This is a genomic window from Variovorax rhizosphaerae, assembly GCF_037889975.1.
GTDB classification, from domain to species: Bacteria; Pseudomonadota; Gammaproteobacteria; order Burkholderiales; family Burkholderiaceae_C; genus Variovorax; species Variovorax rhizosphaerae.
Genome location: NZ_JBBKZT010000004.1, coordinates 1 through 56,643 on the forward strand (window position 1 = coordinate 1; position 56,643 = coordinate 56,643).

A 56,643-nucleotide genomic window follows, 5' to 3' on the forward strand; every position below is an offset into this window, starting at 1 on the left:
TGGCGACAACGGCTCCACGTTGAAGGCCACGACAGTGCTGGCGATGCTCAATTGGCTGGGCGTGAAGCCGTCGTATTCGAGGCCTCGCGTGAGCGACGACAACGCCTATGCGGAATCGTTGTTCCGCACGGCCAAGTACCGCCCTGAGTTCCCCGTCAAGGGCTTCGCCGCCTGGACCACGCGCGCTCCTGGGCGGCCGGCTTCGTGCGTTGGTACAACCAGGACCATCGACACAGCGGCATTCGCTACGTCAGCCCTGCGCAGCGCCACGACGGTGAAGACCAGGCCATCCTCGCTGCTCGCCACGAGTTGTACACCCGTGCCCGCGCACTCAACCCGGCGCGCTGGTCCGGGACTACTCGCGACTGGACGCCCGTCGGCGCTGTGACCCTCAACCCCGAACGTGACTGCATCGCTCAGACACACGCGAGGGAGCCAAACATACAGCCCCTGGCTGCATGAACGAGGCGACAACTACCTTGACGCGCACCGAACTCCCGCCGACCGCCTTGCGCGACGGCCGCCGGCTCTCGCACGACGGCCGTCAGTCCGGCACGACGGCGGTGACTTCAATCTCCACCTTCGCGCGCTTCTCCACCAGCGCAGCGACCTGCACGCAGGTCATCGCAGGGAAGTTACGACCCATCGCTTCACGGTAGACCGGGCCGAGCTCACGCAGGCGGGCGTTGTATTCGTCGCGGTCGGTGATGTACCAGGTCATGCGGACCATGTGCTCGGGTCCGGCACCGGCTTCGCGCAGGACCTCGACGATGTTGCGCAGCGCCTGGCCGGTTTGTTCGATGAAGTCATCGGAGACGAACTGCTGTTGCCCATCCCAGCCGATCTGGCCGCCCACGAACACTTGCGTGCCGCGTGCGGCGATCCCGTTGGCATAGCCCTTGGGGGGCAGCCAGCCGGCGGGTTGCAGGAATTGCATCATGCTCATCAAAGACTCCTCAGTTTGAAACGTTGCAGCTTGCCGGTCTCGGTGCGCGGCAAGGCGTCGACGAAAGTGATTTCGCGCGGATATTTGTAGGGGGCGATGGTCGCCTTCACGTGGTCTTGCAAAGTCTTCACCAAGGCGTCGTCGCCGGCATTGCCGGGCTTGAGGACGCAGAAGGCCTTGACGATCATGCCGCGCTCATCGTCTGGCTTGCCGATCACGCCGCATTCGGCCACCGCTGGGTGCTGCAGCAGCGCGTCTTCGACCTCGGGGCCGCCGACGTTATAGCCGGCCGTGACGATCATGTCGTCGGCGCGGGACTGGTAGAAGAAGTAGCCGTCCTCGTCTTCCGTGAACGCATCGCCGGGATAGTTCCAGCCGTTCTTCACGTAGGCGGCCTGGCGGGAGTCATCCAGGTAGCGGCAACCGACGGGGCCGATGATCGCGAGCTTGCCGACCGTGCCGCGCGGCAGTTCCTTGCCTTCATCGTCGACCACCTTGGCGGTGAAGCCGGGCACGGCCTTGCCGATGGCGCCGCGGCGGACTTCTTCGGGCGCAGCGGAGATGTAGATATGGAAGACCTCGGTGCCGCCGATGCCGTCGAGCATCTCGATGCCAGTCGCTTCCTTCCAGAGTTGGCGCGTGGCATCGGGCAGCGCTTCGCCGGCGCTCACGCTGATGCGCAGGCTGGGCACGCCGATCTTCTTGGCGAAGGGGGCGACCTGGCGGTAGAAGGTGGGCGCGGTGTAGGTGATGGTGGCGCCGGAATCGTTGATCAGCTTGACCATGCCCTCGGGCGTGTAGCTGCCATCGGGGAAGAAGACCGAGGCGCCTGCCCACATCGGGAAGATCAGCAGGCCGCCGAGGCCAAACGTGAAGGCCAGCGGCGGTGAGCCGAGGACGATGTCGGTGGGGCGTGCACGCAGCACGTGGCGCGGCCAGGTCTCGCACATGGCGAGTACGTCGCGGTGGGTGGAGATGGGCGCCTTGGGCTTGCCGGTGGTGCCGGAGGTAAAGGCGAGCAGGGCGATGTCGTCCGCGGCGGTGGGACAGGCCTTGAAGCGGCCGGACTTCGACGCGGCGCGTGCCTCGAGGGAGGTGGGCTGGTCGGGCTGGTTGAAGGCGATGATCGTCTTCAGCACCGGATGGTCCGCACGTGCGGCCTCCAGTTCGGCCAGCAGCTTGCCGTCGCAGAGGGCGGCCACGGGTTGCGACTTGTCGATGATGTCGCCGAGTTCCCTGGCGCGCAGCAGCGGCATGGTCGCGACGGCGATCAGGCCGGCCTTGACGACGGCGAGCCAGGACAAGGCCATCTGGATCGAGTTGCCCCCGCGCAGCAGCACGCGGTTGCCGGGGACGAGGTTCAGGTCCTCGGTCAGGACCTGGGCGATGCGATTGACCTCGACGGCCGCCTCGGCGTACGTCAGGGTGCGCGTGGGGGAGCGCAGCATGGGGTTGTCGGCGAAGCCCTTGGCCGGGGCCTTGTCGAGCAGCTCCTCGACCAGGTTCAACTGGTCGGGCAACTGCAGTTCCGGCAGGTCGTAGCGGAAGATCGGGAGTTGGTCTGGCGGCGGCAGCCGGTCGTGGACGAAGCGGTCGATCTGTGCGGTCATTGCGTCACCTTTGTGCCGTGCGCGCGCTCACGCGTGCTTCAGCACGGACTTGCCGATGATGAGTTGCTGGACCTCGGTTGCGCCCTCGTAGATGCGCAGCGAGCGGATGTCGCGGTAGAGGCTTTCGACCTTGGTGCCGACTTGCACGCCGAGGCCGCCGTGCAGCTGCAGCGCCATGTCGATGACGCGCTGGGCGTTCTCGGTGGCGGTCATCTTGGCCATGGCGGCGGCGGTGGTGAGGTCGCCGGAAGGCTTCTGGCCGGTGCGCTCGGATTCGTCGCGCATCCAGGCCGCGCGGTAGGTGAGCAGGGCGGCGGCGTCAACGAGCGCGGCCATGTCGCCGAGCTTGGCTTGCGTGAGCTGGAACTCGCCGAGCGAATGGCCGAACATCTGGCGGCGCTGGGCGTGGGCAACGGCCTCGGCCAATGCGCGGCGGGCCATGCCGAGGGCGGCTGCGGCGACGGAGGCGCGGAAGATGTCGAGGGTGCGCATGGCGAGCTTGAAGCCGCCGTGGAGGTCGCCGAGTTGCGCGGTGCGGGGCACGTTGCAGTCGTTGAACTTCAGCGTGGCCAAGGGGTGTGGCGCCATCACGTGGATGTGGCCCGACGTGTCGAGACCGGGGCTCGTCGCATCGACGATGAAGGCAGTGATGCCGCGCGTGCCGCCGGTCGGGTCGGTCTTGGCGAAGGTGCAGTAGAAGTCGGCGATGCCGCCGTTGCTGATCCAGGTCTTGGTGCCGTCGAGCTTCCAGCCGTCGGGCGTGGCGTCGGCGCGCATGGCCATCGCGCCGACGTCGGAGCCTGCGTTGGGCTCGCTCAGGGCGAAGGCGGCGATCTTGCTGCCGTTGGCGACTGCGGGCAGGTATGCGGCTTGCTGCTCGGGGCTGCCGGCCAGCGTGATCGCGCCGCTGCCGAGGCCCTGCATGGCGAACGCGAAGTCGGCCAGGGGCGAGTGGTAGGCGAGGGTCTCGCGCAGCAGGACAAGGGCGCGCGAATCGAGTCGCTCCAGTGCGCCACCGGATGCGGCCGGCACGCAGTAACGCAGCCAGCCGCCTTCGCCGAGGCGGCGCACCCAGTCGCGGCAGGCGGCGCGGTCGTCGCTTTCGTCGACGTCCTGTGCAGCGGCCCAGGGCAGCAGGCCTCGCGCGAGGGCGCGATGCGCGTCGTCGAAGAAGGGCAGCGCGAGGTGCGCGGTCGATGGGGGAGCGGGTGGTGGTGTGTTCATCCTGATCAGTCCCCTTGGAACGCCGGCTTGCGCTTGTTCGCGAAGGCTTCGTAGGCGCGCTTGAAGTCCTCGGTCTGCATGCAGATCGCCTGGGCCTGCGCTTCGGCCTCGATGGCCTGGTCGATGGTCATCGACCATTCCTGGGACAGCATGGTCTTGGTCATGCCGTGCGCGAAGGTGGGGCCGGCGGCCAGGTCGCGTGCCATTGCGGTGGCCGCGTCCAGCAGGGCGTCGCTTTCGTGCAGCGCGTTGAAGAAGCCCCAGGCGTGGCCTTCGGTCGCGGTCATGGCGCGGCCGCTGAACAGCAGTTCGGACGCGCGGCCCTGGCCGATCATGCGCGGCAGCAGGGCGCAGGCGCCCATGTCGGCGCCGGCCAGCCCGACGCGGGTGAACAGGAAGGCGGTCTTGGTGGCGGGCGTGCCGTAGCGGATGTCGCAAGCCAGCGCAATCATCGCGCCGGCGCCGGCGCAGATGCCGTCGATCGCGCCGATGATGGGCTGCGGGCAGGCGCGGATCGCCTTGACCAGGTCGCCGGTCATGCGCGTGAATTCCAGCAGCGCGGGCATCTCCATCTTCGTGAGCGGGCCGATGATCTCGTGCACGTCGCCGCCGGAGCAGAAGTTGCCGCCGGCGCCGGTGATGACGATGACCTTCACGTCGGTGGCGTAGTTGAGGGCGCGGAACAGGTCGCGCAGTTCGGCATACGAGTCGAAGGTGAGCGGGTTCTTGCGTTCGGGGCGGTTCAGCGTGATGGTGCCGATGCCTTCGGTGAACGACCAGGCGAAGTGCCTGGCCGAATACGACGCCTTGGGTTCGAACTGCGCGTGCATGGGGTTGCCGGCGCCGATGTAGTGCTTCATGCGATTTCCGTGGTGGGTGTGGTTTGCTTGACCTTGCCGAGCAGCTTGTGCAACTGCGCGATCTCTTTCGAGTTGAGGCCGGCGAAGGCGTCGACGATCCAGGCTTCGTGCTTTTGCGCCATGTCGTTGAAGAGCTTGCGTCCGCGCGGCGTGAGGCGCACGCGCCAGGCGCGGCGGTCGTTGGCGACGTCCACCCGCTCGACCAGGCCTTCGGTCACGAGCTGGTCGGTGATGCCGGTGACGTTGCCGCCGGTCACCATCATTCGGCGCGAGAGCTCGTTCATCTTCAGGCCCTCGGGCGCGCGCTCGAGTTGCGACATGAGGTCGAAGCGCGGCAGGGTGGTGGTGAACTGCTCGCGCAGGCTGTTGCGCACCTGCTTCTCGATGAGCTGCGTGCAGGTCAAGAGGCGCAGCCAGAGGCGCAGTTCGTCGGGGTGTTCGCTGTGGGCGCGGGCTTCGAGGTCCATGGTCACTCCACTGGCAAAGGCTTGGCGGCCTGCGCTTGCGTGGCCGCAGCCATCTCTTTCTGCTTGGCCATCTCGCGGTACATCTGGTCGCGACCGCTGAGGTATTGCTTCGGCCAGTCGACCGCGCGGCTTTCCAGCTTGGCGGCTTCGTGCAGCGTCCACGCGGGGTCGGCCAGGTGCGGGCGGGCGACGGCGCAGAGGTCGGCGCGGCCGGCGGCGATGATGCTGTTGGCCTGGTCGGCGTCGGTGATGGCGCCGACGGCGATGGTCGAGATGCCGACCTCGTTGCGGATGCGGTCGGCGAAGGGGGTCTGGTACATGCGGCCGTAGACGGGCTTGGCGGCACGGGTGGTCTGGCCGGAAGACACGTCGATAAAGTCGGCGCCTGCGGCCTTGAGCAGGCGCGCGACTTCGATGGCGTCGTCGCCGGTGTTGCCGCCGGGCGCCCAGTCGTGGGCGGAGATGCGCACGCTCATCGGCTTGTCGGCCGGCCAGACGGCGCGCATGGCCTTGAACACTTCGAGCGGGTAGCGGCAGCGCGCGTCGATGCCGCCGCCGTACTCGTCCGTGCGCAGGTTGGTCAGCGGGCTGATGAAAGACGCCAGCAGGTAGCCGTGCGCGCAGTGCAGTTCGAGCCAGTCGAAGCCGCATTCCGCAGCGCGGCGGGTGGAGGCGACGAACTGGTCGCGCATGAGGTCCATGTCGGCGCGGCTCATTTCGGCGGGCAATTGGTTCTGTTCGCCGTAGGCCAGTGCGCTGGCCGACAGCAGCGGCCAGTTGCCGGTGGGCAGCGGCTCGTCGGTGCCTTCCCAGCCGACCTGGGTCGAGCCCTTGGGCCCGCTGTGACCCAGCTGCATGCCGATGCGCGCGCTGCTCTGCGCATGCACGAAGTCGACGATGCGCTTGAAGGCCGCCTGTTGCGTGTCGTTGTAGAGGCCGGTGCAGGCGGGGGTGATGCGGCCTTCGGGGGTTGGGCTGGTCATCTCGACCATCACCATCGCCGCGCCGCCGAGCGCGCGTGCGCCCAGGTGCACCAGGTGGAAGTCCTGCGGCACGCCGTCGACCGCGCTGTAGGTGGCCATGGGCGAGACGATGATGCGGTTCTTCAGCGTGAGGCCGCGCACGGTCAGCGGCATCAGCATCGGCGGCACGCGTTTGCCGCCGGCCAGCCATTCTTCGTAGCCGCCGAGCCACTTGGCATCGCGCAGGCGCAGGTTCTCGTGGCTGATGCGTTGCGAGCGGGTCAGCAGCGAATAGGCGAACTGCTCGATCTGCATGCCGCTGTAGCGCGTGACGTTCTCGAACCATTCGGTCGAGTTGCGCGCGGCGTTCTGGATCTTCAGCACCTCGACGCTGCGGCGGCCTTCGTAGGCTTCGAGCACCTGCTCGACGTCGCCATGCTCGACGAAGGTGTTGGCCAGGTCGATTGCGTCTTCCAGCGCCAGCTTGGTGCCGGAGCCGATCGAGAAGTGGGCGGTGTGCGCGGCGTCGCCCATGAGCACGACCGGCACGGTCTTGCCGCCGACGTCCACGCGATGCGTCCAGTGCCCGCAGACCACGCGCGGGAAGCGGATCCAGTTGGCCGAGCCGCGCAGGTGGGTGGCGTTGCTGATCAGCGCGTTGCCGTCCAGGTAGGGCGCGAAGAGCTTTTCGCAGAAGGCGATGGCCTCGGGTTGCTCCATCTGGTCGAGGCCGTGGGCCTTCCAGACTTCCTCCGGCGTCTCGACGATGAAGGTGGAGGTGTCGGCGTCGAACTGGTAGGCATGGGCCTGGAACCAGCCGTGTTCGGTCTTTTCGAAGGCGAAGGTGAAGGCGTCGAAGCGCTTTTTTGTGCCGAGCCAGACGAAGCGGCACTGGCGCGTGTCGATGTCGGGCTGGAACACGTCGGCGTAGCGCGTGCGGATTCGGCTGTTGAGGCCGTCGCTGGCGATCACGAGGTCGGCGTCGTATTGGGCGGCCAAGGCCTGATCGTCGGTGGCGTCGCATTCGAACACCAGTTCGACGCCGAGTTCGAGGCAGCGCTCCTGCAGGATGTTGAGCAGGCGCTTGCGGCCAATGCCGCAGAAGCCGTGCCCTCCGGAGCGCACGCTGCGGCCCTTGAAGAAGACCTCGATGTCGTCCCAGTGGTTGAAGGCGTCGCCGATGAGGGCGGCGGTGGGCGCATCGGCCGCGGCCAGGTTGCCAAGCGTCTGGTCGCTGAGCACCACGCCCCAGCCGAAGGTGTCGAAGGGACGGTTGCGCTCGACGACGGTGACGGCCAGGTCGGGCCAGCGCGCTTTCATCAGCAGCGCGAAGTACAGGCCGGCGGGGCCACCCCCGATGCACAACACGCGGCGGAGGGCGGGAGAGGGCAGCTTTGGGCAATTCATGGTCGAATAGTTTAAGCCTAAACAATCAGATGTCAATGGACTACAGCGTGTTCGGGTGCGATCGATTTAGGATCGGTTGACGGGTCGCAAGAATCTTTCGCATGCAAAGCTTGATACCGAAGATCGAGTCGCGCCTGGACACGCTGGCCGTGCCCATCGCACTGGAATTGCCGGATGGACGGCGCGTTGCAAAACCGGGGTCGCGCGTGACGCTGGCCTTTTCGGACTGGTCGGGGCTGGCCAAGCTCGCGGCCAGCCAGATCGGTGCGCTCGGCGAGTTGTACGTCGAGGGCAGGGTCCAGATCGAGGGCGCGATGCGCGACCTGACCGATGTGGCCGTCGGCCTGCTACCGGGCAACCCGGTGGAAACCAACACGGGCTGGTGGGGGCGGCTACTGCGGCGGGCCAAGTCCCGCGGCGCGCATTCACTGGACAAGGATGCGGCGCAGGTCGAATTCCACTACGACGTGTCGGACGACTTCTACGCGCTGTGGCTGGACCCGCGCCGGGTGTATTCCTGCGCGTACTTCAAGGCGCCCGGAATGACGTTGGCGCAGGCGCAGGAGGCCAAGCTCGACCACATCTGCCGCAAGCTGATGCTGGCGCCCGGCCAGCGCTTCCTGGACATCGGCTCAGGCTGGGGCGCGCTGCTGCTTTGGGCGGCCGAGCACTACGGCGTGGATGCGACCGGCATCACGCTGTCGAAGAACCAGCACGCGTATGTGCAGCGGCTCATCGACGCCAAGGGATTGGGTGGGCGCGTGCGCGTGGAATTGCGCGACTACCGGGAGCTGACCACCGACAAGCCGTTCGATCGCATCGCGTCCGTCGGCATGTTCGAGCACGTGGGCGCCGCCAATATGCCGGGCTACTTCGCCCGCATCAACGAACTGCTGGTGCCCGGCGGCATGGCGATGAACCACGGCATCACGTCGGGACGGCTCGACCAGGACCAACTCGGCAACGGCATGGGCGACTTCATCGAGAAATACATCTTCCCCGGCGGTGAACTGTTGCACGTGACGCATGTGCTGCGCGAGATGGCCGTGGCGGGGTTGGAGATGGTCGACACGGAGAACCTGCGGCCGCATTACGCGCGCACGCTGTGGAACTGGTCGGACGGCCTCGAAAGCAAGCTGGACGCGGCATTGGCAGTGCTGCAGCGGTCCGCCGGCAGCCGCGAACGCGCCGAGCGTATCCTGCGAGCCTATCGTCTTTACCTGGCCGGATCGGCCATGAGTTTCGAACAGGGCTGGATCTCGCTGCACCAGATCCTGGCCATCAAGCCGGACGGCAAAAAAGATACGGGCTTGATGCCCGGCGCACATTCAGCGTACCCTTTCGTCCGCGACCACATTTACCGTTGAGAGACCAGATGCTTTACAAATTCAAATCACAAGCGACCCAGGATGTCGTGATGCTTGAAGCCAATGCCCGCCAGTTGCTCGAGATCATGGGCAAATCCGGCGGTGCGAGCGGCATCATCACGGTCGAGCAGATTCCGGCGGCGCTCGCTGCGCTGGAGGCCGCCGTGCGCACGGAGGGCGCCAACAGGCACAACCACGATTCGCTCGCGGTCGAGGGGCATGCGGAAGAGGCGGAGCGGCAGCACATCGGGCTGCACCAGCGCGCGGCACCGATCATTCACATGCTGAAAGACTCGCAGGCCGACGGCAAGGATGTGATCTGGGCGGCTAAATAAGCGCCGCCAACTCGCCGCTGCGCAACTCTCACCCCCGCCGGGGCTGACACCGGCGGCCCGGCAGCGCCGGTTCCGGGGTGCTTCCCGAATGAAGATCGCCCGGCCTTGATTTACCTTGGAATAGCGCCCGGGCTTGAAAAGTCGTAGCGGGGTCCGGGCCCAGGCACGATCGGTGGTCCTGCGTCGGGGCCGCGCATGGGGGCCGTGCTCTCGTAATTGGGCGAGACGCCCACCGGCGAGGGGATCGACGAGGCGTAGCGCGGGCCGGGGCCAGGGACCACGGGCGGGCCCGCATCGACGTAGCCCGGGTTCAAGGTGTTCGCCGGCTGGCGTGCAGGCTCGACCCAACTGTAGTTGGAGGGCAGGCTGCTGGTCTCGGTGTCCGGTGACTCCTGGCGGCGGTTGCGCTCGCGTGCGTAGTTGCGTGGCGTGGCGCCCGGCGTGGCCGTGGATCGAATGGGCGCTGAGTTGGCGGCAGAGGACGGTGTTGCGGCGATGGACGCGTCAGCTTCCGTGCCCGTTGCTGCGTAGGGCTTCGCGATGGGGGCAAGGGGCGCGGCGGTTGGGGCGCGGTTCGACGATGCCGGTGCTGCAGACCCTGCCAGTGTCGACGGTGCCAGCGGCGCAGGGGTGACAGGCGCAACCGCAGTCGCCGCCGGATCGGATGGAGATTCAGCCTGCACGGCCGGAACCGACGCGTTGGTGCCGGCCTGCAGCGGCGCCACCGCCTTGTGCGAGGTCAGCACGTACATGCACCACCCCACGAAGCCGATCAGGAGCACCAGGCCGGCGATCCCGGCACGCAGCCAGAACATGGCCGGCTCGCGCGCTGGCGCCGAAGCGCGCAAGGGCATCGACCGGGAATGTCCTGTGCGCGTCGCGTCGAAGCTCGCGTCGCGCCGCGAATCCGCAAACGCCGGCCCGGGAATGGAATGGCCCACCGGCTCGATGCCAAGCCGCGCGGCGCAGCCGACGCAGAACCTGGCATTCTTCCGATTGAGTTTTCCGCAGATACCGCAAGCGGTCGTCATGAACCCACTCCTCACACGATCAACCTTCGACTCTGCGTCAAGGCCGAGGTTCACGCTGTCGGCATATGTCTACTTTGCAATAAAGTGCCGGTGCCGTTTCCATCCAGACGGGTCATCCGAAAGCGTGAAGATGTCGTGGCGAATGCGCCAGCCGGAAGGCCCGGCCCGCGGACCGGATCCGTACGCCAGTCCGGTGGTCACCGAGCGCGAGACGGGTGGCCGCAGCCGAAAGACTCAGCCTAGAACAAGCAGTTGGATGCGCCCGAGTGCGCCGTGATCGGCGTGCCAGGCAAGGCGCGAGAACGCGGCGGGCTCATGCCCGCAAGGCCGAGCAACGCCGCATGGCGCGTCGAGCGCGGTGCAATCGGGTGCATAGCGCTTTCACCCTGGCGGCGAACGTGATCGAAGGCAGAAGTTTCAGGCTCCATAGCTGCTTTTTCCAAAGTTTGAGCGCGGTCAACTGCTTTTTCTGGGCTCAAACCTTCTAATCCACTTTCGCGCCGGAGTCCTTCACCACCTTCGCCCACTTGGTGTGCTCGCTCGCGATCAGCTTGGCGAATTCGGCCGGGGTGTTGCCGCTCGGGATGGCGCCTTGGGCGAGCATCTTTTCCTTGATCGCCGGGGTGTTCAACGACTTGGCAACTTCCTGCTGTATGCGGTTGACGATGTCGGGCGGGGTGCCGGCCGGTGCGAGCAGACCGAACCACGAGCTGGCCTCGTAGCCCTTGAGCGCCGGGCCGCCGGCCTCCTCGATCGTCGGCACGTCGGGCAGCGCGGCGGAGCGCTTTGAACTCGTCACCGCCAGCGCGAGCAGCTTGCCCGACTTGATCTGCTGCATCGACGAAGGCAGGTTGTCGAACATCACGTCGGCATTGCCGGCCACCATGTCCATCAATGCCGGGCCGGAGCCCTTGTACGGGATGTGCGTCATGAAGCTGCCCGACATGCTCTTGAACAACTCGCCCGACAGGTGGATCGACGTGCCGCTGCCACTGGACGCCATGTTGAGCTTGCCCGGATGGCTCTTGGCGTACTTGATGAAATCGGCCACGTTCTTGATGCCCATGTCCTTGGCCTTGTCGGCGTTCATCTCCATCACGTTCGGCACCGCGGCGACCAGCGTGATCGGCGCGAAGTCCTTGATCGGGTCATAGGGCAGCTTGCTGTAGAGCGCGCGGTTGATGCCGTGCGTGCCGACGGTGCCCATGAGCAGCGTGTAGCCATCGGGCGGTGCATGGGCCACGACTTCGGCGCCGATGTTGCCGCCGGCGCCGCCGCGGTTGTCGACGATGAATTGCTGGCCGAAAGCCTTCGACAACTCGGGCGCCACGGCACGCGCCAGGATGTCGGTGGTGCCGCCGGCCGCAAAGGGCACGACGATGCGCACCGGCTTGGAGGGCCATTTGTCTTGTGCTGCAACAGGGCCCGTGAGCATCAGCAGTGCGGCCGCTGCGCTCGCGGCCAGGGCGGTGCGGCGATTCGGCTTGGAGTGGAGGGTCATGCCGGCTTTCAAGGAAGTGGGTTGCGGGGAGGTCATCGCGCGTTGTAAGCGCGAAGCGATCGATCCGTTGCTCGTAGTTACCCAAGCCAGGCGACGGCCGGTAAACGGCTCTGTCGACGCTCAGTCGCCCTTCATCCGCGGCGCGAAGCCGCCCTCGCGAAAGCGCTCGACCACGAAATCGACGAACACGCGCGTCTTGGCCGGCAGCAGCTTCTTGCTCGGGTAGTACAGCGACAACTGCCCCATGTCGGCGGCCCAGCCGGGCAGCAGCCGCACGAACTCGCCGCTGGCCAGGCCGGCAGCGGCAAAGGGCATCGGCAACAGCGCCACGCCGAGGTCCATCCGCACGGCTTGCGCGATGGCCTCCGGGTCGCTGAACACGATGCGGGCGCGCAGGTCGGCCGCGCCTTCGTCGCCGGCCGCGTTGCGCAAGGTCCAGCTGCGCACGCGCCCGGTCGGTGACGAGCGCCGCACGATGCCGTCGAAGCTCGCGAGTTCCGAGGGATGCAGCGGCGCGGCCCGACCCGCCATGTAGCGCGGCGAGGCCACTGCCACCACGTCGACGCGCGCCAGCTCGCGCGCCACCAGCCCTGGCGACAACTCGATGCCGCCGCCGATGGCCGCGTCGAAGCCCTCGCCGATCAGGTCGACCTGGCGGTTGTCGAAATGCCAGTCAGGGACGATGGCCGGGTAGCGGGCGAGGAAGTCGCCCAGCAGCGGCACCACGTAGGCGCGACCGAAGGCCTGGCCCATGCTGACCTTGAGCGTGCCGGCCGGTTGGCCGCCGACGGTGGCCACGCTGGCCAGCGCGTCCTGCAAGGTGGCGAGGCCGCCGCTCACCTGGCGCAGGAAGCCTTCGCCGGTTTCGGTGAGCGCGAGGCGGCGCGTGCTGCGCTGGAACAGTCGCACGCCCAGGCTGCCCTCCAGCCGCGCGACGTTCTTGCTGACGGCGGCCGGCGTGAGGCCCAGACGTCGCGCGGCGGCGGAGAAGCTGCCGGCCTCGGCGCTCTGGACGAAGGATTCGAGGTGGCTGAGGGGTTCCATGGGGCGATTTTCAACCCGTGGTTGCAAGTCATTGAGATTTTTGATGGCTACCGGGAACAGGTGGAACTCCCCAAACTGGAGGCCTGTTCAACACATTCCCTCGAAAGATCCTCATGACCACCTCCGCAAACAACACCCTCCCGCTCGCTGGCAAGGTCGCCTTCGTCACCGGCGGTTCACGCGGCATCGGCGCCGCCATCGTGCGTCGCCTGGCTGCTGACGGCGCCAACGTCGTCTTCAGCTATGCCGCCTCGCAAGCGCCGGCGGACGAACTGGTGCGCAGCGTCGAAGCCGCGGGCGGTCGCGCCCAGGCCGTGCGCATCGACAGCGCCGATGCCGCTGCGCTCACGGCAGGCATCGACAAGGTGGCCGCCGAATTCGGTCGCCTCGACATCCTGGTCAACAGTGCCGGCGTGCTGGCGCTCGGCACGGTCGACCAGTTCTCGCTGGCAGACTTCGACCGCACGCTGGCCGTCAATGTGCGCGCCGTGTTCGTCGCCACCCAAGCCGCAACGGCGCACATGCCGCAGGGGGGCAGGGTGATCAACATCGGCAGCACGAATGCCGAGCGCATGCCCTTTGCCGGCGGCAGCGCCTATGCGATGAGCAAGGCGGCATTGGTCGGGTTGGTCAAGGGCCTGTCGCGCGATCTCGGCCCGCGCGGCATCACGGTCAACAACGTGCAGCCCGGCCCGGTCGACACCGACATGAACCCGGCCGACGGGCCGAACGCGGACGGCCTGCGCTCGTTGATGGCGATCCCGCACTTCGGCAAGGCTGCGGACATCGCCGGCATGGTGGCTTACCTTGCCGGGCCGGATGGTGGCTATGTGACGGGCGCGAGCCTGACGATCGACGGCGGCTTCGGGGCTTGATCGGGCCGGCCCCGAAGCGAGGGGCTTGCCGGCCTCAGGACTTGGGCGGTTTCCCCGCCTTGCCTCGCCGGCTTGCGGGAGCCGCCTTTTTTGCTGCGGGCTGCTTCGCCGGTGCCTTCTTGGCGCCCTTTACCGATGGGCTCCGTTTTGCCGGGGTTTGTTGCGCCTGGATCGGAGCGCTCGGCACCGGGACTTCCGCAACGTAGGCAGCAACCGCGACCGCGGCCTGCTCCGCAGGCGCGCCATTGCGGTCTTCTTCGTCCGGTTCGTCGACTCCCTCACTGTCGCTGCCCTGTTTTTCCTGACTGCGCGCTGGCTGCAACAGCGCCACCAGCTTGCCGAGTTGCCTGGAAGTGCGCCGCAGGACTGCCTGATGCTGCGCCGCATCCCTGGCCGCGAAAAACCGCGCGAGCAATTCGATCTGCGCGACGATGGATTCGAGTTCCGAGGGCTTGACCGTCAGGTTCGAGAACGATTCGGTGTAGCTCTTGAAGACCTCATCCAATGCCACCTGGCGCGCGACAGCATCGGCTGCAGCAAAGCTGCCGTCGATCAGTTTTTCAACCAGCAGCGCGTCGGCCTGCATCGCCGCGTCCCAGACACTCAGGCTGACCGCGAACTCTTGCGCGACGGCCTGCCGGCAGTGCCGGGCGAGCGCAAGCGCGGCCTCCTTCAGCGCTGGCGTGTCCCAGGGGGTGAGCAGGTCGAGCGCCAGGTGATTCAGCGCGAGGTACGGCTTCAGGCGCCCCCCTGCGATGCTTCCCTCGGCTCTTTGATAGGCCGCTGCGCTCATCCTCAGCGCTTCGTCCATCTGGGTTCCGACGCGTGCGGCTGCGGCGGTGCCAAGGTCGCCGCACAAGAGCTGCCGGGCCAACAATCCGGCCTTGCGCTTCCACGCGCTGCCCAGGATGGCGTTGCGTTCCGAGCTGCCATCGATGGCATCCGTCGACGCGTCGCCATCGACCTTGCCGCTGACGATTTCGCCAAGGCGGGTCAGGCGTGCAATGGCGTGGTCGATGAGGCGGAACCCGGCGTCGTCGGATTTGCCGCTCGCGTCACTCTTCGCGGTGCGTTCGCCCAGCAGCGCTTCCACGTTCGCGAGCTGCTCGATGTCGCGCACCGGAACACGTCCCAGATCCCCCTCCGCCTGGATCGCTGCAAGGTAGGACTCGCGCGCCTTTTCCAGCTGGTTGAGTTGGCGCCACGTCGCCGCGAGTGCGGACTGCACCTCGGGCAAGGCCAGCCACGCGGGCATCGCACGCTTGTCGCGCAGTTCCAGTACGTGCTCGACGCTGCGCGCGAGTTCCGACTCGGTCTGCCGCTCGAGCTTTTGCGAGATGGAGGCCCGAACGCGCGCGAGCGCGTCGAGCAATTCGTCGGGCGAAACGTAGGTGGGATCGCCATCGGTGTCGCTCGGGCCATCGCCGCCTGGTTCCGCCATCCAGCCAGGCTCGCCGTAGGCCTGGAAAGCGCCCCACGTGATGTCGCCGTTGCCTGCCTGCCAGGCGGCCTTGCGAGCGGTGAACACCGCTTCGCCGAAGCTGCGCCGGCGCCGCAGCAGCTCCTGGTAGAAGGTCTGCCCGAAGACCGACGCATTGGCATCATCGACCGCCCAGCCGGCAACGATGACGCAGCGCACGCCAATGTCGATGAGTTCGCGTGCGACGCTGGCGGCCAGCTTGTTGGCGTTTCCGCCATAGGATTGGTCGACGGTGCCGAGGTGACAGCAGTTGAGGAAAACCAGTTCGGGCACCGATTCCATGGCTGCGATCTCGGCCGCGGTAATGAGCAAGCCGTCGGACAGCAAGACACCGCTGCGCAACCGGCCGTCGCGATGGCGCACGCCAAACACCCCGTGCGCCGAGATGTGCAGGATGCGGTAGGGCTGGTGATACAGCTGCGCAAAAACCTCGACCGCACCGGTACCCGACCCGATCAAGGGCGTCACTGTATAGCCCAGCCCGTTCAACACCTGGGCGATGGCCTCGGCTTCAGCCTGCGCCTGGCCGAGCGGCTTCGGGTCTGCCCGATCGCCCTGGGGCCCCGGAAATGCGCGACCGAAGCCCTCCACCGACGGGTTGCCGATCACGAGCGCGCAGCGATTCATGGCCTGCCGCACCTGGTATCGGAACTTCGACGTTGCGAACTGGCGGACCACCGCGGTCCGCAACGCGAGCGGGCGCGGGTCGTCGCTGGGGTCCGTCGGGTCGTCGGCCAGCAGCAATTCCCACGGCAGGTTGGCGGTGTAGCTGTCGACTACCAGCACCAGGCGGCTGAGTTGGCGGGCGGCGTCCTTCAGGTCGTGCGGCACCATCAACTGGAACAGCATCCGGCCGATGTCACCCTGATAGCGGGTTTCGTGGATCTGCCGCTTTATCAAGGTCTCGATCAGGCCGGGTTGGCGCTGCTGCATCACCGACTCAGCGCGGGCACGTGACCCGATGTAGATGTAGCGCAGCCGTTCAGCGATGGGCGCGCGCGAATTGCTTCCACCGTCCGCGTCATCGCCATCGTCGTCTGTGCGCGGGCCGTTGCGGTTGTCCGGCGGGCAGGGGGGCGTGAAGCACTCCGGTGGGCACAGGTCGTCGCGGCGGTCGGCATCGGTGACCATCAAGCGCGGCCAATAGTTCATCGCGCGGTCGTCGAAAAGGCGTTGTCGCGCACTCTCGTCGTGCCGCAATTCGCTGCGGCACACGAGCGCCGTGCCGGAAGCCTCGGCATGCGCGTCGAGCGACGAACTCATCTGGCGCAAGGCGTAGACCGCGGTGATCGCCGTGTCGAGATAGAGCTCGATGATCTCCAGACGGCCGACCCGGATGTTGAGGCGCGTGGCCTGGTGGAAGCGCATGTTGGCGTCGATCACGCCCTGGACCAGCGCCTCCACCGATGCACCGATGCTGAGGTTGGCCGTCGAGTTGTAGCCCAGGAGCAGCGTGGCGAGCGAGACTTCCCGCGGCTCCTTGCCAAGCACGTCAACCACCTGCAGCAAGTAGCGCAACACGCCAATGCGCACGGCCTCGGTGAGGTCCGGCGAATTCAGTGGCACATCGTAGGTGCCAAGGCCGGTGACGATGGCGCCACGCATGCTCCCGCGCGCACTCTCGACGGCATTCGGCAAGCGCAGCACCACCGTTGCGGTGCCGCGCGGCCCCGCGTAGAGCCCGAGGCTCTTGCGTTCACTGAGATCGCCTCCGAGCAGTTCGCGGTCGATCAAGCCCTCCGGCCCGACGATCGGGTCCTGCTCGTAGTGCCCGACCATGATCGGCATCGAGACAAAGCGCAGGTCGCCCGCGCGCACCGACACCTCGAGCCTGCGCTTCGCACGGGGGAGGGCGCGCATGCGCTGCGAGCCGCCGAGCAAGGTCCGCTCGATCGAATCGGGGTCGTTGATGGTTGGCGGCCCGGCGTCATAGAGCAAGGGCTTGGGCAGGGCGATGTCGCGCGTGGCGGGCGGGGTCGTGAGCAACTGGCCGCTGGTGCCGGTCGCCAGCAATTCGACCAGCGCCGGGAAATATTCCTTCGTCGCCGCCAGGTCGCCGTGCTCGGCCGGCATGTAGAAGGTTTGGCCGATGCCATCGATCCGGCCCGAGTCCCAGGTGACCGTGCCGTCGCCACGGGTCGTGCCCACCATGCGCAGGCGGCCCTTGTCATCGCGGATGCCACAGGGTGTGTTGGGCGCGACGCCGAACACATAGGTGGTCTTCTTCTCGTATTCAGGCGGCAGCCTTGGCTTGTCATCGCCATCGGCACGCCAGAGCCAGCTGGCGGAGTCGAGTGTCTGTTGATCGGGCTTGCCCGAGCGCCCATTGCCGAACCACAGGTCGCGAATCTTGCCGTTGAAATCCACCCAGGTCTGGGCGCTGGCGTAGTCGTAGGTGCCGCCGCCTTCGTCCTGCCCCTGGAACGTATCCTTGAAGCCTTTCTTCGGCAACAGTTGCAGCGCGCCGCGGAAGCCGGCGACGATGTCGAGCACCTCCTGCATGCTGTGTTGAAGATCCAGTCGCACCAGCATGCGAAGCGTCGAACCCTTGCCCAGCAGGTTCTCCACCATCGAATGGGCGCCTTGATTGGGCGTGCCGAGCATCACGAAACGGGCGCCGTTGCGTGCCATCAACTCATCCATGACCGAGCGACGCTTGTGGATGCAGGCGCGAACCACCAATCCGCCCATGCTGTGCGCCAGCAGGCGAATCGGCTTGTCGGTCTCCTTCATGAGCCGCACGAGGAACTCGCCCAGTCGCTCCGCCAGGACGTCCAGCGGCTGGCGCCAGTCGTACGGGAAGGTCTCGACACGGTGGGTCTTCGCCAACTCGTCGCACAGCCGGCCGTAGGACATGCCGAAGAGCTCTTCGGCCTCGACGTTGCTCTTTCCCCAACTGATCTTTTCGAGCCCACCCTTCGCGATGTCGAGCGGATCGAACCAGACGCGATCGTCTCCGTTGACGCGCAGGTGCGAGCCCATCACGCCCGGCAGTACCACCACCACCGGCCTGTCTGCGGCCTGCGCATCGCGGCTCGTCGAGCGTTGCAGCGCCTGCAAGTCCGCGGCGCGATCCGGCAGGGGCCGGAAGACGCCGAGCTCAGCCGGCTTCTCGACGGTCAGCCAATCGCGCAGCGCGGCGCGCGTGTCATGGTTGGTGAAGTAACGAAAGTGCGACACATCGGCGCCGCGATCGAACAGGATGCGGGAGCCTGCCTTGGGTGCGATGCCGGCGAGCATGGCCGGCGTATCGACGACGAGGTCGTTGTCGACGTTGTCGAAAAACACGAAGTCCGTCAGCAGCACGCCCAGGCGCTTGAGCAGGTTGCCGCCCTGGATGTCACCGGCGATCACGGCCATCTGGATGCCGGGCCGTACCGGGGATTCGCGCAGCAGCCAGGCCATCGGCGAATCGGGAAGCATGGCCTCGATGCCTGGCACCAGGTGCGGATCGGTCCGGTTCTTGGCGATGTCGATGATGACGCGCCTGAACGCCAGGTAGTACGGGCTGCCGAAGAGGAAAGGCACCTGGCCGATCAACGTGAGGATGCCCGACAGGAACAGATCGAAGTTGCCGCTCGCCAGCAGCGTGCCGTGCGCCGGACTGGCGGTGCGCACGTAGCGCTGGATCACGAGTTGCTTCTCGCGCAGTTCCTTCGCGAGAAGTTGCAGGTCGGCGCGGTGCTCGGCATGTGCGGTGTCGAGTTCCTTGATGACGCGTTGGGTTGCATCTTCGTCCGGATCGCCGATGCCTTCGAAGCCGAACCGATAGCGGTCGATCAGCTTGTCGAAGTCGGTCAGGCACAGCAAGTCCGCCACCAGGCCACCGCGTGAATGCGAAACGAGGTTGACGTGGGCGCCCTTGGGCAGGGCGCGGACCAGTTGCAACGCGTTGGTGATCGGGCTCTCGGACAGCGTCTTGTGCTCGAAGGCATAGATGCGTTGGCCGAAGCGGGCTTCGAGCGCTGCCCAGACATCCTGTCCGGTCGAGCGCAGGTCGCCGAAGCTGCCCAGGGTGCTGGAGGCGGTTCCGTGCACGAACACCAGCAAGGGCTTCTTGGCCGCTTCGGCAGGATCCGCCGCGGCCGTCAACGCTTCGGGCAGGAAGTCGGACGCATTGCCGTTGGACCCGACCCAGCGGTACAGGCCCGGCTCATGGCCGAGCTTGCGTTCGATCGCCCACATCAGGGCCTTTGTGCCTGCCCAGCTGATGCCCAGCTGCGCCACATCCTTGACCGAGTCGGCGATCGGGTCGGCTGCGCCGCCTCCCACCACAAAGGTGAAGACCTTCGATACCAACCTGCCGGCGGCTTTCGTGAAGACGTTGCGGGAGTCGCCGCCTTCGTCGCTCAGCTTGTCGATGAGGATCTCGCCATTGGGCCCGAGGAGCTCGGGATGGCTCGATGCCAATGACGCGCGCAGCCGGGCAGCGCTGGTGATGAAGGTGCTGCCGTCGGCCAGTTCGAGCCAGACGACATCGGAGTCGGCCGCTGGGCGTTGCATTTCAGCCGTCGAGTCGGGCGCGCTGCGCGCGCTGGAGCTGACGTCGAAGGTCGACTTGGGGGTCAGGTACCCCGGCGGCAGGAACGGGTCGGCTTCAGCGCTGCCCGATCGCGCGGTGTTGGTCAGCAGGGCGGGGAGGCGCGGCGGAAGTTCGCGTCCCGAAAGCTTGATCTGGATGGTGTCGGGCATCGCGTTTCACCTTTTTATCTTGTTCGTTCCGCGCGAGCAGGCCATCGGTCGAGGGCGCCGCAGGCAAGTGTCGAATCGTCAGCTCAGCGCATGTTCCAGGCGCTCAAACCGTCCCGTGCAGCCACCAATTTCAGACGAGCAGTGCATGCGGCGTCCTGGCTGAACGACCGTCATGATGCTTGCATCGATGCACCCTCGACATCCCTCAAACGTAGTAGTCGCAACGGGCCTGGATCGTTGGCAAACGCTGGGCAAGGACTTGGCGGTTGATCTTGCCGACAGCTTGGTGCCCGAGGCGTGCAGCGCATGCGCCAGCTGGCTGCTCAGGCGTTCGAGCCCGTTGAGGGTCAGCGACTTCTCGCCGAAGGCGATCACTGTGCGCGGGTTCGGGTTGCAGCGCTCCGCGGCGGATCAGGTACGGGCAAGGTCCTCGTCAATTGCCGGTGAACGTGCCGTGGCGCCCCGCACCCTTGGCGAATCGCTCGGCGCCGGCCTTGCCTTCTGCCGCCACCACCGGCACGCCGAGCGCGCCTTCCTGCCGGAGCGCTTCCGCCAGCGGCAGGTCCCACTGCGCGTAGGCCGAATGGCGGTCCGTCAACATGCATTGCTGCGGAAAGGCGGCGATGTCGCGGGCCAGTGCCTTGGCATCGGCCAGCGCGCTGCCCGGTGCGCTGATGCGATTGACCAGGCCCATCGCCAGCGCTTCCGGCGCAGCCACCGGACGGCCCGTGAGGATCAGGTCGAGCGCGCGGGCCATGCCGATGATGCGCGGCAGGCGCACCGTGCCGCCGTCGATCAGCGGCACGCCCCAGCGCCGGCAGAACACGCCCAGCACCGTGCCCGGGTCGGCAACGCGCAGGTCGGCCAGCAGGGCGAGTTCCAATCCACCGGCCACGGCGTAGCCGCTGAGGGCCGCGACCAGTGGCTTGGACAGCGCCATGCGCGAGGGGCCCATCGGGCCCGTGCCGCCGCCCTCCGGGTCCAGTTCGTTGCGCAGCTCGGGGTCGCCCACTGCGGAGAGGTCCGCGCCAGCGCAGAAGTGGTCGCCGGCGCCGGCCAGGATCGCGACGCGAAGGGCCGGATCGGCCTCGAAGCGCTCGAACGCATCGCGAAGTGCGCGCGCCGTGGGGCCGTCGACCGCGTTGCGCTTCCCTGGACGGTTGATGGTGATGATGCAGATGTCCGCATCGACGTCGAAGGTCACAAGTGACATGGCGGCTCCTACCGGATGCGCATGGATCGGCGCGTTGAAACGTCGTGAATGGACTGTGGCCAGGCTGGACAAGGCCGGTCGCAAGTCCGCGCGTCCGCGCGTCATCAAGGCGTCTTGTCTCGCGTTGACCTGTTCCGCAAATCGTAGTGTCGATTGGCCGTGTCGTCATCGGCCACCTGCTGCATGGCCCGATGCCGCCGCCCGAGATGATTGCGTCCGACACGCGGTTGGCTGGCCCGGCAGGTGAAGGATTGCCAGGCGGACGCGCGGCGCATCCGCGAGCGGTGGTTCGGGAAGGTGCAAGGTTGAAAATGCCGCCCCGCCGGAGTGACCCAGTTCACTTGCAAACCCGAGTCCGCGATCTAACATTCTTGTCATGAGATTTGTATCTCATGAGCAGGGAGTCTCTTTCCACCACGAAAGGAATTCCCATGTCGCTCACCCCCGAGGAAATGGACCGCAAGCTCGACGAGCATTTCGGCTTCGAGGCGCATGACGATGTGGCCGGCGTGCTGGCCACGCTGGCGCCGGCCGTCGAGCACGACATCGTCGGCTGGCCCACCGGCCCGAGTCATGGACGCGAGGCCGCGCGGCCCTTCTATGAAGCCCTGTTTGCGGACCTCACGGACGGCCATGCGAAGTCGCTGCGCCGGCTGTACGGCGACAACTTCATGGTCGACGACTCGCTGTGGAGCGGCAAGGCGCCCGGGCGGCCCTTCGGACTGGAGGGGCACGGCCGGCCGCTGAGCTTCCGGCTGCTGCACGTCATCGAGTTCTCCGCCACGGGCCAGATCTGCCGCGAGAACGTGTGGGTCGACATGGCCGCCATCCTGCAGCAATTGCCGCAGGACGAAATGGCCGTCGCCGCATGACGCCGCCGGACCTGCGGCACCAGCAGAAGCAGCGCACACGCCAAGCCTTGCTGCGGGCCGCGTCGGAACTCATGCGCCAGGGCGGCCGGCCCACGCTGGAGGAAGTCTCGGCACAGGCGATGGTGTCGCGCGCCACGGCCTACCGCTACTTTCCGAAGGTCGAGGCGCTGTACCTGGAGGCCTCGATCGACATCGATACGCCGCAGGCCGACCAGATCCTGGCCGGCGTACCGCCGGGCAACCCGATCGCGCGGCTGGAGCGCATCGATGACGCGCTGCATGCCATGACGCAGGCCAATGAAGTGCCCTTGCGCATGATGTTGGCGCAGTCGCTGGCGCGCAGCGCGCGCGGGGAGGCCGACCCCGAGTTGCCCGCACGCCAGAACCGCCGCTCGCCGCTGATCGAGGCGGCGCTCGGCCCCGCGCGTGCTCGCTTCAGCCCCGCCGGGCTGCGAAACCTCCAGCACGCGCTCGCGCTGGTCATGGGCACGGAATCCATGATCGTCTTCAAGGACGTGCTGCGCCTGGACGACGCCGCGGCGCGCAAGGTTCGCCGCTGGGCCATCCGCGCCCTGGTCAATGCCGCTTTGCCAACCCCCAAGCAGGAGAAGTCACCATGATCAAGAAGCACATGCCAACCATCGCCGCGCTGCTGCTCATGAGCGCTTGCACGGTCGCCCTGGCCGAAACCGCCGCGCTGTCCAAGGCGCCCGCGAGCCAGTTGCAGCGCGGACGCTATCTGGTGCAGGTGGCCGGCTGCAATGACTGCCACACGCCGGGCTATGCGCCGCAGAACGGCAAGGTCGACGAGAAACTGTGGCTCACCGGCGATGCGCTCGGTTGGTCCGGACCCTGGGGCACGACCTACCCGACCAACCTGCGCTTGCTGCTGGCCGGCATGAGCGAGAAGCAATGGCTGCACCATGCGCGCAACATGGAGCCGCGTCCGCCGATGCCGTGGTTCAACGTGCGCGCGATGACCGATGCGGACCTCAAGGCCATTTATGCCTACACGCGTTCGCTGGGTGCGGCGGGCGTGGCGGCGCCGGCCTATGCGCCGCCGGGCACGCAGGCGAGTGGGCCAGTGGTGCGGTTTCCGTAGCAGCTTGCAGCGCTGGCGGCAGCGCCACCAAGCAACCGTCATGCGACGTCAAGATCCCGGTGCCCACGAAAGCGCGCCAGCCTCGGGCTAACCCTGATGTGCAAAAAGTCGTGGCGATGGGATAGTTAGTTTGTCAGCCGAACTAATCATTGAGCGGTGACTTACTAACTTCCTCTAGCGGAGACTTCCACATGCAATTCAAGAGCACTCTCACAGCCGTCGCCCTGGGCCTGGCTGCTTTTGGCGCCTGCGCCCAGACCGTGGTCGGCGTGAGCTGGTCCAACTTCCAGGAAGAGCGCTGGAAGACCGACGAGGCCGCGATCAAGGCCGAACTGGAGAAGCACGGCGCCAAGTACATCAGCGCGGATGCCGGCGGCTCGCCCGAGAAGCAGTTGGGCGACATCGAGGGCTTGATGGCCAAGGGCGCCAAGGCGCTGATCGTGCTCGCCATGGACAAGGACGCGATCCTGCCGGCCGTGACCAAGGCCGTGCGCCAGAAGGTGCCGGTCGTCGCCTATGACCGCCTGATCGAAGCGCCGGGCGTGTTCTACATCACCTTCGACAACGTCGAGGTGGGCCGCATGCAGGCTCGCGAAGTGTTCAAGCTCGCGCCCAAGGGCAACTACGTGTTCATCAAGGGCTCGCCGACCGACCCGAACGCCAACTTCCTGCGCGCCGGTGCGCAAGAGGTGGTCGACGCCGCGGTGAAGAAGGGCGACATCAAGATCGTCGGCGACGAGTACACCGAAGGCTGGAAGCCCGAGGTCGCGCAGAAGAACATGGAGCAGATCCTGACCAAGGCCGGCGGCAAGGTCGATGCGGTCGTGGCTGCCAACGACGGCACGGCTGGCGGCGTGGTCGCGGCGCTGTCCGCCAAGGGCATCAAGGGCATCCCGGTGTCCGGCCAAGATGCGGACTTCGCGGCGCTCAACCGCGTGGCGCTGGGCACGCAGACCGTGTCGGTGTGGAAGGATTCGCGCGAACTGGGCAAGGAAGCTGCCGGCGCAGCCCTCGCGCTCGCCGCCGGCAAGCCTGTCGACAAGGCCACCAGCTGGGACAAGGGCGAAAAGAAGATCGCGCTGCAATCGCGCTTCCTGACGCCGGTGCCAATCACCAAGGACAACCTCGACGTGATCGTGAAGGCTGGCTGGATCAAGAAGGCCGAGTTGTGCAAGGGCGTGAGCGGAGACAAGGCCCCGGCCGCATGTAAATAGACCCACGCCTGCAGCGCCTGCGGCGCAACGGGCGGCCGCCAGAGGCGGCTGCTCCTGCGGGCCGTCCAAGTCTGCGCAGGCAGACTTGGAGCCGCGGCCCTCGGCCCTCGAGGGGGCAACACCAGCGGCCCGGCAAAGCCGGTTCCGCGGTGTTTCACGCGATTTGGCTGCACAGGGCCCTCGCGTGCAACTCCCTCTCCCCTCGGGGAGAGGGTTGGGGTGAGGGCAAGCACCGCAACAAGGTCCCACCCTGTCTGCGCAACGTCCAGCTTCGGACACCGGTCTCGCAATCCTCTTCTTGATGGGAGTCATCCAAATGAACAAACCTTTGCCGATATGGCGCCGCAGCGGCGTCGACCTGCGGCTGATCCTCATGAGCATGCTGCTCATCGCGATGGGCGTGGTCTTCAACGTGTTGTCGGGCGGGGTGTTCCTCTCGCCGGAGAACCTCTACAACATCGCGCAGCAGACGGCGGTGGTGGGCATCGTGTCGACGGTGATGGTGCTGGTGATCGTGGCCCGGCACATCGACCTGTCGGTCGGCTCGGTGATGGGCTTCGTGGGCGTGCTGATCGCCTACCTGCAATACACCTCGGGCTGGTCGTGGCCGACCGCGTGCCTGGCCGGCCTCGCGGTGGCGCTGCTGGTGTCGATCTACCAGGGCTGGCTCACCGCGGTGCTGGGCGTGCCATCTTTCGTCGTCACGCTGGGCGGCCTGATGTCCTTCCGCGGCGCGGCCTTCCTGGTGGCCGACGGCAAGACGCAGCCGGTCAACGACGAGTTCTTCCAGACGCTGGGCGGCGGCTACGACGGCGGCATCGGCGTCACGGCGACCTGGGTGCTGACGGGCATCGTCGCGCTGGTGCTGCTGTTCCGCATGGTCCAGAAGCGCAAGGCGCTGCAACGCTACGAGATGCCGACCGAACCGATCGCCATCGACCTGATGTTCACTGCAGTGCCGATCGTGGTGCTGGCTGCCTTTGCCTGGGCCATGAACCACTACCAGATCTCGTCGAAGACGGAAGCGCAAGGCATCCCGATCCCGGTGCTGATCTGGGCGACGGTGGCGATCGTGCTGTCCTTCCTCGTGCACCGCACCCGCTTCGGGCGCTATGTGTTCGCGATGGGCGGCAACCCGGATGCGGCGGAGCTGGTGGGCATTCCGGTCAAGCGCGTCACGCTGATGCTGTTCGCGCTGCTGGCGGTGCTGGTGACCATCGCGGCCATCGTGTCGATCGCGCGGCTCAATGCGGGCACCAACTCGCTGGGCACGGGCATGGAGCTGTACGTGATCGCGGCGGCCGTCATCGGCGGCACGGCGCTCGCGGGCGGCAGCGGCACGATCTTCGGCTCGGTGCTGGGCGCGCTGATCATGCAATCGCTCGACAGCGGCATGCTGCTGCTGGACGTGGCGATCGGCAAGCGCATGGTGATCGTGGGGCAGGTGCTCATCATCGCGGTCGTCTTCGACGTCCTCTATCGCAAGAAGTTCGGAGACCGCTGAAATGGCAACGATCGACAAATCAAAACCGCTGGTCCAGCTGAAGAACATCCGCAAGGCCTTCGGTGGCGTGCATGCGGTGGACGACGTCAGCGTCAACCTCTATCCCGGCGAAGTGGTGGCGCTGCTGGGCCACAACGGCGCGGGCAAGTCCACGCTGATGAAGATGCTGGCGGGCGCCTACCCGATCGACTCGGGCGACACCATCATCGCGGGCGAGAAGGTCCACATCCGCACGCCTTCCGAGGCGCAAGCGCAGGGCATCGAGACCATCTACCAGACGCTGGCGCTGGCCGACAACCTGGACTCGGTGTCGAACCTGTTCCTCGGCCGCGAGAAGCTCACGCCGTGGCGCACGCTGGACGACCACTTCATGGAAGGTGCAGCGCGCAAGGTGTTCAACCGGCTCAACAAGAACTTCACCAACATCCGCGTGCCGGTGCGAGGACTCTCGGGCGGGCAGCGGCAGGTGGTGGCGATCTCGCGGGCGCTGTACTTCAATGCGCGCATCCTGATCATGGACGAGCCTTGCGCGGCGCTCGGGCCGGAGGAGACGGCGATGGTCGGCGGGCTGGTCAAGCAGCTCAAGGCGGATGGCGTCGGCATCTTCCTGATCACGCACGACATGCCCGATGTGTTCGGCCTGAGCGATCGCCTCGCGGTGATGAAGAACGGCAAGCTGGTGGGCACCTACCGCACCGCCGATGTGACCGAGGACGAGGTGCTGGGAATGATCATCGCGGGCAAGCGGCCGGAAGGAAAGCCGCAGGCCGAGCACGCGTGAACTTGTTGCTCTCCCCAGGTGGTGGCGATGCTTCGTGTCGCCACTCCCACCCCTCACCGGGGGGCAACACCAGCAGTCCAAAAGGATGTTGCTCCTCCCCAGGTCGGCCTCACTTCGCAGAGGCCGACCACCCCCCACCGGGGGCGCCACCAGCAGCCCGGCAAAGCCGGTACCGCGGTGCTTCTGGAACAGGACTCTTGATAAATCCGGATCATGAAAACCATCGGTGACCAGCAACTGCTCAAGCGCATCAACCGCAGTGTCTTGTTGCGGCTGTTGCGTGCGCGGCCGGGGCTTTCGCGGGCGCGGCTGGCCAGCGAGAGCGGGCTGACCAAGTCGACCGTGAGCGGACTGGTGCGCGAACTGATCGAGGACCGCTGGCTTACCGAATCCGATGCGGCCGTCGTCGACGGGTTGGGGCGGCCGTCCACGCCCTTGTTCATCAACGACCAGGTGCGCGCGCTGGCGGGCATCGAGATCGGCGTGGAAACGATGCGCGTGGTGTGCGTGTCGCTGCTCGGCGAGGTGCTGCATTCGGACGCACAGACCTTGCACAGCACCCAGCCAGCGGCCGCCTGCACGCAAGCGGCAGCCATGTGCGCGCAGGCATGGGACGCGATTGCTGCGCGAGGGCTGGAAATCACGGGCATCGGCGTGGGCGTGCCGGGCGCAGTGGACGACGCCACCGGCATCGTGCTGTTCGCGCCCAACCTGGGTTGGCGCCGGCTCGACCTGCTGCCGCTGCTCACCGAGGCTTTCGCCGCGGCCGGCCTGCCGCGCGTGCCGGTGCAATTGCAGAACGAAGCCGACGTCGCCGCGCTCGGCGAATACGAGTTCTGCGACGGCGAGGGCGAAGACCCACTGATCTTTGTCGATTGCGATGTGGGCGTGGGCGCCGGCATCGTGCTGAACGACCGCCTCTTCACCGGCGCGCAGGGCATGGCCGGCGAGATCGGCCACACCATCCTGCAGGCCGATGGGCCCTTGTGTTCCTGCGGCAGGCGCGGCTGTGCCGAAGCCTTCTTCGGCTCGCGCATGCTGGGCAGCAAGCCGGGCGACGAGCGCCGCGCGGGCCAGATGCTGGGCGTGCTGCTGCAGAACCTGTGGATCACCTTCGATCCGCGCGCGATCGTCGTCGGCGGCGCCACCTGCGTGAACCGTCCCGAGTTCCTGCAAGGCGCGATCGACACGGTGCATCGCTATGCCGAGGCCGCAGGCATGCCGCCGCCCGTGGTGCGCGCCGCACGCCACGGATTGCTGGCGCCCGCGGTGGGCGCGGCTGCGCTGGCCTTGCACGACTACTTGCGGCCGATGCACCCCAACACGGTGGAGCGGCGCGAAAAGGCCAGCCCGCGATTGCTGACGCGCCGGGTCTGAGGACCGCACCGGCCCCTGTCGACCGCATCTGGCTTCATGCGTCGCGGGTCACGCGATGGCGATCTGGCGCAGTCATGCGGTTGCTTGCGAAGTCTCATACGACTTTGCAATCAGGCGCAGAAGAAGGCGGATCGCCGCAGACAGTGCTATAGCACGGCAAGGCGATTCAATGCAGTTATGCGTTATTGCGAAGTCGTCTCAGGCTGTTGCGACGCACGCAGGCGCCGGTACAGCGTGCCGCGCGACACCCCCAGTTTCCGGGCTGCTTCCGACAGGTTGCCGCCACACGCTGCAACGGTCTCTTCGATCAGCTTGCGGTTGTGGTCGAGCAGCGTGCCGGGCTTCCATTTGTCGCTGTGCGCAGGCTCGTCAACGGGCTGCTGCACCTGCGGCAGCAAGGCGGACGCGAGCGTGCCGGTGCATTCGGCCACGACGAGGTCAGGCGTCTCGTCGGGCAGGACAACGGCATGCCGGAAGTCAATGCCATCCGCCGCCGTCAGGCGGGCTTGCATCCACACGCCCAGCCCGTTGCCCAGCCGCACCGGTTGTGCCGTCGATTGACGGGCCAGCCGAAGCAGGCTGGCCAGGTCGAGGCCGAACAGGCTTTCGAGTTCGCGCTCATCTCCCTGCAGGCCACTGGTGAGTCGCCTGGCGGCATCGTTGAGCCAGGCCACGGTGCCAGCACCGGAAATGCCGGCCAGTGCCTCGAGTGGCGTGCCCAGCAGTGCCGGGCTGGCCTGGAAGCAAAGGACCAGATGGTCGCGCGACTGCGCCTGAAGCAACTGGTTTTCTATGGTCGTCGCATGCAGGGCCACCAGCGAGGCCGCGTCGAAAGCAAAGGGCCGACCTTCCGTCGTCAGGTCGAGCACGCCCGCCAACTGGCCATGGACATCCCGCACTGGCGCGGCCGCGCACTGCATCTGGCCCAGTGCGTCGAAGTAGTGTTCCCCGCCAGACACGGCGCAGGCCTGCCCGGTGGCGACCACGATGCCCGGCGCGCTGGTGCCGACGACGGTCTCGCAGACGTTGACGTCGACGCGGGCGTGCCCCAGTACGGGCTGGTGCACGCCCGCGTGGTGCCGGGTCACGTGCAGCACCACGCCGGAAGGGTCGGTCAGGATCACGCGGCAGTCGGTACCGCCCAGCGCGCCTTCCATGGCCGACAGTTCGGGCCGGGCGACATCGAGCAGTTGGCGATTGCGCCCCATCGCGGCATGCAGTCGGCTCGACGTGACGGGCGCGATCTTCACCGGCCGCTGGGTGTCGGTATGGCCGCGCCTGCATCGCATCCACGACTGCAGCACGGCCTCGCCGACCAGCCCGGAGGGGCGCACCCCTTCCTCGAAGAATTGCCTGCGCGCCGAGGCCACGCGCTGCACCCGTGTGCTCGCGAAAAGTTGCAATGGTGGAGTAGTTGCTACTGGCATGTTCAAGCGCATCGGAGCTTCCTTCGACGCGAAAAAGTCTGTGATATGTTCCCAATTGGAACAGGGGTGCCCTGCGGGATTTCCCGAGGGTGAACAAGAAACGGAATCTCAGGATCCTTGAGGTTCATGCAGGAGACCAATCGATGAATAAACTCGCCGCCGCGATGTCACTCGCGGCGTTGTTTGGCATGGGCGCTCCAATCGCCCAGGCGCAGGCAACGGACCCGGGCACGCAAGCCCGCCTCGCCGCCACCCAGCGCGTCGACAGCAACTTCATCCGCACCAACGGTGCGGGCAAGACCGCCGACTGGCCCAGCTACGGCCTCGACTATGCCGAGACGCGTTTCAGCAAGCTCGACCAGGTCAACGCCGGCAACGTCAAGCAACTGGGCCTGGCCTGGTCGTACAACCTGGAGTCCACGCGCGGCGTCGAAGCCACGCCGCTGGTCGTCGACGGGATCATGTACGTCACCGCCTCCTGGAGCGTGGTCCATGCCATCGACACGCGCACCGGCCAGAAGCTCTGGACCTTCGACCCCAAGGTCGACAAGACCAAGGCCTACAAGGGCTGCTGCGACGTGGTCAACCGCGGCGTCGCGATCTACGAAGGCAAGGTGTATTTCGGCGCCTTCGATGGCCGGCTGATCGCGCTCGACGCGGCCACCGGCAAGATGATCTGGGAGAAGAACACCGTCGAAGGCCAGAAGGGCGCCTACAGCATCACCGGCGCACCGCGCGTGATCAAGGGCAAGGTCGTCATCGGCAACAGCGGTGCAGAGTACGGCGTGCGCGGTTTCGTCACGGCCTATGACGCGAAGACCGGGGCGCAGAAGTGGCGCTGGTTCGTCGTGCCTGGCGATCCGTCCAAGCCCCTGGAAGACGCGTCGATGGCCAAGGCCGTGAAGACCTGGGACCCCTCGGGCAAGTACTGGGAGGCTGGCGGCGGCGGCACCGCATGGGACTCGATCACCTATGACCCCGAGCTCAATCTGATGTACGTGGGCACGGGCAACGGCTCGCCGTGGTCGCACAAGCTGCGCAGCCCCAAGGGCGGCGACAACCTCTACCTGTCGTCGATCGTCGCGATCAACCCCGACACCGGCAAGTACGTCTGGCACTACCAGGAGACGCCTGGCGACAACTGGGACTACACCGCGACCCAGCCCATGATCCTGGCCAACCTCAAGATCGAGGGCAAGTCGCGCAAGGTCATCATGCACGCGCCGAAGAACGGCTTCTTCTTCGTCATCGACCGCACCAACGGCAAGTTCATCTCCGCGAAGAACTTCGTCCCGGTCAACTGGGCCACGGGCTATGACAAGAACGGCCGCCCGATCGAGGTGCCGGCCGCGCGGGACGGCAGCAAGCCCTACGACGCCATCCCGGGCCCGTACGGCGCGCACAACTGGCAGTCGATGTCGTTCAACCCGCAGACCGGGCTGGCCTACTTCCCGTCGCAGCACATCCCCATCAACCTGATGGACGACAAGGACTGGAAGTTCGACCAGGCTGCGCCCGCCAAGCCGCAATCCGGCACCGGCTGGAACACCGCCAAGCTCCTCAACGTCGAGCAGCCGAAGAGCAAGCTGGCCGGCCGCCTCGTGGCCTGGGACCCCGTGGCGCAGAAGGAAGCATGGGGCGTGGACTACGGGGCGCCAAGCAACGGCGGCACGCTCACCACGGCGGGCAACCTCGTGTTCCAGGGCACCGCGGACGGGCGCATGGTCGCCTACAACGCGAAGTCCGGCGAGAAGCTCTGGGAAGCACCCACCGGCACCGGCGTGCTCGCCGCGCCCGTGACCTACCTGGTGGACGGCAAGCAATACGTCTCCGTGGCGGTGGGCTGGGGTGGCAACTACGGCATCGCCCAGCGCCACACCGACACGCTGGCACCGGGCACCGTCTACACCTTCGCGGTGGGTGGCACCGCGAAGATGCCGGACTATGTGCAGAAGAAGGCCGACAAGCTGGTGCAGGGCGTGAAGTACGACCCCGCCAAGGCCGAACTCGGCACCTACCTCTACGTGGAGCACTGCCTGGCCTGCCATGGCGTGCCCGCGGTGAACAACGGCGGCACGGTCCCCAACCTCGGCTACCTCGACCCGGCCTACATCGAGAACCTCGACAAGTTCATCCTGAAGGGACCGGCCACCGAGCGCGGCATGCCGGACTTCACGGGCAAGCTGTCGATGGGCGACATCGATGCGCTCAAGGCGTTCATCCAGGGGACAGCCGACGCGGTGCGGCCGAAGTGATCGACGCTTGACCCTGAGGGGTCTTCAAGCGGGCGGCCGATGGGCTGCTTGCAAGGAAGCCGCCGGGCCCCGAAGGCCACGGCGGTTTTTTTTCGTCCGATCAGCGATGCGAGACGACCTTCAGCACTGTGCGGTTTGATTCACGGCCTGGTCGCGGCGGTCAGTGCCAGCAGGGCCTGCCCTTTGACAGTGAGCCGATAGCGTTGCAATCGGCTCGTGGGTTGGTTCGGCAAGGTCATTGCGAGCAAGCCCGCTGCAACTGCTGGCTGCAAATATGCTTCACGAAAGTGTGGGGGATGCTTCAATCCGAGTGCTTCCTGCAAAGAGCGGCGCGAGTGCTCACCTCCCGCGGCCAGCCGCAGCAGGCTCAGGACTTGGTCGGTGACTTGGTCGGTGACTTGGTCGGTGAATTCCGGGGTTGTCACTTTCGCGCTCGCATGCACAGGCAGCCGGATCACGAATGACGTGCGCTCGTCGTCGCTTTCGAACACCGGAGGCGGCGAGCCGTTGGCGGCCATTACTTTCAGGATCTTCGGAATGCCGGTCGCGCGCCCCTCGGTCAGTTCAAGTTCCTTCAGGAACTCCCCGATGCGCCGGTTGCGATAGCGGCGGCTCACCGCACGACCCGCTTGCAAGTCGGCCAGCTTGATCGAGCGATCTGGCCCCGGAAAACTCAGCACGACGAGTTCAGCACGGTCGATGCGCACCTCGATGGGCTCGCGCTCGTCATAGGCGCGGTGATAGACCGCGTTGACCACCGCTTCCTCGATCGCGGCATAAGGAAAGTTCCAGGCCCGCTCGGCCTCTGCGCGCTGCGGATGTTTGGTCACTGTCTGCGCCAGGTAGTTGCGCTGGATGTAGTCGAGCGCCTCGCGAGTCATTCGTCCCAGCGGGCCCTTGAACGTCTTTTCCTCGAAGCGATCACCGCCCGCGCCGTCGGGGAACCAGAGCACGTCGATCTGCGTGCCCGGAAAGAAGCGCTCTGGCGCTTCGTTGAAGAACAACAGCCCCACGTTCTTTGGCATGGGCGCTTCCGCCGCACCGCCGACCACGTTCATCTGCCGGCCCAGCGCTTCGGGCGACAGCGCGGGCGCGTCGTCGGCCAGATCGCTGCCCACCTCCGCCAGGAACTCCTGCATCAGCCGGGGCGACAGATCGCCAATGCGCGCAGCCTGCCTGAAGCGATCGTCGAATGGCACCTTCGCCGTCAGGCTCAGCAACTCCTGTTCGACCTCGCCTTTGGCTTCGACGGTGCTTGTATATCGGCGCACGTAGTAGTGCCAGTTCTTGTGCCTGGCCGTGACCGATGTCGGCACTTTGTAGGGCCGCGTCTGCCCACCGGGCACCCAAAGCACGATGAGATGGCGTCCCTCCACAACCTCGACGCTCAGCATTGGAAAGTAGGGCGGCTGGATCAATTGGCAATGGGCCAACAACTCCTGCTGGATCCTGTCGAGTCGGTCGACCGTCAGGCCCACTGGCGGAAATATGGGTTGCCCGTTGTCATCGCAGTCCTGCCCGATCACGACATAGCCGCCACCAAGGTTGGCGAAGTCGTTGGCGAACGCGCAGATGGTGCGCAGGATCGGATCCGGATTCCAGCCCGCCTTGTATTCGATGCGCTCGCCTTCTACCGTACGCTGCCGCAGCAGGTCGTTGATGTTGATCGGAAGCTTGTCAGGCATGGCAGGACTCTGGCAATTCGAATCGGACGAAGGTTGCGAAGGTAGGGGACATGAGGGGCATTTTCGATGCGCAGGACTGTGCCGGAGAGCCGCTGCACGATCATTTGAAAGCCAGCGTCGTCCAGTTTCCCAGTGCAGCGTGGCGGTGCTGTCGAGCGCCCATCGGGTATTCCCCAAGGTGAACAAAGGTCTCAATCAAACGATGCTCGGATCAAACAACCGGAGACGACTCGATGAGAACACTCAATGCCGGGCTGCTGCTCGGTGCGTTGCTTTGTCTTGGCGCCCCGGGCGTCGTGCAGGCGCAGGCCAAGGGCTCGCCGGAGGCCATCAAGGCCGCCACGCAGAAGGTCGACGGCAACTTCATCCGCGCCAACACCGCCAAGACCCCCGACTGGCCGAGCTACGGCCTCGACTATGCCGAGACGCGCTTCAGCAAGCTGGACCAGGTCAACGCCGGCAACGTCAAGCAACTGGGCCTCGCCTGGACCTACAACCTGGAGTCGACGCGCGGCGTCGAGGCCACGCCGCTGGTGGTGGACGGCATCATGTACGTCACCGCGTCGTGGAGCGTGGTGCATGCGATCGACGTGCGCACCGGCCAGAAGATCTGGAGCTACGACCCCAAGGTCGACAAATCCAAGGGCTTTCGTGGTTGCTGCGACGTGGTCAACCGCGGCGTCGCGCTCTACCAGGGCAAGGTCTTCGTCGCCGCCTATGACGGCCGCCTGATCGCGCTCGACGCGGCCACCGGCAATGTGGTCTGGGAGAAGAACACCATCGAGGGCCAGAAGGGCTCCTACACCATCACCGGCGCGCCGCGCGTGTTCAAGGGCAAGGTCGTCATCGGTAACGGCGGCGCCGAATACGGCGTGCGTGGCTACGTCACGGCCTACGACGCCAACACGGGCGACCAGAAGTGGCGCTGGTTCGTGGTGCCGGGCGATCCGTCCAAGCCCTTCGAGGATGCGTCGATGGCCAAGGCGGCCAAGACCTGGGACCCGTCGGGCGAGTACTGGAAAGCCGGCGGTGGCGGCACCGCATGGGACTCGATCACCTACGACCCCGAGCTCAACCTGATGTACGTCGGCACCGGCAACGGCTCGCCGTGGGCGCACAAGAAGCGCAGCCCCAAGGGCGGCGACAACCTCTACCTGTCGTCGATCGTCGCGCTGAATCCCGACACCGGCAAGTACGTCTGGCACTACCAGGAGACGCCGGGCGACAACTGGGACTACACCGCCACGCAGCCGATGATCCTGGCCGACATCAAGGTCGGCGGCAAGGCGCGCAAGGTGATCCTGCATGCGCCGAAGAACGGCTTCTTCTTCGTGATCGACCGGACCAACGGCAAGTTCATCTCGGCGAAGAACTTCACCGAGGTGAACTGGGCCACGGGCTATGACAAGAACGGCCGGCCGATCGAGGTGGCCGCCGCCCGCCAGAACGAGAAGCCGGGCGACAGCATCCCGGGCCCCTTTGGCGCGCACAATTGGCACCCGATGTCGTACAGCCCGCAGACCGGGCTGGCCTACCTGCCGTCGCAGAACGTGCCGCTGAACCTCATGGACGACAAGGACTGGAAGTTCGACGAGAACAAGGCGGGCCGGCCGCATGCGGCGCTGGGCTGGAACACCGGCATGTTCGCGAATGCGGAGCCGCCCAAGAGCAAGCCCTCGGGCCGCCTCGTCGCGTGGGACCCGGTGGCGCAGAAGGAAGCCTGGGGCGTGGAGCACGCCTCGCCCTGGAACGGCGGCACGCTGACCACGGCCGGCAACCTCGTGTTCCAGGGCACGGCCGACGGCCGCCTGGTCGCCTACAACGCCAAGACCGGCGAGAAGCTCTGGGAAACGCCCACCGGCACCGGCGTGGTCGCCGCGCCGGCGACCTACCTGGTCGATGGCAAGCAGTACGTGTCGGTGGCGGTGGGCTGGGGCGGCGTCTACGGGCTCGCGCAGCGGGCCACCGAGCGGCAGGGGCCGGGCACGGTCTACACCTTCGTCATCGGTGGCACCGCCAAGGCGCCCGACTTCGTGCAGTACAAGATGGACAAGCTGGTGCAGGGCGTGAAGTACGACCCGGCCAAGGTCGAGGCCGGCACCTACCTCTACGTCAGCAACTGCGTGTTCTGCCACGGCGTGCCGGGCGTGGACCGCGGCGGCAACATCCCCAACCTCGGCTACATGGACGCGTCCTTCATCGAGAACCTGGACAAGTCCGTGCTCGCCGGCCCGGCGATGTCGCGCGGCATGCCGGACTTCACCGGCAAGCTGTCGGCGGGGGACATCGATGCGATCAAGGCCTTCATCCAGGGGACGGCGGACGCCATCCGGCCGAAGTAGCCGGCGGTCTGCGGCAGGCGCTGGGTGTCGGCGGCGCTCGACGCGGCGACCTGCCGGCCGCTCCCTCCAGCCGCCAGCCGCCAGCCGCCAGCCGCCAGCCGCCAGCCGCCAGCCGCCAGCCGCCAGCGGCGCCCCCGGGAGCACGCTGTCTCGTGTCCATGGCGCAGCAATTGGGCGTGCTTCGCATGCATCGTGGAAAAAGCGGCGAACCGTGCTGAATCGCCAATCAGGGCACATTCAGGCGCCTCGCGCCGCCGTTCCCAGGTTGACAGTCTTGTAAAAGCGACACCCGTTTCGGTTTTCGCCAGGCCGTTGTCCCCGAAAGGACTACTTTCGCCAGTCGATCGATATACTCCGTAACAGTTCTCATTTGGCGAGCCAGAGCCTCCGCGTCCACCGCGTGTGTGCCAGCCAGCCTTCCACCTTGCCGCTGACAAAAAGCGGCTCTTCTGGAGGCCTCATGGCTCGTTCACGTCGTCTGCGCGTCTCGCGCTCCGTCCCATCCCCCGCATCCACCATTGGTGCCATCGCGCGCGAGGCCTCCGCCTTTCCGCTCGGCGCGCTGATGCTGGCCGCGTCCGTCAGCAGCTGGGCGCAGTCGCCGGCGCCAACGGCCGCTGCCGAGCCCAAGCCTGCGGGCACACTGCCCACCATCACGGCGACGGGGTCCGGGGAGACCGACAACAAGAACGATGTCCAGACCACCAAGACCAACATCGGCAAGGGCACGCAGGAGATCCGCGACGTCCCCCAATCGCTGACCGTCGTCACCGAGAAGCTGATGGACGACGTGCGCATGGACACGCTGAGGGATGCGCTGCACTACACCGCCGGCATCACCTTCGCCGCCACCGAGAACGGCACCGACCAGGACATCCGCCTGCGCGGTTTTCCGGTGGCCACCACCGGCGACCTGCTGATCGACGGCATGCGCGACCCCTCGCAGTACGACCGCGACACCTTCAACCTCGACCGCATCGAAGTGCTGCGCGGCTCAGCCTCGATGATCTTCGGCCGCGGGTCGACAGGCGGCGTGATCAACCAGGTGAGCAAGAAGCCGCTGCTGGCCGACCAGACCGACCTGCAGGGCACGGTGGGCTCCGAGGGCTACGTGCGCGGCACCGCCGACTTCAACAAGCGCTTGACCGAGACCTCGGCCCTGCGCATCAACGCCATGTGGAACACGTCCGACAACGGCGGCGCCAAGATCGACAAGAACGGCATCGCGCCCTCGTACAGCTGGGGCATCGGTACGCGTGACGAGTTCACCATCGGCGCGTTCCACCTCGACGTGGACAACATCCCGCTGTCGGCCATCCGCTGGTTGCCGAACGGCCGCTACGGCGTCTCCGGCTTCACGGCCGCGGGCCTGCCGACCATCGGACCAATGAGTTCCATCGCGGACATCCCGCCGGGCAACTTCTACGGCACCACCCAGGACAAGCTGAAGGGCGAGGCCAACTACGCCAATGCGGCCTGGAACCACATCTTCGACGACGGCAGCTCGCTGCGCACGCAACTGCGCAGCGGCACCTTCAAGCGCCAGCAGGAAACGACGGTGGCCGGCTTCCTCGCCACCTTCGGCCAGCCCACCACCGCCGCCAACCTCAACGACTTCACGGTGCTGCAGCGCGCCGGCCTCACGCCGCGCAAGGACGAGTACAGGGGCACCTATGTGCAGAGCGACTACAGCAAGGAATTCAACTGGGGCAGCACCAAGCACAGCCTGCTCGCCGGCATCGATGGCTCGAAGGAAGACACCGACCGCTACCAGAACAACGCCTACCTCTTCAACAACAGCGGGCGCGGCCTGGCGCTGGGCACGCGGCCGAACACCCTGGTCGGTACGCCGGACAACGGCGCGGGCCTGACCGGCACCGGCCTGACGCCGGTCTACCGCGACTCGAGCGGCTACTCGGCCAAGTCCTGGGGCGTCTATGCGCAGGACCTGGTGGAGGTGGCGCCGATGTGGAAGGTGCTGGGCGGCGTCCGGTACGACAAGCTCACCGGCGACTTCGACCAGTACACCTACACCAACCCCTCGTGCGTGAACCGCAACACCAACGCCACGATCGCCAACCCGACCAACGGGTGCACCGGCGGCGTGCAGCTCTACCGCCCGGGCAGCCCGTTCCCCGTGACCACCACCACGCACCTGTCGCAAGGCGCATGGAGCTACCGTGCCGGCGTGCTGTTCCAGCCCACGCCGACGCAGTCGTACCACATCTCCTACGGCACTTCGTTCAACTCGTCGGCCGACACCTACCAGTACGTGTCGCCGCAGACCGCCAACACGCCACCGGAGAAGAGCCGCAACTTCGAGATCGGCGCCAAGCTCGACTGGCTGGACGGCAAGCTGTCGACGCGCGCCGCGATCTTCAAGACCGAGAAGACCAACGAGCGCACCACCGACTCCGACTTCGCCGGCAGCTCCTACCTGTTGTCCGGCAAGCGCCATGCGCAGGGCGTGGAAATCGACGTGGTCGGCCGCCTCACGCCGCAGTGGGAGGTGTATCTCTCCTACTCGTACATCGACGAGGCCACCATCGACGCGGCCGGCAGCACTGTCGGCCCCGGCATCGTCGGCTCGCCCGTCGGCCTGACGCCGCGCCACAGCGGCGCGATGTGGGTCAGCTACCAGGCCACGCCCAAGCTGCGCTTCGGCGCGGGCATCCACGGCGCTTCGGAAAACCGGCCGCTGCAAGGTGGCTCGGGCGCTGCGAGCCGCACCGCCAGCACGCCGGGCTACGTGGTCGGCGACGTGATGGCCGAGTACAAGTTCACGCCGGACCTGTATGCGCAGCTCAACGTGAACAACGTGACCAACAAGCTGTACGGTGACCAGCTGTATCCGGGCTTCGTGATCGCCGGCGCCAAGCGCTCGGTGTTGTTCACGGTGGGCGCACGGTTCTGACCTGGCGCGCCCAGGGGGCGCGGCCTTGTTCCGCGGGTTGCGCTGCCGGCCCGCGGCAGGCGCTCCCGGGACGCAGAAGGCACGCAAGAGGGCACGCGGCCTTCGGTTCTGGTTCTTGCAGAGGTATCGTCGAGCGATGTTGCTACACATCAAGGAAGTACTGACCCCCGCCGAGGCGACGCAGGCCGCCGCCATCCTGGCGCGGGCCCCGTGGGAAGACGGCCGCCTGACCGCGGGCGAGCAGTCCGCCCAGGCCAAGAACAACGAGCAGCTGCGCGAGGACTGCGACGAGACGCGCGAACTGCAAGGCCTGCTGCTGCGCGGGTTGGAGCGACACCAGGTGTTCTTCTCGGCGGCCTTGCCCAAGCACATCTCGCCGCCGTTGTTCAACCGCTATGGCGGCACCGCGAACAGCTTCGGCAACCATGTCGACAGCGCGGTGCGCTTCCTGCGCAATGGCGCCGGCCGCGTGCGCACCGACATTTCCTGCACCGTGTTCCTGGCCGACCCGGACGCCTACGACGGCGGTGAACTCGTGATCGAGGACACCTTCGGCGAACAGCGGGTGAAGCTGGCCTGCGGCGACATGGTGCTGTACCCCGGCACCAGCGTGCACCGCGTGCTGCCGGTCACGCGCGGTCATCGGCTGGCCAGCTACTTCTGGATCCAGAGCATGGTGCGCAGCGACGAGCAACGCCGATTGCTCTACGAGATGGACAACCACCTGCGCCACTTGCGCAGCCGTTATGGCGAGACCGATGCCGGCGTGATCGGCCTCACCAGCACCTATCACAACCTCCTGCGGATGTGGCTGGATGTCTAGTGACACCGGTGACCGTCACGCATTGCATCGCTTTGAAAGGAACCCGATGAACTCCCCCCGCAAGCGCCTGCTCGCCACGCTGCTCGCCGCAGCCTCGATCGGCACGGCCTCCGCCCAGATCGTGGACCACAACGCGGTGAAATGCCCCGCCGTGCCCAAGGAAGAGATGAAGCCGCAGATGGAACTGCAGCGCAAGCTCACCAGCGAAGGCTGGAAGGTGCGGCAGGTCAAGACCTTCAACGGCTGCTACGAGGTCTATGGCTTCGACCCGACGGGCCGTCGCGTCGAGATGTTCTTCGACCCGAAGACCTTCGAGAAGGTGGGCGAGATCGCGCAGCCGTCCTGAGGGCGCGGCTGTCATGAGCCGCCTCGAGGGCGCATGGGTCCGCACCTGGAGCGTGCTGCAGCGCTTGCTGCACTGGTGCCTGGTGGCCGGGATCGTGGTCGCCTGGTGCTTCGGCGAGGAACGCCAGACACTGCACAACGGTGCAGGCTACCTGGCGCTTGCGGCGGTCGCGGTGCGGGTGCTGCTCGGGCTGGCCGGTGGCGGCAATGCGGGCTTTGCCAGCTTCGTGCGCGCGCCCGCTGCCGTGCTGCGCTACGCCGGGGAGGTGCTGCGCGGGCGCGAACGCCGGTACCTCGGCCACAACCCGCTCGGCGGCTGGATGGTCGTGGCGCTGCTGGCCTGCACGCTGGTGGCGTGCCTCACGGGCTGGCTCTACACGCTGGACGCGTTCTGGGGCATGGCCTGGCTGGACCTGCTGCACCGTGGCGCGGCCTGGGCGGTGCTGGGCCTGGCCTGCATCCACGTGTCAGCGGTGTTGTGGATGAGCTGGCGCCATCGCGAGAACCTTGCGGCGTCGATGGTGACGGGCCGCAAGCGCGCCACGGTGGAGCGGCGCGGGCCTTGACGCGTCGTGCACCATGCAGGCAGTGCCACGGGTCTTGAATTGAATCCGCGGCGATGAACTGATCTTGCCAACGGGCCAACGGGCCAACGGGCCAACAGGCCAACAGGCCAACAGGCCAACAGGTCGACAGGTCGACAGGTGGACAGGTCGACAGGGCGAGCGGGCGAGCGGGCGAGCGCCGGGTTCCGCGCAACGCGTCGAACGCGACGGTCCATCGGCATCAGGAAAAAGCCGCCGACCCTTGCGGGTGCGGCGGCAGTCTCGGGGACGCGTGGCGGGAGATGATCAGTCGGCGTACTGCCCTGCCGCCTTGATGACGGGACCAAAGCGCGCCACTTCCGCCTGCACGAACTTCTTGTGCTCCGCAGGTTCCACGCGCTTGTCGGTGACGACGACCGCACCCAGGCCTTCTTCCTTCTTGATGAAGTCCGGATCCTTCAGCGCGACCTTCAGCGCGTCATTGATCTTCTTCAGCACCGGCGCGGGCGTGCCCTTGGGCGCGTACAGGCCGTGCCAGATGGTGACCTGGAAGCCCTTCAGGCCCGACTCGTCCAGCGTCGGGATGTCCTTCAGTGCCGGGGTGGTCAGGCGCTTGAGCGTGGTCACGGCGTAGGGGTTGACCTTCTTGGCCTCGATCTGCGAGGTGGTGTTGGTGGTCTGGTCGCACAGGATGTCGATCTGGCCGCCGATCAGGTCGGCAATCGCCGGTGCGGTGCCCTTGTACGGCACCGGGGTCATGTCGGCCTTCAGCTCGTTCTGGAACAGCAGCCCGCACAGGTGCGATGCGGAGCCGATGCCGGCATTGCCCAGGTTGACCTTGCCGCCTTGCTTGCCGATCCAGTCGCGCAGTTCCTTGAAGTTCTTGGCTTCCAGCTGCGGCTTGCCGATGACGGTCATGGGCACGTCGTTGATCATGCCCAGGTACTCGAAGTCGGTCTCGTAGTTGTAGGGCAGCTTGCGGTAGAGCACCGGCGTGGTCGCCATGGCCACGTGCGTGAGCAACAGCGTGTAGCCGTCGGCCTTGGCGCGGGCGGCCTTGGCGTTGCCGATGGTGCTGCCGGCGCCGGCCGTGTTGTCCACGATGATGCTGACACCGCCGAGTGGCTTGCGCATGGCCTCGGCCAGATCGCGCGCGACGCGGTCGGTCGGGCCGCCGGCGGCGAAGGGCACGATGATGGTGACGGGCTTGCCGGCCGGGAAATCCTCGGCGTGCGCGGGCAAGGTGGCGGCCACCGCGGCGGCGGCGATGGCGGTGAAGGCGAGCAGTTGCTTCATGGGAGTCCCTATGGCCAAAAAAGGCGATCTTATCGACTGACCAGCGCCTGACCTCTCGCGATATTCCCTGTAGGACGGCGGGCAAATTTCGCTGCAGTTCATCGGTGTTGGACGACAGGCCGGAGGGGGGCTCGTGCCGAACATCGGACCCATCCGCATTCACCGAAGGAGACGGGCATGGCAAGTTCAACCCCCACCGCCGCCAGCGCGCGGGCCGCGCTGGTGCGCAGGCATGCCGCCATCCAGCGCGAGCAGGACGCGCGCGACCGCGCCACACCCGCCACCCGAACGAGCAGCAAGGCCGTGCAGGCCGGAACGCGGGTGCAGCCGAGCCGCCTGCCGCCAGACAAGCTCAGGAAGCCGGGAGGCGAGGCCGGCATGAAACTGCAGCCGCGCTACCTGGCGCCCGACTACCAGGGCAGTGGCAAGCTGGAAGGCATGGTGGCGATCGTGACCGGCGGCGATTCGGGCATCGGACGTGCGGTGGCCGTGCTGTTTGCGCGCGAGGGCGCGGACGTGGCGATCGTCTATTTGAGCGAAAAGGCCGACGCTGAGCAGACCTGCGCCGCGGTGGAGGCAGAGGGCCGGCGCTGCGTGCTCATTGCCGGCGACGTGCGACGCAGCGCTTTCTGCGAGCGCGCGGTGCAGCGGACGCTGAAGGCCTTCGGCCGGCTCGACGTGCTGGTCAACAACGCGGCCTTCCAGATGCATGCCGGCAAGATCGAGGACCTCAGCGACGAACGCATCGACCTCACGCTGCAGACCAACATCGGCGGCTACATGCGCATGGCGCGGGCGGCCGTGCCGCACCTGAAGAACGGCAGCTCGATCATCAACACCGGCTCGGTGACCGGCCTGGCCGGGAGCAGCAAGCTGCTCGACTATTCCGCCACCAAGGGCGCGATCCACGCGTTCACCAAGGCGCTGGCGCAGAACCTCATCGACAAGGGCATCCGCGTCAATGCCGTGGCGCCGGGGCCGGTGTGGACGCCGCTGAACCCGGCCGACAAGGAGGCCGGTGACGTGAAGAAGTTCGGCCGCGACACGGTGTTCAAGCGGGTGGCGCAACCGGAGGAGTTGTCGCCCGCGTATGTGTTCCTGGCCTCGCCGGTGTGCGCGAGCTACATCACGGGGATCGTGCTGCCGGTGACGGGGAGGGTGGGCGCGATCTGAAGCAGGTTCAAGGTCTTAGGATGGGCGTCCACAAGAAACGGAGACCGATCGCATGACGAGCAGCACCGAGACGCACTTCGACCTCACCGCCAACGATGGGCATGTCATCGAGGCGCACCGCTGGCTGGGCAGCGACGCGCCCCGCGCCGTGGTCCAGCTGGCGCATGGGATGGGCGAGCATTCATTGCGCTATCGGGCATTGGCCGAGGCGTTGACGCAGGCGGGTCACGTGGTCTATGCGAACGAGCACCGGGGCCATGGCAAGCGTGCGCAGGTGCTGGGCGAGCTGGGCGAATTCGGGCCGCGCGGCTTCGACGGGCTGGTGGACGACATGGCGCAACTCAGCCGCCATGCACGCGCCGCGCATGAAGGCCTGCCGCTGATCCTCATCGGCCACAGCATGGGCTCGTTCGCGACGCAGTACTACCTGGTGAAGCACAGCCACCTGCTCTCGGGCGCGGTGCTCTCGGGCACCTCCGCGTTGGACCTGCTGGGCGCCGCGCTGCAAAGCGGCTTCAAGCTGGAGGACATGAACACCGCCTTGCCTGACGTGCGCACGCCCTTCGACTGGCTGAGCCGTGACCCGGCCCAGGTCGATGCCTACATCGCCGATCCGCTATGCGGCTTCACGGTCACGGCGGAGGGCATGGGCTCGATGTTCGCCGGCCTGGCCGACCTGGCGCCGGCGGCGATGCAATCGCGCATCCGCGCCGACCTGCCGGTCTTCCTGTTCACCGGTGACCAGGATCCGGTCAGCAACAAGGCGCAGTGGTTCTACCCCCTGGTCGAACGCTATCGCGAGGCGGGGCTGCGCGATGTGTCCTGCCATGTCTTCGGCGGCGCGCGCCACGAGACGCTCAACGAGACCAACCGCGAGGAGGTGTTCGCGGTCCTCCTCGCGTGGATCGGGCGCGTGGTCGGCACGCGCTGAGCTTCGCCGCCTACTTGAGCGCGTCGAACAACCGGCGCGCTGCGGCGTGGCAGAAGGGCGGCTCGTAGGTGCCGTGGTAGGAGCCGTAGTAGGTCCTGAAGGCGGCCGAGGTCTGGTCCGTGGGCGCGGCACCGCCGGGGCCGTACGTCGCCTGGATCTGCGGGTCGACGTCGACCGAGGTCACCGTCGTCACGCCGCGCGCATCGAAGTCGGCTTTCATCGGGATCTGATGGACGATCGGCGGCACGGTCGGATCACCGGCGCCACCGCACAGCAGGGTGCGGGCGCGCGGGCTCCAGCCGAGCAGATCGTTCTTCTTCGCGGCGAGGTAGAAGGTGTTGGACGAGTTGGTCTGCGCGTCGCTCAGGAAGGCCGGCTGGAACATCAGGTCGCGCGCCTGCTCGGGCGATTCCCCGTTGGCGCCGGGCAGCGCGCCGCTGGTCACGAGCGTGGTGTAGTTGAGCGTCGCGCTCGGCAGCAGGCCCTCGATGTAGCTGTCATAGGGCGCCTTGAAGGCATCGCTGGTCTTGGCATAGATGTCGCCGTAGACCTTCTGGTAGGACGTGACCTGGAAGGGCACGAAGAACTGGTAGCCCAGCGGCGCAATGCCGAGCTTGGTCGCGCCGGACAGGTTGTACGGCCCGGCCAGGTGCGCGCCGGCGACCACGTTGAATTCGAGCGGGTAGTCGCGCTCGGCCGCGCGGTGCGCCGCCATGGACGAGTGGCCGCCCTGCGAGTAGCCGGTGAACATGACCTTGCCCGACAGGGTGCCCTGCAGGTTGGTCACGGCCACACGCGCCGCGCGGACGGCGTCGAGCACCGAGCGGGCTTCGGAATCGGCATGCAGGTAGGGGTGGAACGCGTACTGGGACTTGGCGAAGCCGAGGTAGTCCGTGGCCACCACGGCATAGCCCTGCGCGGCGTACATGGCGGCGAGCAGTTGCGTCTCAGGATCGGCCGGATTGGCCAGCGTGCGGGGCTTCTGCACGTCGGTGCCCTTGGCATAGGCCAGCAGCGGCAGAGCATTGGCGGCACACGCGCCGGCGGGCACCAACAGCACGCCCGATGCATTGGTGGATTCCCCCTTGGCGCCCAGCGTGGTGTAGTTGAGCGCGATCACGCTGACATCGCACTGCGCCAGGCCGCTGAGGGCCTGCAGGCCGCTGGACTTGGTGCCGGCGTCGATCTGGGCCTTGGTGAGCGTCGTGACCGTGGCCTGCGGTTCCACCAGCGTGCCGGTGCTGACCGGGGTGACTGGGGTCACGCCGGCGGGCGGGAAGAAGAAGCGGGGGCCGTCATCGCCACCACCGCAAGCCGTCAACAGGGTCGCCGCGGCGGCCACGCTCCACACATGCAAATACTTCATCGATAACTCCGATGTGATGTTGAACTTGCGGCCGGGCTGCGAGCCTCCCGGCGCGCATGCGAACACTACATCAGCAGGGGGAAATCGTTTCGCGGGATTGCCCTCAGGTCTGTCGTACGGGCGACGCGGCTATTCCAGGACGATCCTTGGGAAATAGAAGGAGACGACCCAGTTGGGCACGTCGACGATGGAGCTGATGCGCAGGTCGGCGCAGACGCTGCAGAGCATGTAGGCGTCGATGGGTTCGTAGCCGTAGCGCTTGCTGAGCAGTTCGACCATCTCGGAGACCGCCATGCGCGCGCCGGCCATGAGGTCGGGGCCGATGCCGGTGGTGACCTCGTAGCCCTTCTTGTCGAAGTGATCGGTGACCGGGCCGCGCGTGACGTAGCGCGGCATGCGCAGGTTGGCGCCCTTGATGAGTTCGAACTTGAGTGCGACGTCGATGGGGCTTTCGATGGCTGTGCCGCAGACCTCGCCATCGCCTTGCGCGGCATGGGTGTCGCCGACCGAGAAGATCGCGCCCTCGACCTCGATCGGCAGGTAGAGCTCGCAGCCCTCGGCGATGTCGCGCGCGTCCATGTTGCCGCCGACGTTGCGCGGCGGAATGATGCTGTGCAGGCCGGGCTCCGCGGGCGCGACGCCGATGGTGCCGGTGAAGGGGCGCAATGGCACGCGGCCGCCGGGGCCGTACATCGCGGGTGTGAGGCCGGGGTCGTAGTTCCAGTGGTGCAGGCGGGCGTTGGGGAACTGGTCGGTGAGCAGGCCGAAGCCGGGGATGTTGCCGGTCCAGCCCCAGCCCGAGGGCTTCAGCGACAGCACGGTGACCTTGAGTGCATCGCCGGGCTTTGCGCCATCGATGTAGACCGGGCCGGTGACGGGGTTGACGCGGCCGAGGTCGAGCTTCTCCAGGTCGGCGGCGGTGGAGGTCTTGTTCAACTGGCCCGAGGAGGCGTCGAGCGTCTCGAACTCGATGCTCTCGCCCGGGGCGATCTTCAACACCGGCGCGAAGGCGTTGTTCCAGCCGTGGTGGATGTGGTCCTTGTGGATCGTGTGGCCCATGACTGCGTGCTCCTTGCTGCTACACCGCGACGGTGAGCGCGCCGTCGATCACGAGGTTGGTGCCGGAGATGCGGCTGGCGGCCGGGCTGGAGAGGAAGACGACGCCCTTGGCCACCTCATCCGGCCTGCCGAACTTGCCGGTCGGGTTGACCTTGAGCGTGGAGGCATAGAGGTCGGGCATGTTGTTCTCGATGGTCTGCCAGATGCCGCCGTCGAAGTAGGTGTTGCCGGGCGACACGCAGTTGACGCGGATGCCCTTGGCGACGAGCTGGCGGCTCAGGCCCTTGGCATAGTGGATCAGCGCGGCCTTCATCGCGCCGTAGGAGCCGGCGGCGAAGTCGACCTCGAAGCCGGAGACGCTGGAGATGAGCACGATCGATGCGCTGTCGGATTTCTCGAGGAAGGGCACGGCCGCGGCCACGGCGTTGACCGTGTGCATCATGTCCGTGCGGAAGGACTTCTCCCAGGTCTCTGCACTGTCGCCGACGGCGAGTGCGCTGACGTTGCAGACCAGTGCGTCGATGCCGCCGAGTTCTCCCCCGGTGGCGGTGATCCATGCGCTCAGGGCGGCCGCGTCGGCCACGTCGACCGCCTGGCCGAAGGCGTTGACGCCCTTGGCCTTGAGGCTGGCAACTGTTGCTTGCACCTCTTCGGCCTTGCGCGCGCACAGCGAGGTGTGCGCGCCTTCGTCCGCGAAGCATTCGGCAATGGCGCGACCGATGCCCCGGCTGCCGCCGGTGATGACGGCGCGCTTGCCCTTGAGTCCGAGATCCATGCGAGCTCTCCTGTTGAGGGAGAGCGAATTCTGAGGGCGCGACGGCGTGATGTAAACGCTGTCTCGCCGATGTGTCAGTCGCGGGCCGTGCGGGCCAGGAAACGCGTGCACGCCGCGTTGAAGAAGTCGGCGCCCACATGCGCGCGCTGGGCGTCGCGTTCCTCGTCGAGTTGGCGCGCGAGCGTGTGGGCGGGTGCTTCGTCGATGAGCCGCCGCGTGTCGCGAACGGCGGCAGGGGACGCGTTGCCCAGGCGTTGCGCGATCGCATGTGCCTGATCGGCGAGCGCCGCGTCATCGAAGCTGCGCCAGATCAATCCCCACTGTTCTGCCTGCGTGGCGTCGATGCGATCGCCGAGCAAGGTGATGCCGAGCGCGCGGCTGCGCCCGACCAGGCGGGACAGCATCCACGTAGCGCCGAGGTCCGGCACCGCGCCCAGCTGCGGCACCTGCGGCACGAGGAAATAGGCCGAGCGCGCCGCGATCACGATGTCGGCCGCGAGCGCGATGCCGACGGCACCACCGACGCACGGACCGTTGACGGCGCAGACCACGGGCACGCGGCAGTCCGCGATGGCCAGCGTCAGCGGATTGCCTTCGCTCTCCATGTAGCCCGCGATCTGGGCCTGCGCATGTTCGCGGCCACCGCCGAGCACTTCGCCGAACCAGCCGATGTCGCCGCCCGCAGAGAATGCGCGGCCCGTGCCGGTCAGCACGATGGCGCGGGTGCCTTCGTTCGCGGCGCTTGCCTTCAACGCGGCAGCCAGGTCGATGATCAGTGCCGGGCTCAAGGCATTGAGCGCCTGTGGCCTGTCCAGCGTGAGCGTGGCAACGCCGTCTTTCAGCGTGGTGCGGACGTGCGTGCTCATGGCCTAGATTCCACTCAGGCCACCACTGCACACCAGCGTATGCCCGCTCACGTAGTCCGACTCCGGGATGCACAGCATGTAGACCGCGCCGGCCGCTTCTTCCGGCGTACCGCCGCGGCCCAGCGGAATCGTCTGCTCCATCATCGCCATGAGCCCGGGGTTGACGCCGACCTTGATCTCGCGCCCGTCGATGTTGGCCGTGCCCGCTTCCGCTGCATTGCCGGTGAGCCGCGTCTTGATCAACCCGTAGGCCACGCTGTTGACGGTCACGTTCATGCGCCCCCATTCCTTGGCCAGCGTCTGAGTCATGCCGACCACGCCGGCCTTGGCGGCGGAGTAGTTGGTCTGCCCCGCGTTGCCGAACAGCCCCGCCATCGACGAGATGTTGACCACCTTGCGCACCACGCGCCGGCCGGCCTCGGTGTCGGCCTTGCTCAGTGCGCGGATCACCGGCTGCACGGCGCGCAGGATGCGGAAGGGCGCGGTGAGATGGCAGTCGATCATCGCGTACCACTGCTCGTCGGTCATCTTCTGGACCACGTTGTCCCAGGTGTAGCCGGCGTTGTTGATGACGATGTCGAGGCCCTTGAACTCGCTCACGGCAGTGCCGACGAAGCGCTCGGCGAAGTCCGGTGCGGTGACGTTGCCGGTGCAGGCCACGGCCTCGCCGCCGATGTCCTTGATGGCCTGCACTGCCTCGTTGGCCGGCTCCGCGTCGAGGTCGTTGATGACGATGCGCGCGCCTTCGCTGGCGAGCTTGAGCGCGATCGCGCGGCCGATGCCGCGGCCCGAGCCGGTGATGAGGGCGACCTTGCCTTCGAGCTTGCGTGTCATGTGTGTTTTCTCTTGGAGTTTCAGGGCAATGCGACGATGGCTTCGCCGGCGATCTTGGTCTGGCCGAACTGGTTGGCGCTGTGCACCTCGATGCGTACGCAGCGCTCGCCGTGGTGGTCCGCCAGCTTCTCGACCACGCGGCCGCTGCAGCGCATCGCATTGCCCAGGTGCGTGATGCCCTGGAAGCGCGCCTCGAACTTGCGCAACCGGCTCTGCGGCGCCCAGCCGGTGACGACGCGGCCCAGCCAGGCCATGCCGAGCATCCCTTGCGCGAACACATCGGGCATGCCGGAGCGGCGCGCGAAGTCGGTGTCGATGTGGATCGGGTTATGGTCGCCCGAGGCGCCGGCGAAGAGGGCCAGCGCGGTGCGGTTGACGGGCGGCAGCTGCACGGCGGGAAGCTCGTCGCCGACTTGTACGGTGTCGAAGGTGAGGGTGGTCATGGTGGGTTCCGGCTCCCGCATTCAGTTCCTGCAGACGATGACGGTGCGCAGCTCCGCCACCAGCTCATCGCGCTGGTTGGTGGCGCGCGAGGTCTTCACGACGAACTCGAGTGCGCCGTTCTTCTTGTCGTAGATGTCCTCGATGGTCGAACGCACCGTGACCACGTCGCCGACGCAGGCGGGCCGGTGGTAGCTGAAGCCCTGCTCGCCATGCAGCAGCTTGGCCAGCGGGATCTGCAGGTCGGTCAGCAACTGGTTGGAGGCGCCGGAGTCGAGTTCGGCCGCGAAGAGGAAGGTGGGCGGGGCGGGCAGGTCCGGATAGCCGGCGGCGCGTGCGGCTTCGGCATCGGTGTAGACGGGATCGGTCTCGCCGATGGCCATGGCGAAGAACTGCAGGCGGCTGCGCTCGATCGGGAGCACCGATGCAGGCAACTGGTGGCCGATCCATTTCTTGTCGATCATTCAATGTCCCTTTCAGACGCGTTCGTAGAGGGTGACGACGCAGGCGCCGCCCAGGCCGAGGTTGTGTTGCAGCGCGAGCCGCGCGCCTTCGACCTGTCGCTTGTCGGCGGTGCCGCGCAGTTGCTGGACCAGCTCCGTGCACTGCGCGAGTCCGGTCGCGCCGAGCGGATGCCCCTTGCTCAGCAGGCCGCCGGAAGGATTGGTGACCACCTTGCCGCCATAGCTGTTGTCGCCATCGCAGATGAACTGCTCCGCGCCGCCGATCGGGCACAGGCCCAGCGCCTCGTAGCTGATGAGTTCGTTCTGCGCAAAGCAGTCGTGCAGCTCGACCACATCGACATCGCCGGGTCCGATGCCGGCCGCTTCATACACCTGCTGCGCCGCAGCCTGCGCCATGCCGAAGCCGACCACCTCGCGCATGTCGCGCGCCTCGAAGCTGATCGGCTTGTCGGTCGTCATGGCCTGCGCCTTGATGCGCACGCTGCGGTCCAGGCCATGGCGTTGTGCGAAGTCGGCCGAGCAGATGATGGCCGCCGCCGCGCCGCAGGTGGGAGGGCAGGCCATGAGCCGCGTCATCACGCCGGGCCACATCACCGGCGCGTTCATCACCTCTTCTTCCGTGACCACGTTGCGGAACAGCGCGAGCGGGTTGTTGGCCGCATGCCGGCTGGCCTTGGCGCGCACCTTCGCGAAGGTGGAGAGCTGGGTGCCGTACTGCTTCATGTGCGCCAGGCCCGCGCCACCGAAGTAGCGCAGCGCCAGCGGAATCTGGGGCTCGTCGACAAGTTCGTTCGCTGCGTTGTCGAAGCGCTCGAAGGGCGTCGGGCGGTCCTTGAACACTGCCCCCAAGGCCCCAGGCATCATCTGCTCGAAGCCCAGCGCCAGCACGCATTCGGCCGCACCGCTGGCCACGGCCTGCCGCGCGAGGAACAACGCGGTCGAACCGGTGGAGCAGTTGTTGTTGACGTTGACGATCGGGATGCCGCTCATGCCGACGTCGTAGAGCGCGGCCTGGCCTGCGGTCGAGTCCGCGTAGACGTAGCCGACATAGGCCTGCTGCACCAGCTCGTAGCCGATGCCCGCGTCGGCGAGCGCCGCGCGCGTGGCCTTCGCGGCCATCTGCGGATAGGGCTCGCTCGCGCCCGGCTTGGTGAAGGGGATCATGCCGACACCGGCGACAAATACATCCTGGGTCATGGATAGCTCCTGGGTAAATGGTTCAAGCGACTGCTCTTTCACGCCCTTGCCAGAAGGGCTCGCGCAATTTGGTCTTCAACACCTTGCCCGCCCCCGACAGCGGCAGCGCCTCGACAAAGTCCACGCTGCGCGGGCACTTGTAGCCCGCGATCAGCGTCTTGCAATGCGCGATCAAGGCCTCGCACTCGACCTCCTGCTGCGGCTTGCGCACCACCACTGCATGCACCGACTCGCCCCACTTCTCGCTCGGGATGCCGATCACCGCGCAGGCCGCGACGGCAGGGTGCTGCGCGATGGCGTTCTCGACCTCGGCCGAGTACACGTTCTCGCCACCGCTGACGATCATGTCCTTCAGCCGATCGGCGATGAAGATGAAGCCGTCCGAATCCATCCACGCGCCATCGCCCGTGTGCATCCAGCCGTCACGCAATGCGGCAGCGGTGAGCTCTGGCTTGTTCCAGTAGCCCTGCATCACGTTCGGCCCGCGCACCACGACTTCGCCGACCGTGCCCAGCGGCACCTCGTCACCGAAGGGGTCGACGATGCGCACTTCCATGCAGTGGCTGGCCCGGCCCGCCGAGCGCAGCTTGCCGAGATGGCGTGCCTCGGGCGTGTGGTACCAGGCCGGGTTGACGGTGGCCACCGGCGACAGTTCGGTCATGCCGTAGGCCTGCGTGAACTCCACGTTCGGCAGCGCGGCCATTGCGCGTTCCAGCACCGCCTCCGAGATCGGCGATGCGCCATACGCGATGCCCTCCAGGGACGACAGGTCACGCGTCTTCTGCATGGCCGGATGGTCGACCAGCATCTGGATCATCGTCGGCACCAGCAGCGTGTGCGTGACGCGGTCGCGCTCGATGGTGTCGAGCACCTGCTCGGGGTTGAACATCGGGATGATCGAATGCGTGTTGCCTTCGATCCAGTGCGGCGTGGAGATGCCCATGTCGGCCAGGTGGAACATCGGCGCGGCATGCAGGTAGGTGCCGCCGGGCGAGGCCAGCCCTTCCGCGCGCAGGGCCAGGCCGGAGCTGCAGAGGTTGGTGTGGCTCAGCATCACGCCCTTGGGGAAACCGGTGGTGCCGCCGGTGTAGAAGATGCCGGCCAGGTCCTCGCCTCGGCGCACGGCGTCGGGGACTGGTGTGGCGTCGCGCAGGAGGGTTTCGTAGTCGAGCATGTTGGCGTGGGCTTCGCCATCGCCGCAATAGATGACGGAGCGCAGCGTGGCGGCATCGCGGCGGAAGGGCTCGACCAGCGGCGCGAAGGTGGCGTCAACCAGCAGGATGATCGAGCCCGAGTCGTTCAGCGAATAGAGGATCTCGGGCGCGGACCAGCGGATGTTGCAGGGGTTGAGCACGCCGCCGCCCCACAGCACGGCCATCTGGTATTCGAGATAGCGGTCGGAGTTGAGCGACAGCATCGCCACGCGGTCGCCGGGCTGCATGCCGAGCTTCTGCAGTGCGCCGGCCAGGCGTGCAACGCGGTCGGCGAACTCGCGGAAAGTGCGCTCGCGGTCGGCGAAGCGTACAGCGATGCGGTCGGGGTGCTGCTGCACGGCGCGGTGCAGTCCTTGGGTGAAGTACATGTGGCTTGTCTCCTCGGGCCTTCGGGAAATCCGCGGCCTGTTGTGTAGGGCCTCATGGTAGAAATCGGCGGCCTCGCAAGCGATTGCGCTTTGCATCGATCCGATGGCAAAAGACCTCAACCCGACCACCTTGCCGATGCGCGCCTGATGTTGCGACCGCCCGTCACGATCCCGATCGCTTTCGTCCGGGGCATGGTGTCCGGCGTGCAGGCGCGTGGGTTGGCCGGAGACCCTTTGCTTGAAGAAGCGGGCATCGCGCCGGCACTGCTGCAGGAACCCAGCGCGCGTGTGACGGCGGAGCAGTATGTGGCGCTGTTCCAGTTGCTGATCGAGCGCTTCGACGACGAATGCCTGGGCTTTCTTTCACGTCCGATGAAGCAGGGCAGCCTGGCGTTGATGGCGCGCTCGGCCATCAGCGCAGCGACACTTGAAGTCGCTACGCGCCGCTGCGCGAACACCTTCCGCTTGCTGCAGGACGATGTGATCCTGGAGCTGGTCCACGATGACGAGTTGGCTGGTGTGGCGCTTCGCTTCAGTCCCTCGACGGTCACTCATCCGACCTTCCTGCACGAGTTGCTGCTGCGCGTGGTCTGGCGCGTGCTGGCCTGGCTGGTCGGTGGCCAACTGCCTGTGGTGCGCTTCGACTTCGCCTTTGCCAGCCCGCCGTACGCGGGCAGCTACGGCAAGATCTTTCCGGCGCCGCTGCAGTTCGATTGCAGCCGCTCGGCCTTCTGGTTCGACGCGAAGTTGCTGCAAAGCCCCGTGCGGCGTGACGAGGCCGCGCTGCGCGCCTTCCTCGCCGATGCGCGCACGCACGTCATCGTGCCGAGGCGCGGCGACGACCTGCTGAGTGCGCGCGTGCGCGGCCATCTGCAGCATGCGCAGCCGGCATGGCCAGACCTCGTCGCGACGGCCGAGGCGCTGCACATGTCGAGCTCCACGCTGCAACGCCGTTTGGCCGGCGAAGGCACGACCTTCCAGTCCCTGAAGGACGAGCTGCGGCGCGACACCGCGATCGTGCGGCTGAACGCCAGCGCGGTCCCGCTGGCGACGCTGGCCTTTGAACTCGGCTTTGCCGACAGCGCGGCGTTCCAGCGCGCGTTCAAGGGCTGGACGGGAAGCGCTCCCGGGGCGTACCGGCGCGGTGGGGCTTGATATTTGCTATGGGTCGGACATGCGCAACCGCCCGCACCTGGTCCTGTTCGACATCGACGGCGTGCTGTGCCAGTACGACCGCGCGGTGTTCCAGGCCGCGTTGGGCGCACTGACCGGCCACACCGCCGCGTTCGTGCGCGAGGCCGTGTGGGGATCGGGACTGGAGACGCGCTCCGACCGCGGCGAAGTCGATCCGGCCGCCTACCTGCGCGAGATCTCCGAGCGGCTGGGGCACCCGGTGACGCGCGACGATTGGCTGGCGGCACGCCGCGCGGGTATGACGCCCGACCCGCAGGTCCTCGCGCTGGTCGAACGCGTGAAGCAACGCTGCCCGATCGCCGGCCTCACGAACAACTCGCCGATGCTGTCGGAGGACATCGAGACGCTCTGCCCGGAAATCGGGCGGCACTTCAAGGGTGGGTTGATCGTCACATCGGCGATGGTGGGTGCGACCAAACCGGAGGCGGCGGCTTACTTGCGCAGCATCGAGCGCTTCGGTGTGCCGCCGGAGCGGGTGTTGTTCATCGATGACGTCGAGGCGAATGTCGAAGGGGCGCTGAGGGCTGGGCTGCAGGCGTACCTGTTCATTGGAGCGGGGCGGCTGGAACAGGAACTGGGGGAATGCGGGTTGCTGTGATCCCGGCTCTTACGAGACACACGTGCGCGTCCGCACGCGGAGAACGGCTTCCTGTTGAAAGCGGGATTTGTAGATGGCTGCGACCTCGGTTACCGACTGCTCGTTGCGTGCGTCGTTAGGATGCACAAGCTGCAGGACGCGGGTGGACTCCTGGACAATCGATCCGTCTGCGCCGCGCCATTGGCCGGAAGCATGCGAGACCGTGAGGCCTTGGGGGAAGCGGGGCGTGACGGTGGCGGCGAGGAAGTTGGCCCACTCTTCCGCCGTGACGGTGCCGTTGGGCTTGGCGGTTCCGAAGTAGAGCGTGTCCTGGATCGCGCTTTGCTCGCCCGGCTTGCAGCTTGCCGCCGGTGGAATCGCGCAGGCACTGATCGCAATGGAAATCGCGATGGCGACGAGGGCGCGGAAGGGCGGCATCGAGGACAGGACGGCGGCCGTGACTACTTGGCGAACGGACTGGTGCACCACTGCTGCTCGCAAGGAACGCCGTCGTGGTTGCCGTCCATCTGGGTGCCCGGGCAGTTCTTCAGGAAGTACCTGGCCTCCGTGCAGGAGTGCATCTGCGAGCAGTACTTGCGGCCGTCGCAACTGAAGTTCTGCGCGATGGGTTCTGCAACTTGTGCAGGCGACGTGACGAAGGCAGGGGCAGGCGTCGAGTAGCCCGTCGCGTACTTCTGGTATTGGTTGAAGGCGAAGGCCGCGAGCCCGACAACGAGGAGCAGGGTGATGATCCTCGACAGCCAGGACGGTCCGTCGCGCGCGGGCGCGGGTTCCCGAGACCGCGTGCTTGCCGCAGGCGGCCCGATGGCAATCCGTTCCACGTTGATCGCCTGAGGTTTGCCATCCCGGCCTCGCCCCAGTTCATACGTCACCCGTTCGCCAGCCGTGGGGCGGGAGCCATCCCTCGGCAGGGCACTGATGTGCACGAACAACTCCGCACCGCCGTGCGTCGGCGCGATGAAGCCAAAGCCCCGGTCGTCCTTCCATGTTCTCAGCGTGCCGGTCAAGCGCATGTGGAAAGCGGCCGCGTTCAGAAGGTAATGTGCACCGACCGCGCGCTGCGCTTGGCCTCGCCATGGAACACGGCCTCGATGTTGTTGCCGTCCGGATCGAGCACGAAGGCCGCGTAGTAGCCCGGGTGGTAGGGACGCTCGCCAGGCGCGCCGTTGTCCTTGCCGCCGTGCGCCAACGCCGCCTTGTGGAACGCATCGACCATCGCCCGGTCCTGCGCCTGGAACGCCAGGTGATGGCGTCCGGTCAAGACCCCATTGGCGGCTTGGCTGTCAGGCGTCGAGACGAACAGCTCGTCCGCCCAGAAGAAGCCATTGCCGGTGCCGCCCATGGGAATGTCCAGGACCTCGAAGATCGCCGCGTAGAAGGCTTGCGAAGCAGGGAGGTCCCGCACGACCAACTGGATGTGGTCGATAAGTCGCCCGCGATGAAGCTCTTGCGTTTCCATGCTTGCTCCTTTCGAAAGGCGAGGATCGTAACCATCCCGCCCGCTGCCGTCATCCGGCGCGCGCGGGCTCGCACTTCATCGATAGCTGCGCGCGTCCTCGATCACCTTGCCGTCGTTCGGCAGGCTCCCCGCTGCGACGCAGACCACATCGCAGCGCAGCTTGGTCACATCGCGCACAGCTTCGCCAACGCGCTCGGCGAGGCCTTCGTTTGCCGGTGCCTCTACACGCAGCGTCATCCGATCCTGCGCCATCTCCCCCTCCACCACCAGCCGCGCGCGCACGATCTCCGGAAAGCGCTTCACCACTTCCGCCACCTGCCCCGGATGGACAAACATCCCGCGCACCTTCGTCGTCTGGTCGGCGCGGCCGAGCCAGCCCTTGATGCGCGTGTTGGTCCGTCCGGTCGGGCATTGGCCGGCCAGCACGGCCGACAGGTCACCGGTGCCGAAGCGCACCAACGGATAGTCGCGGTTGAAGGTCGTCACGACCACTTCGCCGACCTCGCCATCGGGTACCGGGTCACCCGTACCGGGCCGCACGATCTCCACCATGACGCCTTCGTCGAGCACCAGCCCTTCATGCGCGGAAGTTTCGTAGGCAATGAGTCCGAGGTCCGCGGTCGCATAGCTCTGCACGGCGCTGATGCCGCGCTCGGCCAGCCAGTCGCGCAGGCTTGGCGGAAAGGCCTCGCCGGAGACCAGCGCCTTGGTCAGGCTCGGCAGCTTGAGGTCGATTGCTTCGGCCTTCTCGACCAGTATCTTGAGGAAGCTGGGCGTGCCGACATAACCGTCGGGCTTGAGTTCGGCCATGGCTTCCAGTTGTTGCTCGGTCTGGCCGGTGCCGCCAGGGAACACGGTGCAGCCCAAGGCATGCGCGCCACTTTCGAGGATCGCGCCGGCCGGGGTCATGTGGTAGCTGAAGCTGTTGTGGATCAGCTCGCCGCTCCTGAAGCCCGCGGCATGGAGCGAGCGCGCCGTGCGCCAGTAGTCGGGCGCGACGCCTTCGGGCTCGTAGATGGTGCCGGGGCTCGCGAACACGCGCCGCATCGACGGCCCGCGCGCGATCGCGCCGAAGCCGCCGAGCGGATCGTGCTCACGCTGGGCCTTCTGGCGCTCCAGCAGTTCGGACTTGCGCGTGACCGGCAGTTTCGCCAAGGCCTCGCGGCTGCGCACCACGCTGGCATCGACGCCGCGCAGGATCTCCGCGA

48 protein-coding genes and 1 pseudogene (1 of these 49 only partly in view) are annotated in these 56,643 nt (G+C 66.9%); 21 read left to right on the forward strand and 28 right to left on the reverse strand.

Going from position 1 to position 56,643, the window contains the following annotated elements:
- A pseudogene (locus tag WKW82_RS09235) lies at positions 1-462 on the forward strand (integrase core domain-containing protein); the annotation flags it as partial.
- An 82-nt stretch (positions 463-544) separates the two neighbouring features.
- Here WKW82_RS09235 and WKW82_RS09240 read toward each other — a convergent pair.
- From WKW82_RS09240 to WKW82_RS09265, 6 genes are read right to left on the reverse strand one after another with little or no spacing between them, the layout of a single operon-like run.
- Positions 545-940, reverse strand: coding sequence for a RidA family protein (locus WKW82_RS09240; protein WP_340342416.1), 396 nt, complete (start codon positions 938-940; stop codon positions 545-547).
- 5 nt (positions 941-945) lie between these two features.
- Positions 946-2,556, reverse strand: coding sequence for an AMP-binding protein (locus WKW82_RS09245; protein WP_340341989.1), 1,611 nt, complete (start codon positions 2,554-2,556; stop codon positions 946-948).
- 27 nt (positions 2,557-2,583) lie between these two features.
- Positions 2,584-3,780 carry an acyl-CoA dehydrogenase family protein gene (locus WKW82_RS09250; RefSeq protein ID WP_340341990.1) on the reverse strand — a complete coding sequence of 399 codons (1,197 nt, stop codon included), beginning with the start codon at positions 3,778-3,780 and terminating at the stop codon, positions 2,584-2,586.
- 5 nt (positions 3,781-3,785) lie between these two features.
- Positions 3,786-4,640 (reverse strand): enoyl-CoA hydratase family protein, encoded by an 855-nt coding sequence (locus tag WKW82_RS09255; RefSeq protein ID WP_340341991.1) that lies wholly within the window; start codon positions 4,638-4,640, stop codon positions 3,786-3,788.
- A complete protein-coding gene (locus tag WKW82_RS09260; RefSeq protein ID WP_340341992.1) occupies positions 4,637-5,107 on the reverse strand; it encodes a MarR family winged helix-turn-helix transcriptional regulator in 471 nt (156 codons plus the stop codon). Before WKW82_RS09260 ends, WKW82_RS09255 begins: the two co-directional genes overlap by 4 nt.
- A 2-nt stretch (positions 5,108-5,109) precedes the next feature.
- Positions 5,110-7,476 carry a bifunctional salicylyl-CoA 5-hydroxylase/oxidoreductase gene (locus tag WKW82_RS09265; RefSeq protein WP_340341993.1) on the reverse strand — a complete coding sequence of 789 codons (2,367 nt, stop codon included), beginning with the start codon at positions 7,474-7,476 and terminating at the stop codon, positions 5,110-5,112.
- A 101-nt stretch (positions 7,477-7,577) separates the two neighbouring features.
- On the opposite strand from WKW82_RS09265, the gene WKW82_RS09270 reads away from it, so the two are divergent.
- Positions 7,578-8,843, forward strand: coding sequence for a class I SAM-dependent methyltransferase (locus WKW82_RS09270; RefSeq protein ID WP_340341994.1), 1,266 nt, complete (start codon positions 7,578-7,580; stop codon positions 8,841-8,843).
- Positions 8,844-8,851: 8 nt separating this feature from the next.
- On the forward strand, positions 8,852-9,178 hold the full coding sequence (locus WKW82_RS09275; protein WP_340342417.1) for a DUF1840 domain-containing protein: 327 nt from the start codon (positions 8,852-8,854) through the stop codon (positions 9,176-9,178).
- A gap of 110 nt (positions 9,179-9,288) precedes the next feature.
- On the opposite strand, the gene WKW82_RS09280 is transcribed toward WKW82_RS09275, so the two are convergent.
- The 3 genes from WKW82_RS09280 to WKW82_RS09290 form a co-directional block, all read right to left on the reverse strand.
- Positions 9,289-10,209 carry a hypothetical protein gene (locus tag WKW82_RS09280; protein WP_340341995.1) on the reverse strand — a complete coding sequence of 307 codons (921 nt, stop codon included), beginning with the start codon at positions 10,207-10,209 and terminating at the stop codon, positions 9,289-9,291.
- A 484-nt stretch (positions 10,210-10,693) separates the two neighbouring features.
- Complete coding sequence (locus WKW82_RS09285; RefSeq protein ID WP_340341996.1) at positions 10,694-11,710, reverse strand: Bug family tripartite tricarboxylate transporter substrate binding protein; 1,017 nt, start codon at positions 11,708-11,710, stop codon at positions 10,694-10,696.
- 120 nt (positions 11,711-11,830) lie between these two features.
- Complete coding sequence (locus WKW82_RS09290; protein ID WP_340341997.1) at positions 11,831-12,754, reverse strand: LysR family transcriptional regulator; 924 nt, start codon at positions 12,752-12,754, stop codon at positions 11,831-11,833.
- A 113-nt stretch (positions 12,755-12,867) separates the two neighbouring features.
- Between WKW82_RS09290 and WKW82_RS09295 the strand changes: the two genes are divergently transcribed.
- Positions 12,868-13,629: an SDR family oxidoreductase gene (locus tag WKW82_RS09295; RefSeq protein WP_340341998.1), complete on the forward strand. Its 762-nt coding sequence runs from the start codon at positions 12,868-12,870 to the stop codon at positions 13,627-13,629.
- Between the two features lie 34 nt (positions 13,630-13,663).
- On the opposite strand, the gene WKW82_RS09300 is transcribed toward WKW82_RS09295, so the two are convergent.
- The 3 genes from WKW82_RS09300 to WKW82_RS09310 all read right to left on the reverse strand — a co-directional run bounded on the left by WKW82_RS09300 (position 13,664) and on the right by WKW82_RS09310 (position 21,014).
- Positions 13,664-19,801: a CHAT domain-containing protein gene (locus WKW82_RS09300; protein WP_340341999.1), complete on the reverse strand. Its 6,138-nt coding sequence runs from the start codon at positions 19,799-19,801 to the stop codon at positions 13,664-13,666.
- Positions 19,802-19,879: 78 nt separating this feature from the next.
- A complete protein-coding gene (locus WKW82_RS09305) occupies positions 19,880-20,176 on the reverse strand; it encodes a hypothetical protein (protein WP_340342000.1) in 297 nt (98 codons plus the stop codon).
- 58 nt (positions 20,177-20,234) lie between these two features.
- Positions 20,235-21,014 (reverse strand): crotonase/enoyl-CoA hydratase family protein, encoded by a 780-nt coding sequence (locus WKW82_RS09310; protein ID WP_340342001.1) that lies wholly within the window; start codon positions 21,012-21,014, stop codon positions 20,235-20,237.
- 431 nt (positions 21,015-21,445) lie between these two features.
- Here WKW82_RS09310 and WKW82_RS09315 point away from each other — a divergent pair, with 431 nt between their 5' ends.
- The 7 genes from WKW82_RS09315 (at position 21,446) to WKW82_RS09345 (ending at position 27,864) form a co-directional block, all read left to right on the forward strand.
- The gene (locus tag WKW82_RS09315) at positions 21,446-21,886 is read left to right on the forward strand and encodes an ester cyclase (protein WP_340342002.1); all 441 of its coding nucleotides are present in this window, start codon (positions 21,446-21,448) and stop codon (positions 21,884-21,886) included.
- On the forward strand, positions 21,883-22,506 hold the full coding sequence (locus WKW82_RS09320; RefSeq protein ID WP_340342003.1) for a TetR/AcrR family transcriptional regulator: 624 nt from the start codon (positions 21,883-21,885) through the stop codon (positions 22,504-22,506). The genes WKW82_RS09315 and WKW82_RS09320 overlap by 4 nt, the downstream gene beginning before the upstream one ends.
- Positions 22,503-22,988 (forward strand): c-type cytochrome, encoded by a 486-nt coding sequence (locus WKW82_RS09325; RefSeq protein ID WP_340342004.1) that lies wholly within the window; start codon positions 22,503-22,505, stop codon positions 22,986-22,988. The genes WKW82_RS09320 and WKW82_RS09325 overlap by 4 nt, the downstream gene beginning before the upstream one ends.
- A 191-nt stretch (positions 22,989-23,179) precedes the next feature.
- Positions 23,180-24,202, forward strand: coding sequence for a D-xylose ABC transporter substrate-binding protein (xylF, locus tag WKW82_RS09330; protein ID WP_340342005.1), 1,023 nt, complete (start codon positions 23,180-23,182; stop codon positions 24,200-24,202).
- 316 nt (positions 24,203-24,518) lie between these two features.
- A complete protein-coding gene (locus WKW82_RS09335) occupies positions 24,519-25,706 on the forward strand; it encodes a sugar ABC transporter permease (RefSeq protein WP_340342006.1) in 1,188 nt (395 codons plus the stop codon).
- 1 nt (position 25,707) lies between these two features.
- Positions 25,708-26,487, forward strand: coding sequence for an ATP-binding cassette domain-containing protein (locus WKW82_RS09340; RefSeq protein WP_340342007.1), 780 nt, complete (start codon positions 25,708-25,710; stop codon positions 26,485-26,487).
- A 213-nt stretch (positions 26,488-26,700) separates the two neighbouring features.
- The gene (locus WKW82_RS09345; protein WP_340342008.1) at positions 26,701-27,864 is read left to right on the forward strand and encodes an ROK family transcriptional regulator; all 1,164 of its coding nucleotides are present in this window, start codon (positions 26,701-26,703) and stop codon (positions 27,862-27,864) included.
- Between the two features lie 182 nt (positions 27,865-28,046).
- Here the strand turns inward: WKW82_RS09345 and WKW82_RS09350 are convergent, their stop codons facing one another.
- On the reverse strand, positions 28,047-29,303 hold the full coding sequence (locus WKW82_RS09350; protein WP_422823449.1) for a helix-turn-helix domain-containing protein: 1,257 nt from the start codon (positions 29,301-29,303) through the stop codon (positions 28,047-28,049).
- A gap of 131 nt (positions 29,304-29,434) precedes the next feature.
- On the opposite strand from WKW82_RS09350, the gene WKW82_RS09355 reads away from it, so the two are divergent.
- The gene (locus WKW82_RS09355; protein WP_422823450.1) at positions 29,435-31,546 is read left to right on the forward strand and encodes a PQQ-dependent dehydrogenase, methanol/ethanol family; all 2,112 of its coding nucleotides are present in this window, start codon (positions 29,435-29,437) and stop codon (positions 31,544-31,546) included.
- Positions 31,547-31,686: 140 nt separating this feature from the next.
- On the opposite strand, the gene WKW82_RS09360 is transcribed toward WKW82_RS09355, so the two are convergent.
- Positions 31,687-33,231 (reverse strand): Fic family protein, encoded by a 1,545-nt coding sequence (locus tag WKW82_RS09360; RefSeq protein ID WP_340342010.1) that lies wholly within the window; start codon positions 33,229-33,231, stop codon positions 31,687-31,689.
- 233 nt (positions 33,232-33,464) lie between these two features.
- Between WKW82_RS09360 and WKW82_RS09365 the strand changes: the two genes are divergently transcribed.
- From WKW82_RS09365 to WKW82_RS09385, 5 genes are all read left to right on the forward strand, one after another.
- On the forward strand, positions 33,465-35,573 hold the full coding sequence (locus tag WKW82_RS09365; RefSeq protein ID WP_340342011.1) for a PQQ-dependent dehydrogenase, methanol/ethanol family: 2,109 nt from the start codon (positions 33,465-33,467) through the stop codon (positions 35,571-35,573).
- Positions 35,574-36,033: 460 nt separating this feature from the next.
- A complete protein-coding gene (locus WKW82_RS09370) occupies positions 36,034-38,487 on the forward strand; it encodes a TonB-dependent receptor (RefSeq protein ID WP_340342012.1) in 2,454 nt (817 codons plus the stop codon).
- 136 nt (positions 38,488-38,623) lie between these two features.
- Positions 38,624-39,310, forward strand: a complete 687-nt coding sequence (locus tag WKW82_RS09375) for a Fe2+-dependent dioxygenase (RefSeq protein WP_340342013.1) — start codon at positions 38,624-38,626, stop codon at positions 39,308-39,310.
- A 46-nt stretch (positions 39,311-39,356) separates the two neighbouring features.
- The gene (locus tag WKW82_RS09380) at positions 39,357-39,656 is read left to right on the forward strand and encodes a PepSY domain-containing protein (RefSeq protein ID WP_340342014.1); all 300 of its coding nucleotides are present in this window, start codon (positions 39,357-39,359) and stop codon (positions 39,654-39,656) included.
- A 13-nt stretch (positions 39,657-39,669) separates the two neighbouring features.
- Positions 39,670-40,221, forward strand: a complete 552-nt coding sequence (locus WKW82_RS09385) for a cytochrome b/b6 domain-containing protein (RefSeq protein ID WP_340342015.1) — start codon at positions 39,670-39,672, stop codon at positions 40,219-40,221.
- Positions 40,222-40,506: 285 nt separating this feature from the next.
- Here the strand turns inward: WKW82_RS09385 and WKW82_RS09390 are convergent, their stop codons facing one another.
- Positions 40,507-41,496 (reverse strand): tripartite tricarboxylate transporter substrate-binding protein, encoded by a 990-nt coding sequence (locus WKW82_RS09390; protein WP_340342016.1) that lies wholly within the window; start codon positions 41,494-41,496, stop codon positions 40,507-40,509.
- A 177-nt stretch (positions 41,497-41,673) separates the two neighbouring features.
- Here WKW82_RS09390 and WKW82_RS09395 point away from each other — a divergent pair, with 177 nt between their 5' ends.
- Positions 41,674-42,669: an SDR family oxidoreductase gene (locus WKW82_RS09395; RefSeq protein ID WP_340342017.1), complete on the forward strand. Its 996-nt coding sequence runs from the start codon at positions 41,674-41,676 to the stop codon at positions 42,667-42,669.
- A gap of 52 nt (positions 42,670-42,721) precedes the next feature.
- A complete protein-coding gene (locus WKW82_RS09400; protein ID WP_340342018.1) occupies positions 42,722-43,600 on the forward strand; it encodes an alpha/beta hydrolase in 879 nt (292 codons plus the stop codon).
- A 10-nt stretch (positions 43,601-43,610) separates the two neighbouring features.
- Here the strand turns inward: WKW82_RS09400 and WKW82_RS09405 are convergent, their stop codons facing one another.
- The 9 genes from WKW82_RS09405 to WKW82_RS09445 form a co-directional block, all read right to left on the reverse strand.
- On the reverse strand, positions 43,611-44,966 hold the full coding sequence (locus WKW82_RS09405; protein ID WP_340342019.1) for a lipase family protein: 1,356 nt from the start codon (positions 44,964-44,966) through the stop codon (positions 43,611-43,613).
- Positions 44,967-45,095: 129 nt separating this feature from the next.
- A complete protein-coding gene (locus tag WKW82_RS09410; RefSeq protein ID WP_340335043.1) occupies positions 45,096-46,025 on the reverse strand; it encodes an acetamidase/formamidase family protein in 930 nt (309 codons plus the stop codon).
- A gap of 19 nt (positions 46,026-46,044) precedes the next feature.
- Entirely contained in the window at positions 46,045-46,800 is a 756-nt protein-coding gene (locus tag WKW82_RS09415) for an SDR family NAD(P)-dependent oxidoreductase (RefSeq protein ID WP_340342020.1), read from the reverse strand.
- A gap of 74 nt (positions 46,801-46,874) precedes the next feature.
- Positions 46,875-47,666: an enoyl-CoA hydratase/isomerase family protein gene (locus WKW82_RS09420; protein ID WP_340342021.1), complete on the reverse strand. Its 792-nt coding sequence runs from the start codon at positions 47,664-47,666 to the stop codon at positions 46,875-46,877.
- Between the two features lie 3 nt (positions 47,667-47,669).
- On the reverse strand, positions 47,670-48,500 hold the full coding sequence (locus WKW82_RS09425) for an SDR family NAD(P)-dependent oxidoreductase (RefSeq protein WP_340342022.1): 831 nt from the start codon (positions 48,498-48,500) through the stop codon (positions 47,670-47,672).
- Positions 48,501-48,520: 20 nt separating this feature from the next.
- The gene (locus WKW82_RS09430) at positions 48,521-48,943 is read right to left on the reverse strand and encodes a MaoC family dehydratase (protein ID WP_340342023.1); all 423 of its coding nucleotides are present in this window, start codon (positions 48,941-48,943) and stop codon (positions 48,521-48,523) included.
- A gap of 21 nt (positions 48,944-48,964) precedes the next feature.
- Entirely contained in the window at positions 48,965-49,405 is a 441-nt protein-coding gene (locus WKW82_RS09435) for a MaoC family dehydratase N-terminal domain-containing protein (protein WP_340342024.1), read from the reverse strand.
- A 12-nt stretch (positions 49,406-49,417) separates the two neighbouring features.
- On the reverse strand, positions 49,418-50,602 hold the full coding sequence (locus WKW82_RS09440) for a lipid-transfer protein (RefSeq protein WP_340342025.1): 1,185 nt from the start codon (positions 50,600-50,602) through the stop codon (positions 49,418-49,420).
- A gap of 22 nt (positions 50,603-50,624) precedes the next feature.
- Positions 50,625-52,184 (reverse strand): long-chain-fatty-acid--CoA ligase, encoded by a 1,560-nt coding sequence (locus WKW82_RS09445; RefSeq protein ID WP_340342026.1) that lies wholly within the window; start codon positions 52,182-52,184, stop codon positions 50,625-50,627.
- Positions 52,185-52,331: 147 nt separating this feature from the next.
- Here WKW82_RS09445 and WKW82_RS09450 point away from each other — a divergent pair, with 147 nt between their 5' ends.
- Positions 52,332-53,339: an AraC family transcriptional regulator gene (locus tag WKW82_RS09450; protein ID WP_340342027.1), complete on the forward strand. Its 1,008-nt coding sequence runs from the start codon at positions 52,332-52,334 to the stop codon at positions 53,337-53,339.
- 19 nt (positions 53,340-53,358) lie between these two features.
- Positions 53,359-53,976 (forward strand): HAD family hydrolase, encoded by a 618-nt coding sequence (locus tag WKW82_RS09455; protein ID WP_340342028.1) that lies wholly within the window; start codon positions 53,359-53,361, stop codon positions 53,974-53,976.
- Between the two features lie 9 nt (positions 53,977-53,985).
- On the opposite strand, the gene WKW82_RS09460 is transcribed toward WKW82_RS09455, so the two are convergent.
- The 4 genes from WKW82_RS09460 to WKW82_RS09475 all read right to left on the reverse strand — a co-directional run.
- A complete protein-coding gene (locus WKW82_RS09460; protein ID WP_340342029.1) occupies positions 53,986-54,393 on the reverse strand; it encodes a DUF3574 domain-containing protein in 408 nt (135 codons plus the stop codon).
- A gap of 23 nt (positions 54,394-54,416) precedes the next feature.
- Positions 54,417-54,989, reverse strand: coding sequence for a cold shock domain-containing protein (locus WKW82_RS09465; protein ID WP_340342030.1), 573 nt, complete (start codon positions 54,987-54,989; stop codon positions 54,417-54,419).
- A 17-nt stretch (positions 54,990-55,006) separates the two neighbouring features.
- On the reverse strand, positions 55,007-55,435 hold the full coding sequence (locus WKW82_RS09470) for a VOC family protein (RefSeq protein WP_340342031.1): 429 nt from the start codon (positions 55,433-55,435) through the stop codon (positions 55,007-55,009).
- A gap of 75 nt (positions 55,436-55,510) precedes the next feature.
- On the reverse strand, positions 55,511-56,643 hold the 3' portion of the coding sequence (locus tag WKW82_RS09475; RefSeq protein WP_340342032.1) for a phenylacetate--CoA ligase family protein. Its footprint extends 112 nt past the window's final position; the window shows 1,133 of its 1,245 coding nt (coding positions 113-1,245); the start codon falls outside the window, past its right edge; its stop codon occupies positions 55,511-55,513.

Bases quoted from the DNA above. Each gene is read 5' to 3' on its own strand.
- WKW82_RS09460 (WP_340342029.1), bottom strand. From the start codon at position 54,393: ATGCCGCCCTTCCGCGCCCTCGTCGCCATCGCGATTTCCATTGCGATC.
- WKW82_RS09415 (WP_340342020.1), bottom strand. From the start codon at position 46,800: ATGGATCTCGGACTCAAGGGCAAGCGCGCCGTCATCACCGGCGGCAGC.
- WKW82_RS09450 (WP_340342027.1), top strand. From the start codon at position 52,332: ATGTTGCGACCGCCCGTCACGATCCCGATCGCTTTCGTCCGGGGCATG.
- WKW82_RS09260 (WP_340341992.1), bottom strand. From the start codon at position 5,107: ATGGACCTCGAAGCCCGCGCCCACAGCGAACACCCCGACGAACTGCGC.
- WKW82_RS09310 (WP_340342001.1), bottom strand. From the start codon at position 21,014: ATGTCACTTGTGACCTTCGACGTCGATGCGGACATCTGCATCATCACC.
- WKW82_RS09265 (WP_340341993.1), bottom strand. From the start codon at position 7,476: ATGAATTGCCCAAAGCTGCCCTCTCCCGCCCTCCGCCGCGTGTTGTGC.
- WKW82_RS09400 (WP_340342018.1), top strand. From the start codon at position 42,722: ATGACGAGCAGCACCGAGACGCACTTCGACCTCACCGCCAACGATGGG.
- WKW82_RS09375 (WP_340342013.1), top strand. From the start codon at position 38,624: ATGTTGCTACACATCAAGGAAGTACTGACCCCCGCCGAGGCGACGCAG.
- WKW82_RS09365 (WP_340342011.1), top strand. From the start codon at position 33,465: ATGAGAACACTCAATGCCGGGCTGCTGCTCGGTGCGTTGCTTTGTCTT.
- WKW82_RS09270 (WP_340341994.1), top strand. From the start codon at position 7,578: ATGCAAAGCTTGATACCGAAGATCGAGTCGCGCCTGGACACGCTGGCC.
- WKW82_RS09300 (WP_340341999.1), bottom strand. From the start codon at position 19,801: ATGCCCGACACCATCCAGATCAAGCTTTCGGGACGCGAACTTCCGCCG.
- WKW82_RS09340 (WP_340342007.1), top strand. From the start codon at position 25,708: ATGGCAACGATCGACAAATCAAAACCGCTGGTCCAGCTGAAGAACATC.
- WKW82_RS09355 (WP_422823450.1), top strand. From the start codon at position 29,435: ATGAATAAACTCGCCGCCGCGATGTCACTCGCGGCGTTGTTTGGCATG.
- WKW82_RS09335 (WP_340342006.1), top strand. From the start codon at position 24,519: ATGAACAAACCTTTGCCGATATGGCGCCGCAGCGGCGTCGACCTGCGG.
- WKW82_RS09445 (WP_340342026.1), bottom strand. From the start codon at position 52,184: ATGTACTTCACCCAAGGACTGCACCGCGCCGTGCAGCAGCACCCCGAC.
- WKW82_RS09280 (WP_340341995.1), bottom strand. From the start codon at position 10,209: ATGACGACCGCTTGCGGTATCTGCGGAAAACTCAATCGGAAGAATGCC.
- WKW82_RS09395 (WP_340342017.1), top strand. From the start codon at position 41,674: ATGGCAAGTTCAACCCCCACCGCCGCCAGCGCGCGGGCCGCGCTGGTG.
- WKW82_RS09435 (WP_340342024.1), bottom strand. From the start codon at position 49,405: ATGATCGACAAGAAATGGATCGGCCACCAGTTGCCTGCATCGGTGCTC.
- WKW82_RS09245 (WP_340341989.1), bottom strand. From the start codon at position 2,556: ATGACCGCACAGATCGACCGCTTCGTCCACGACCGGCTGCCGCCGCCA.
- WKW82_RS09470 (WP_340342031.1), bottom strand. From the start codon at position 55,435: ATGGAAACGCAAGAGCTTCATCGCGGGCGACTTATCGACCACATCCAG.
- WKW82_RS09345 (WP_340342008.1), top strand. From the start codon at position 26,701: ATGAAAACCATCGGTGACCAGCAACTGCTCAAGCGCATCAACCGCAGT.
- WKW82_RS09255 (WP_340341991.1), bottom strand. From the start codon at position 4,640: ATGAAGCACTACATCGGCGCCGGCAACCCCATGCACGCGCAGTTCGAA.
- WKW82_RS09320 (WP_340342003.1), top strand. From the start codon at position 21,883: ATGACGCCGCCGGACCTGCGGCACCAGCAGAAGCAGCGCACACGCCAA.
- WKW82_RS09295 (WP_340341998.1), top strand. From the start codon at position 12,868: ATGACCACCTCCGCAAACAACACCCTCCCGCTCGCTGGCAAGGTCGCC.
- WKW82_RS09425 (WP_340342022.1), bottom strand. From the start codon at position 48,500: ATGACACGCAAGCTCGAAGGCAAGGTCGCCCTCATCACCGGCTCGGGC.
- WKW82_RS09440 (WP_340342025.1), bottom strand. From the start codon at position 50,602: ATGACCCAGGATGTATTTGTCGCCGGTGTCGGCATGATCCCCTTCACC.
- WKW82_RS09240 (WP_340342416.1), bottom strand. From the start codon at position 940: ATGATGCAATTCCTGCAACCCGCCGGCTGGCTGCCCCCCAAGGGCTAT.
- WKW82_RS09410 (WP_340335043.1), bottom strand. From the start codon at position 46,025: ATGGGCCACACGATCCACAAGGACCACATCCACCACGGCTGGAACAAC.
- WKW82_RS09455 (WP_340342028.1), top strand. From the start codon at position 53,359: ATGCGCAACCGCCCGCACCTGGTCCTGTTCGACATCGACGGCGTGCTG.
- WKW82_RS09430 (WP_340342023.1), bottom strand. From the start codon at position 48,943: ATGACCACCCTCACCTTCGACACCGTACAAGTCGGCGACGAGCTTCCC.
- WKW82_RS09250 (WP_340341990.1), bottom strand. From the start codon at position 3,780: ATGAACACACCACCACCCGCTCCCCCATCGACCGCGCACCTCGCGCTG.
- WKW82_RS09290 (WP_340341997.1), bottom strand. From the start codon at position 12,754: ATGGAACCCCTCAGCCACCTCGAATCCTTCGTCCAGAGCGCCGAGGCC.
- WKW82_RS09275 (WP_340342417.1), top strand. From the start codon at position 8,852: ATGCTTTACAAATTCAAATCACAAGCGACCCAGGATGTCGTGATGCTT.
- WKW82_RS09285 (WP_340341996.1), bottom strand. From the start codon at position 11,710: ATGACCCTCCACTCCAAGCCGAATCGCCGCACCGCCCTGGCCGCGAGC.
- WKW82_RS09350 (WP_422823449.1), bottom strand. From the start codon at position 29,303: ATGCGCTTGAACATGCCAGTAGCAACTACTCCACCATTGCAACTTTTC.
- WKW82_RS09325 (WP_340342004.1), top strand. From the start codon at position 22,503: ATGATCAAGAAGCACATGCCAACCATCGCCGCGCTGCTGCTCATGAGC.
- WKW82_RS09315 (WP_340342002.1), top strand. From the start codon at position 21,446: ATGTCGCTCACCCCCGAGGAAATGGACCGCAAGCTCGACGAGCATTTC.
- WKW82_RS09465 (WP_340342030.1), bottom strand. From the start codon at position 54,989: ATGCGCTTGACCGGCACGCTGAGAACATGGAAGGACGACCGGGGCTTT.
- WKW82_RS09385 (WP_340342015.1), top strand. From the start codon at position 39,670: ATGAGCCGCCTCGAGGGCGCATGGGTCCGCACCTGGAGCGTGCTGCAG.
- xylF (WP_340342005.1), top strand. From the start codon at position 23,180: ATGCAATTCAAGAGCACTCTCACAGCCGTCGCCCTGGGCCTGGCTGCT.
- WKW82_RS09405 (WP_340342019.1), bottom strand. From the start codon at position 44,966: ATGAAGTATTTGCATGTGTGGAGCGTGGCCGCCGCGGCGACCCTGTTG.
- WKW82_RS09390 (WP_340342016.1), bottom strand. From the start codon at position 41,496: ATGAAGCAACTGCTCGCCTTCACCGCCATCGCCGCCGCCGCGGTGGCC.
- WKW82_RS09380 (WP_340342014.1), top strand. From the start codon at position 39,357: ATGAACTCCCCCCGCAAGCGCCTGCTCGCCACGCTGCTCGCCGCAGCC.
- WKW82_RS09360 (WP_340342010.1), bottom strand. From the start codon at position 33,231: ATGCCTGACAAGCTTCCGATCAACATCAACGACCTGCTGCGGCAGCGT.
- WKW82_RS09370 (WP_340342012.1), top strand. From the start codon at position 36,034: ATGGCTCGTTCACGTCGTCTGCGCGTCTCGCGCTCCGTCCCATCCCCC.
- WKW82_RS09420 (WP_340342021.1), bottom strand. From the start codon at position 47,666: ATGAGCACGCACGTCCGCACCACGCTGAAAGACGGCGTTGCCACGCTC.